Annotated in this window: 57 protein-coding genes (1 of these 57 only partly in view); 31 read left to right on the top strand and 26 right to left on the bottom strand. The window is 72.9% G+C overall.

Translation table 11 applies throughout. The annotated features are described in order from the left end of the window. Positions 1-66 precede the first annotated feature (66 nt). Positions 67-921: an ABC transporter substrate-binding protein gene (locus IF73_RS0129200; RefSeq protein ID WP_031013354.1), complete on the top strand. Its 855-nt coding sequence runs from the start codon at positions 67-69 to the stop codon at positions 919-921. 18 nt (positions 922-939) lie between these two features. On the opposite strand, the gene IF73_RS0129205 is transcribed toward IF73_RS0129200, so the two are convergent. Together IF73_RS0129205 and IF73_RS0129210 are read right to left on the bottom strand one after the other, a co-directional pair. Continuing rightward, a complete protein-coding gene (locus tag IF73_RS0129205) occupies positions 940-1,332 on the bottom strand; it encodes a MerR family transcriptional regulator (protein ID WP_031013355.1) in 393 nt (130 codons plus the stop codon). 190 nt (positions 1,333-1,522) lie between these two features. Then, positions 1,523-2,122, bottom strand: coding sequence for a hypothetical protein (locus tag IF73_RS0129210; protein WP_078868308.1), 600 nt, complete (start codon positions 2,120-2,122; stop codon positions 1,523-1,525). Between the two features lie 267 nt (positions 2,123-2,389). Between IF73_RS0129210 and hemL the strand changes: the two genes are divergently transcribed. From hemL to IF73_RS0129250, 8 genes are all read left to right on the top strand, one after another. Continuing rightward, positions 2,390-3,697, top strand: a complete 1,308-nt coding sequence (gene hemL, locus IF73_RS0129215) for a glutamate-1-semialdehyde 2,1-aminomutase (RefSeq protein ID WP_078868309.1) — start codon at positions 2,390-2,392, stop codon at positions 3,695-3,697. Beyond that, positions 3,694-4,389, top strand: coding sequence for a histidine phosphatase family protein (locus tag IF73_RS0129220; protein ID WP_031013359.1), 696 nt, complete (start codon positions 3,694-3,696; stop codon positions 4,387-4,389). Before hemL ends, IF73_RS0129220 begins: the two co-directional genes overlap by 4 nt. A 192-nt stretch (positions 4,390-4,581) precedes the next feature. Next, on the top strand, positions 4,582-5,841 hold the full coding sequence (locus IF73_RS0129225) for a hypothetical protein (RefSeq protein WP_031013360.1): 1,260 nt from the start codon (positions 4,582-4,584) through the stop codon (positions 5,839-5,841). Between the two features lie 133 nt (positions 5,842-5,974). Then, complete coding sequence (locus IF73_RS0129230; protein WP_031013362.1) at positions 5,975-6,589, top strand: TlpA family protein disulfide reductase; 615 nt, start codon at positions 5,975-5,977, stop codon at positions 6,587-6,589. Positions 6,590-6,595: 6 nt separating this feature from the next. Then, on the top strand, positions 6,596-7,333 hold the full coding sequence (locus IF73_RS0129235; RefSeq protein WP_031013364.1) for a cytochrome c biogenesis CcdA family protein: 738 nt from the start codon (positions 6,596-6,598) through the stop codon (positions 7,331-7,333). Between the two features lie 3 nt (positions 7,334-7,336). Then, positions 7,337-9,091, top strand: coding sequence for a cytochrome c biogenesis protein ResB (resB, locus tag IF73_RS0129240; protein WP_078868310.1), 1,755 nt, complete (start codon positions 7,337-7,339; stop codon positions 9,089-9,091). Then, a complete protein-coding gene (gene ccsB / locus IF73_RS0129245; RefSeq protein ID WP_031013366.1) occupies positions 9,088-10,164 on the top strand; it encodes a c-type cytochrome biogenesis protein CcsB in 1,077 nt (358 codons plus the stop codon). The genes resB and ccsB overlap by 4 nt, the downstream gene beginning before the upstream one ends. Before the next feature lie 37 nt (positions 10,165-10,201). Next, positions 10,202-10,729, top strand: a complete 528-nt coding sequence (locus IF73_RS0129250; protein ID WP_031013367.1) for an SRPBCC domain-containing protein — start codon at positions 10,202-10,204, stop codon at positions 10,727-10,729. 30 nt (positions 10,730-10,759) lie between these two features. On the opposite strand, the gene IF73_RS0129255 is transcribed toward IF73_RS0129250, so the two are convergent. From IF73_RS0129255 to IF73_RS0129280, 6 genes are all read right to left on the bottom strand, one after another. Further along, positions 10,760-11,947, bottom strand: coding sequence for an FUSC family protein (locus IF73_RS0129255; protein WP_037880867.1), 1,188 nt, complete (start codon positions 11,945-11,947; stop codon positions 10,760-10,762). A gap of 147 nt (positions 11,948-12,094) precedes the next feature. Further along, positions 12,095-13,627 (bottom strand): ABC transporter substrate-binding protein, encoded by a 1,533-nt coding sequence (locus tag IF73_RS0129260; protein ID WP_031013370.1) that lies wholly within the window; start codon positions 13,625-13,627, stop codon positions 12,095-12,097. Between the two features lie 4 nt (positions 13,628-13,631). Next, on the bottom strand, positions 13,632-15,692 hold the full coding sequence (locus tag IF73_RS0129265) for a hypothetical protein (protein ID WP_031013372.1): 2,061 nt from the start codon (positions 15,690-15,692) through the stop codon (positions 13,632-13,634). A gap of 86 nt (positions 15,693-15,778) precedes the next feature. Then, positions 15,779-16,687: an isopenicillin N synthase family dioxygenase gene (locus IF73_RS0129270; RefSeq protein WP_031013374.1), complete on the bottom strand. Its 909-nt coding sequence runs from the start codon at positions 16,685-16,687 to the stop codon at positions 15,779-15,781. Continuing rightward, positions 16,680-17,132 carry a nucleoside deaminase gene (locus IF73_RS0129275; RefSeq protein WP_031013375.1) on the bottom strand — a complete coding sequence of 151 codons (453 nt, stop codon included), beginning with the start codon at positions 17,130-17,132 and terminating at the stop codon, positions 16,680-16,682. The genes IF73_RS0129270 and IF73_RS0129275 overlap by 8 nt, the downstream gene beginning before the upstream one ends. A 31-nt stretch (positions 17,133-17,163) precedes the next feature. Beyond that, positions 17,164-17,448 carry a GntR family transcriptional regulator gene (locus IF73_RS0129280; RefSeq protein WP_051717419.1) on the bottom strand — a complete coding sequence of 95 codons (285 nt, stop codon included), beginning with the start codon at positions 17,446-17,448 and terminating at the stop codon, positions 17,164-17,166. A 150-nt stretch (positions 17,449-17,598) separates the two neighbouring features. On the opposite strand from IF73_RS0129280, the gene IF73_RS0129285 reads away from it, so the two are divergent. After that, entirely contained in the window at positions 17,599-17,805 is a 207-nt protein-coding gene (locus IF73_RS0129285) for a hypothetical protein (RefSeq protein ID WP_031013378.1), read from the top strand. Next, positions 17,802-18,152: a hypothetical protein gene (locus tag IF73_RS0129290; RefSeq protein ID WP_031013379.1), complete on the top strand. Its 351-nt coding sequence runs from the start codon at positions 17,802-17,804 to the stop codon at positions 18,150-18,152. The genes IF73_RS0129285 and IF73_RS0129290 overlap by 4 nt, the downstream gene beginning before the upstream one ends. A 173-nt stretch (positions 18,153-18,325) precedes the next feature. Here IF73_RS0129290 and IF73_RS0129295 read toward each other — a convergent pair whose 3' ends face one another. Further along, positions 18,326-18,949: a flavodoxin family protein gene (locus IF73_RS0129295; protein WP_031013380.1), complete on the bottom strand. Its 624-nt coding sequence runs from the start codon at positions 18,947-18,949 to the stop codon at positions 18,326-18,328. Between the two features lie 170 nt (positions 18,950-19,119). Here IF73_RS0129295 and IF73_RS0129300 point away from each other — a divergent pair, with 170 nt between their 5' ends. Beyond that, on the top strand, positions 19,120-20,055 hold the full coding sequence (locus IF73_RS0129300; protein ID WP_031013382.1) for a DMT family transporter: 936 nt from the start codon (positions 19,120-19,122) through the stop codon (positions 20,053-20,055). Here IF73_RS0129300 and IF73_RS0129305 read toward each other — a convergent pair. Beyond that, positions 19,967-20,848: a LysR family transcriptional regulator gene (locus IF73_RS0129305; protein ID WP_031013384.1), complete on the bottom strand. Its 882-nt coding sequence runs from the start codon at positions 20,846-20,848 to the stop codon at positions 19,967-19,969. The two genes, IF73_RS0129300 and IF73_RS0129305, sit on opposite strands and share 89 nt — an antisense overlap. Further along, complete coding sequence (locus tag IF73_RS0129310; RefSeq protein WP_031013386.1) at positions 20,848-21,261, bottom strand: PLD nuclease N-terminal domain-containing protein; 414 nt, start codon at positions 21,259-21,261, stop codon at positions 20,848-20,850. Before IF73_RS0129310 ends, IF73_RS0129305 begins: the two co-directional genes overlap by 1 nt. Positions 21,262-21,351: 90 nt before the next feature. On the opposite strand from IF73_RS0129310, the gene IF73_RS0129315 reads away from it, so the two are divergent. From IF73_RS0129315 to IF73_RS0129325, 3 genes are read left to right on the top strand one after another with little or no spacing between them, the layout of a single operon-like run. After that, positions 21,352-22,803 carry a menaquinone biosynthesis decarboxylase gene (locus IF73_RS0129315; protein ID WP_031013388.1) on the top strand — a complete coding sequence of 484 codons (1,452 nt, stop codon included), beginning with the start codon at positions 21,352-21,354 and terminating at the stop codon, positions 22,801-22,803. Beyond that, positions 22,800-23,702, top strand: coding sequence for a menaquinone biosynthesis prenyltransferase MqnP (gene mqnP / locus IF73_RS0129320; protein ID WP_031013390.1), 903 nt, complete (start codon positions 22,800-22,802; stop codon positions 23,700-23,702). The genes IF73_RS0129315 and mqnP overlap by 4 nt, the downstream gene beginning before the upstream one ends. Positions 23,703-23,712: 10 nt before the next feature. After that, positions 23,713-24,402 carry a UbiX family flavin prenyltransferase gene (locus IF73_RS0129325; protein WP_031013391.1) on the top strand — a complete coding sequence of 230 codons (690 nt, stop codon included), beginning with the start codon at positions 23,713-23,715 and terminating at the stop codon, positions 24,400-24,402. Here the strand turns inward: IF73_RS0129325 and IF73_RS42640 are convergent. Next, positions 24,399-24,524, bottom strand: a complete 126-nt coding sequence (locus IF73_RS42640) for a hypothetical protein (protein ID WP_267883599.1) — start codon at positions 24,522-24,524, stop codon at positions 24,399-24,401. The two genes, IF73_RS0129325 and IF73_RS42640, sit on opposite strands and share 4 nt — an antisense overlap. Positions 24,525-24,648: 124 nt before the next feature. On the opposite strand from IF73_RS42640, the gene IF73_RS0129335 reads away from it, so the two are divergent. Together IF73_RS0129335 and mqnE are read left to right on the top strand one after the other, a co-directional pair. Beyond that, on the top strand, positions 24,649-25,104 hold the full coding sequence (locus tag IF73_RS0129335) for an Lrp/AsnC family transcriptional regulator (protein ID WP_031013392.1): 456 nt from the start codon (positions 24,649-24,651) through the stop codon (positions 25,102-25,104). A gap of 50 nt (positions 25,105-25,154) precedes the next feature. Continuing rightward, positions 25,155-26,318 (top strand): aminofutalosine synthase MqnE, encoded by a 1,164-nt coding sequence (gene mqnE, locus IF73_RS0129340; RefSeq protein WP_031013394.1) that lies wholly within the window; start codon positions 25,155-25,157, stop codon positions 26,316-26,318. A gap of 108 nt (positions 26,319-26,426) precedes the next feature. Here the strand turns inward: mqnE and IF73_RS0129345 are convergent, their stop codons facing one another. Beyond that, positions 26,427-27,293, bottom strand: coding sequence for an AraC family transcriptional regulator (locus IF73_RS0129345; protein ID WP_031013395.1), 867 nt, complete (start codon positions 27,291-27,293; stop codon positions 26,427-26,429). A gap of 77 nt (positions 27,294-27,370) precedes the next feature. Then, the gene (locus tag IF73_RS0129350; protein WP_031013396.1) at positions 27,371-27,904 is read right to left on the bottom strand and encodes a GNAT family N-acetyltransferase; all 534 of its coding nucleotides are present in this window, start codon (positions 27,902-27,904) and stop codon (positions 27,371-27,373) included. Positions 27,905-28,072: 168 nt separating this feature from the next. On the opposite strand from IF73_RS0129350, the gene IF73_RS0129355 reads away from it, so the two are divergent. Continuing rightward, positions 28,073-28,339 carry a DUF4229 domain-containing protein gene (locus tag IF73_RS0129355; RefSeq protein ID WP_031013398.1) on the top strand — a complete coding sequence of 89 codons (267 nt, stop codon included), beginning with the start codon at positions 28,073-28,075 and terminating at the stop codon, positions 28,337-28,339. On the opposite strand, the gene IF73_RS0129360 is transcribed toward IF73_RS0129355, so the two are convergent. After that, on the bottom strand, positions 28,336-28,560 hold the full coding sequence (locus tag IF73_RS0129360; protein WP_031013400.1) for a hypothetical protein: 225 nt from the start codon (positions 28,558-28,560) through the stop codon (positions 28,336-28,338). The genes IF73_RS0129355 and IF73_RS0129360 overlap by 4 nt on opposite strands. 255 nt (positions 28,561-28,815) lie before the next feature. On the opposite strand from IF73_RS0129360, the gene IF73_RS0129365 reads away from it, so the two are divergent. The 5 genes from IF73_RS0129365 to IF73_RS0129385 all read left to right on the top strand — a co-directional run bounded on the left by IF73_RS0129365 (position 28,816) and on the right by IF73_RS0129385 (position 34,610). Then, entirely contained in the window at positions 28,816-29,361 is a 546-nt protein-coding gene (locus IF73_RS0129365) for a GntR family transcriptional regulator (protein WP_031013402.1), read from the top strand. Next, positions 29,361-30,128 (top strand): GntR family transcriptional regulator, encoded by a 768-nt coding sequence (locus tag IF73_RS0129370; protein WP_031013404.1) that lies wholly within the window; start codon positions 29,361-29,363, stop codon positions 30,126-30,128. The genes IF73_RS0129365 and IF73_RS0129370 overlap by 1 nt, the downstream gene beginning before the upstream one ends. Positions 30,129-30,508: 380 nt before the next feature. Beyond that, entirely contained in the window at positions 30,509-31,804 is a 1,296-nt protein-coding gene (locus IF73_RS0129375) for a cation:dicarboxylate symporter family transporter (protein ID WP_031013406.1), read from the top strand. A gap of 166 nt (positions 31,805-31,970) precedes the next feature. Next, positions 31,971-32,561 (top strand): TetR/AcrR family transcriptional regulator, encoded by a 591-nt coding sequence (locus tag IF73_RS0129380; RefSeq protein WP_078868316.1) that lies wholly within the window; start codon positions 31,971-31,973, stop codon positions 32,559-32,561. A gap of 183 nt (positions 32,562-32,744) precedes the next feature. Beyond that, positions 32,745-34,610 (top strand): AMP-dependent synthetase/ligase, encoded by a 1,866-nt coding sequence (locus IF73_RS0129385; protein ID WP_037880876.1) that lies wholly within the window; start codon positions 32,745-32,747, stop codon positions 34,608-34,610. A gap of 96 nt (positions 34,611-34,706) precedes the next feature. Here the strand turns inward: IF73_RS0129385 and IF73_RS0129390 are convergent, their stop codons facing one another. The 3 genes from IF73_RS0129390 to IF73_RS0129400 form a co-directional block, all read right to left on the bottom strand. Beyond that, entirely contained in the window at positions 34,707-34,955 is a 249-nt protein-coding gene (locus IF73_RS0129390) for an SCO4226 family nickel-binding protein (RefSeq protein ID WP_031013410.1), read from the bottom strand. Positions 34,956-34,987: 32 nt separating this feature from the next. Continuing rightward, on the bottom strand, positions 34,988-35,653 hold the full coding sequence (locus IF73_RS0129395; protein WP_031013412.1) for a pyridoxine/pyridoxamine 5'-phosphate oxidase: 666 nt from the start codon (positions 35,651-35,653) through the stop codon (positions 34,988-34,990). A gap of 148 nt (positions 35,654-35,801) precedes the next feature. Beyond that, positions 35,802-36,980 carry a thiolase C-terminal domain-containing protein gene (locus tag IF73_RS0129400; RefSeq protein WP_031013413.1) on the bottom strand — a complete coding sequence of 393 codons (1,179 nt, stop codon included), beginning with the start codon at positions 36,978-36,980 and terminating at the stop codon, positions 35,802-35,804. 106 nt (positions 36,981-37,086) lie between these two features. Between IF73_RS0129400 and IF73_RS0129405 the strand changes: the two genes are divergently transcribed. After that, positions 37,087-38,196 carry an acyl-CoA dehydrogenase family protein gene (locus IF73_RS0129405; RefSeq protein ID WP_031013414.1) on the top strand — a complete coding sequence of 370 codons (1,110 nt, stop codon included), beginning with the start codon at positions 37,087-37,089 and terminating at the stop codon, positions 38,194-38,196. Beyond that, the gene (locus tag IF73_RS0129410; RefSeq protein ID WP_031013416.1) at positions 38,196-38,693 is read left to right on the top strand and encodes a nitroreductase/quinone reductase family protein; all 498 of its coding nucleotides are present in this window, start codon (positions 38,196-38,198) and stop codon (positions 38,691-38,693) included. Before IF73_RS0129405 ends, IF73_RS0129410 begins: the two co-directional genes overlap by 1 nt. Positions 38,694-38,825: 132 nt before the next feature. Here the strand turns inward: IF73_RS0129410 and IF73_RS0129415 are convergent, their stop codons facing one another. Continuing rightward, positions 38,826-39,473: a TetR family transcriptional regulator gene (locus IF73_RS0129415; protein WP_031013417.1), complete on the bottom strand. Its 648-nt coding sequence runs from the start codon at positions 39,471-39,473 to the stop codon at positions 38,826-38,828. A gap of 190 nt (positions 39,474-39,663) precedes the next feature. Here IF73_RS0129415 and IF73_RS0129420 point away from each other — a divergent pair, with 190 nt between their 5' ends. Both IF73_RS0129420 and IF73_RS0129425 read left to right on the top strand, forming a co-directional pair. Then, positions 39,664-40,554 carry a VOC family protein gene (locus tag IF73_RS0129420; protein WP_107049356.1) on the top strand — a complete coding sequence of 297 codons (891 nt, stop codon included), beginning with the start codon at positions 39,664-39,666 and terminating at the stop codon, positions 40,552-40,554. A gap of 125 nt (positions 40,555-40,679) precedes the next feature. Further along, positions 40,680-43,037, top strand: coding sequence for a PQQ-binding-like beta-propeller repeat protein (locus IF73_RS0129425; protein ID WP_031013419.1), 2,358 nt, complete (start codon positions 40,680-40,682; stop codon positions 43,035-43,037). A 48-nt stretch (positions 43,038-43,085) separates the two neighbouring features. Here IF73_RS0129425 and IF73_RS0129430 read toward each other — a convergent pair whose 3' ends face one another. Next, entirely contained in the window at positions 43,086-43,673 is a 588-nt protein-coding gene (locus tag IF73_RS0129430) for a hypothetical protein (protein ID WP_031013421.1), read from the bottom strand. 152 nt (positions 43,674-43,825) lie between these two features. Here IF73_RS0129430 and IF73_RS0129435 point away from each other — a divergent pair, with 152 nt between their 5' ends. After that, on the top strand, positions 43,826-44,350 hold the full coding sequence (locus tag IF73_RS0129435; protein WP_234338375.1) for a hypothetical protein: 525 nt from the start codon (positions 43,826-43,828) through the stop codon (positions 44,348-44,350). A 42-nt stretch (positions 44,351-44,392) separates the two neighbouring features. On the opposite strand, the gene IF73_RS0129440 is transcribed toward IF73_RS0129435, so the two are convergent. The 3 genes from IF73_RS0129440 to IF73_RS0129450 are packed head-to-tail and all read right to left on the bottom strand — an operon-like array spanning position 44,393 to position 46,744. Beyond that, positions 44,393-45,169 (bottom strand): enoyl-CoA hydratase/isomerase family protein, encoded by a 777-nt coding sequence (locus tag IF73_RS0129440; RefSeq protein ID WP_031013424.1) that lies wholly within the window; start codon positions 45,167-45,169, stop codon positions 44,393-44,395. Further along, complete coding sequence (locus IF73_RS0129445; RefSeq protein WP_031013426.1) at positions 45,166-45,597, bottom strand: Zn-ribbon domain-containing OB-fold protein; 432 nt, start codon at positions 45,595-45,597, stop codon at positions 45,166-45,168. Before IF73_RS0129445 ends, IF73_RS0129440 begins: the two co-directional genes overlap by 4 nt. A 4-nt stretch (positions 45,598-45,601) precedes the next feature. Further along, entirely contained in the window at positions 45,602-46,744 is a 1,143-nt protein-coding gene (locus IF73_RS0129450) for a lipid-transfer protein (protein ID WP_031013428.1), read from the bottom strand. Positions 46,745-46,845: 101 nt separating this feature from the next. Here IF73_RS0129450 and IF73_RS0129455 point away from each other — a divergent pair, with 101 nt between their 5' ends. Both IF73_RS0129455 and IF73_RS0129460 read left to right on the top strand, forming a co-directional pair. Then, positions 46,846-48,396 carry a FadD3 family acyl-CoA ligase gene (locus IF73_RS0129455; protein WP_031013430.1) on the top strand — a complete coding sequence of 517 codons (1,551 nt, stop codon included), beginning with the start codon at positions 46,846-46,848 and terminating at the stop codon, positions 48,394-48,396. 222 nt (positions 48,397-48,618) lie between these two features. Then, positions 48,619-49,293, top strand: coding sequence for an LppU/SCO3897 family protein (locus IF73_RS0129460; protein WP_031013432.1), 675 nt, complete (start codon positions 48,619-48,621; stop codon positions 49,291-49,293). A gap of 232 nt (positions 49,294-49,525) precedes the next feature. Here IF73_RS0129460 and IF73_RS0129465 read toward each other — a convergent pair whose 3' ends face one another. The 3 genes from IF73_RS0129465 to IF73_RS0129475 all read right to left on the bottom strand — a co-directional run bounded on the left by IF73_RS0129465 (position 49,526) and on the right by IF73_RS0129475 (position 53,465). Further along, the gene (locus tag IF73_RS0129465) at positions 49,526-49,708 is read right to left on the bottom strand and encodes a hypothetical protein (RefSeq protein WP_031013444.1); all 183 of its coding nucleotides are present in this window, start codon (positions 49,706-49,708) and stop codon (positions 49,526-49,528) included. 307 nt (positions 49,709-50,015) lie between these two features. Next, positions 50,016-50,201 carry a hypothetical protein gene (locus tag IF73_RS0129470; protein WP_031013445.1) on the bottom strand — a complete coding sequence of 62 codons (186 nt, stop codon included), beginning with the start codon at positions 50,199-50,201 and terminating at the stop codon, positions 50,016-50,018. 222 nt (positions 50,202-50,423) lie between these two features. Continuing rightward, complete coding sequence (locus IF73_RS0129475) at positions 50,424-53,465, bottom strand: AfsR/SARP family transcriptional regulator (RefSeq protein WP_078868312.1); 3,042 nt, start codon at positions 53,463-53,465, stop codon at positions 50,424-50,426. Between the two features lie 155 nt (positions 53,466-53,620). On the opposite strand from IF73_RS0129475, the gene IF73_RS0129480 reads away from it, so the two are divergent. Continuing rightward, a protein-coding gene (locus IF73_RS0129480) for an amidohydrolase family protein (RefSeq protein ID WP_031013448.1) crosses the window boundary here: on the top strand, positions 53,621-54,462 show its 5' portion. 385 nt of this gene lie beyond the right edge of the window; 842 of the gene's 1,227 nt are visible here — the first part of the coding sequence; the start codon lies at positions 53,621-53,623; the stop codon falls past the right edge of the window.

A 54,462-nucleotide genomic window follows, 5' to 3' on the forward strand; every position in this document is an offset into this window, starting at 1 on the left:
CGGGGCGACGCTGCCGGACGAGGTGGCGGCGGAGGCGGAATTTCCGGCCGGGGAGGGAGCAGCCACATGTCCGGATCGGGTACGCGCGGATGGGGATTCACGGACGACAGGGGGGTGGAGCTGGGGGCGCCGGACACCCCGGCGCGGGTGGTCGCCTATGTGCGGGCCGGGGCGGCCCTGCTGGATCTGGGGGTGACGCCGGTCGCGGTGTACGGCTCCGCGCATGACGGGCCGGAGCCGGACCCGGCGAAGGACGGCGGGCTGGCGGCGGCCGGGGTGCCCTATCTGGGGCCGGGGCGGGCGCTGGACGAGGAGCGGCTGCGGGAGCTGCGCCCGGAGCTGGTGGTGGACGTCACGTACGACGGGAAGAGCCCGTACGCCGTGGACGAGGAGCCGGCCGGGCGGCTGGGGGTGCCGCTGGCGGCGCTGTCGGTCGGCAACGAGCTGAGCCTGCCGGCGATCATCGGCCGCTTCCGGGCGCTGGGGGCGGCGCTCGGCGCCCCGGATCCCGGGCCGGAGGGCGGGGGGCTGGCGGAGGCGGAGACGGCGGTGCGGGCGGCCGCCGTGGCGGCGGGGGCCGGCTTCGGGGTGGTGGCGCTCTCCGGGGCCGGTGACGGGCAGGTGCACCTCGCGCGTCCGGGGGCCTGGCCGGAGCTGGCGCGGCTGGCCGGTCTGGGGGTCCGGCTGCTCGACCCGGGGCCGGGGCCGGGCGCGAGCTGGCTGACCACCGGGTGGGAGCGGGCCCTGGAGCTCGCCCCCGCGCTGGTGCTGTACGACAGCAGGGCCCACGCGACCCGGCCCGAGGGGCCGGAGCGGCTGCCGGCGGGGGCGCGGCTGGTGCCGTGGAACCCGGAGCTCCCGCCGAGCCCGGCCGCGTACGCCCGCTTCTTCCACGCGCTGGCGGCGGGTCTCACCGCCTGAGGCCGTGCGGCCCGGCGGTCAGAGCGGGAGGCGGGAGCGGAGGGAGGTGGCGAACTCCTCGGCGCGGGCGAGCTCGGCGCGGAGGTCGGCGACGCGGGCGGTCGCGGCCTCCTCGTAGCGGCGGACGCGGGCGACCAGGGCGTCGCGTTCGGCCGGGTCGAGTTCGCCGTCCGTGCCGGGGAGGTCGGCGGCGAGGAGGTCGACCGAGGTGAGGAGTTCGCGGGTCTCGTCGAGGCCGAAGCCGAGCGGCTGCATGCGGCGGATCACCATCAGCCGGGCCACGTCGGCGTCCGTGTAGAGGGGGAAGCCGCCGGGGGAGGACGCCGAGGGGACGACGAGTCCGCAGTCCTCGTACTGGCGGATGGTGCGCAAGGGGAGTTCGGTGCGGGCGGCGACCTCGGAGATCTGCATGGGTTCGCCGGCGGCGGCGCGGGCCCCGGGCATGCGGGCCGCGGCCGTCCGCGCTCCAGTGGTGCCAGTCACTCCGGTCACGACAGGTCCTCCTCGTACGGCTCCGCTGTGAACCAACCTCCGTGCATTACATCCGATTCGTCCTAATTTCATGCGCTATGACGGTCGGAAACGCGGGGAGAGCCAGCCGTCAGGGCCAGACGAGGCAGTACGGCTGGTGGCCGGCCTCGTGGAGGCGTACGGAGAAGTCCTGCCACTCGTGGAGCAGCTGGTAGACGTCGAAGGCGTCGCGCGGGCCGCCGCGGTCGGGGACGGTGGACCAGATGAACGCGGCCGCGCCGACCGACTCCTCGCCGATCGCGCGCAGCGGGTCGACCACGGTCGTGGGGAGCTTCACCACGGCGTAGTCGGGGTGCAGGACGACCAGCTCCAGCGGGGGGACCTTGTGCAGCGGCAGGCCCTGGATGCCGGTGAGGACCATCGCCGCTATCGTCTCCGGCTTGATCTTGGAGAACATGCCGCCCATGCCCAGCTCGTCGCCGCCGAGCTCCTCCGGGCGCATCGAGATCGGGACGCGGGCCGCCGTGGCGCCGTCGGGCGCGCCGAAGTACTTGTACGTCACCGCCAAGCTGCGGCCTCCGAGGGGCGGATCCGCCGGGGGCTGCTCGGGGGATGCCCGGTGCTCCGGCGCGGTCGGATCCTCGGCCCGCCGCCGCCGGTGCCTCCCCCGCCGGACAGGCTCCGGACCCAGGTCGTCCGTCCCCTCGCCCGGTCCGCCACCGCGATGCATATCTCCACCCGACTGCTTTTTCTCGGCAACACGACCCCGCCGCGCAACCCGATCATCGTGTCAGTGACCTCCCCCGCGTTCCTGCGGTGAAACACCTGTCCGCAAGAATCGCCGCGGCCTCTGACACCATGGATCGCGTGAGCCAACCCCATGAGGTCCCTGCCGCCACAGTTTCGCAGACGCGGAGGCAGGCCGCCCCGGCGTGACGCACAGGGTGCCCACACCGTCCCTCCGTACCAGACGTCGTACTCGCAGGTCAGGATCACTGTGTCGTATTCATACGAAGCCCCAGTCTCACAGACGCTTTTCGACCGCGCTTCCCTTGTGACGCCCGGCGGCGTGAACTCACCGGTGCGAGCCTTCCGGGCTGTGGGCGGTACGCCCCGGTTCATGGTGTCCGGCACCGGTCCGTACCTCACGGATGCGGACGGTCGCGAGTACGTCGACCTCGTCTGCTCGTGGGGACCGATGATTCTCGGCCACGCGCACCCCGAGGTGACCGCCGCCGTGCAGGCCGCCGTGGCCCGCGGCACCTCCTTCGGCACGCCCGGCGAGGGCGAGGTGGCGCTCGCCGAGGAGATCGTGGCCCGCGTCGAGCCGGTCGAGCAGGTGCGCCTGGTCTCCTCCGGCACCGAGGCGACGATGTCGGCGATCCGGCTCGCCCGCGGGTTCACCGGGCGCGCGAAGGTCGTCAAGTTCGCCGGCTGCTACCACGGGCACGTGGACGCGCTGCTCGCCGCCGCCGGCTCCGGCGTTGCCACCCTCGGCCTGCCCGACACGCCCGGCGTGACGGGCGCGCAGGCCGGTGACACGATCGTGCTGCCGTACAACGACCTGGAGGCCGTGCGGGCCGCGTTCGCCGCGCACCCGGGCGAGATCGCCTGTGTGATCACCGAGGCGTCGCCGGGCAACATGGGCGTCGTCCCGCCGCTGCCGGGCTTCAACCAGGGGCTCGCGGACCTGTGCCGGGAGAACGGCGCGCTGTACATCTCGGACGAGGTCATGACCGGCTTCCGGACGAGCCGCGCCGGCTGGTACGGCGTGGACGGCGTCCGGCCCGACCTGCTGACCTTCGGCAAGGTCATGGGCGGCGGCTTCCCGGCCGCGGCCTTCGGCGGCCGCGCCGACGTCATGGGCCACCTCGCCCCGGCCGGCCCGGTCTACCAGGCGGGCACCCTCTCCGGTAACCCGATCGCCACCGCCGCCGGGCTCGCGCAGCTGCGGCTGCTGGACGACGCCGCGTACGCGAAGGTGAACGCGGTCTCGAAGGAGATCCAGGGGCTCGTCGCGGACGCCCTGACGAAGGAGGGCGTGGCGCACCGGCTGCAGACCGCGTCCAACATGTTCTCGGTCTTCTTCACCGCCGACGAGGTGCGGAACTACGACGAGGCGAAGAAGCAGGAGGCGTTCCGCTTCAACGCCTTCTTCCACTCAATGCTCGCGGACGGCGTCTACCTGCCGCCGTCGGCCTTCGAGTCGTGGTTCGTCTCGGCCGCCCACGACGAGCGCGCGGTCGAGCGCGTCGCCGCCGCGCTGCCCGCCGCCGCCCGCGCCGCCGCGGAGGCCACGGCATGAGCGACGGGACGAAGAACCCCGAGGACATCACCGTCGTCCACCTGATGCGCCACGGCGAGGTGCACAACCCGGACGGCGTGCTGTACGGGCGCCGCCCCGGCTACCACCTGTCCGAGCTGGGCCGGCAGATGGCGGACCGGGTGGCCGAGTCGCTGGCCGGGCGGGACGTCACGTACGTCGTCGCCTCCCCGCTGGAGCGGGCGCAGGAGACGGCCACGCCGATCGCCAAGTCGCACGGGCTCGACCTGGCCACCGACCCGCGGCTGATCGAGGCGGCGAACGTCTTCGAGGGCAAGACCTTCGGCGTCGGCGACGGGGCGCTGCGCCGCCCGGCGAACTGGAAGCACCTCACCAACCCGTTCCAGCCGTCCTGGGGCGAGCCGTACATCGAGCAGGTCGTCCGGATGATGGCGGCGCTGGACGCGGCGAAGGACGCGGCGCGCGGCCACGAGGCGGTGCTGGTCAGCCACCAGCTGCCGATCTGGATCGTCCGGTCCTTCGTGGAGCGGCGCCGGCTGTGGCACGACCCGCGGCGCCGGCAGTGCACGCTGGCCTCGCTGACCTCGTTCACGTACAAGGGCGACCGGATCGTCTCGGTCGGGTACAGCGAGCCGGCGATCGACCTGGTGCCGGTGCACCTGCGGGCCGGTGCCAAGCCGGTGAAGGGGAAGCAGAAGGCGTTCGGGGCGTAGTTCCCCCGCCCGTCCGCACCCTGGACAGGGCGCGCTTGACGGGACATTGTCAGGGCGGTCGGAGAGAGGTTCCTCTCCGGCCGCCCTGAAACTTTTGTGCGAGTGACCGGAACCTCCGTGTTCCTCCCCGCATCTCACTCATTGTCGGTTTGGATGATGTTTCGGTCATACAACAGCGCGAATGGGGATGACATGCGCGGGATCAGTCGAAGGGGTCTTCTCGGGGCGGGCGTCGGAGCGGCGGCGGCGCTCGGGATCGCCGGCTGCAGTGATGACAAGGGGCAGGGCGGTACGGGCAGTTCCGGACCGGACAAGGGGGGTTCCCCCTCGGCCGGCGGCGACGCCACCACGCCCGCCCCGACCAAGGACGACGTCCGTCTCATCGGCGACGGTTCCACCGCGGACACCGGCAAGCAGCCGCACCAGCCCGACACCCCCGTCCCGCTCGAACCCGGCCAGACCCCGCCGCAGTTCGTCGTCTTCTCCTGGGACGGCGCCGGCGAGGTCGGCAACGGCCTCTTCCCCCGCTTCCTCGAACTGGCCCGCAACCACGACGCGGCCATGACCTTCTTCCTCTCCGGCATCTACCTGCTGCCCGAGTCGAAGAAGAACCTCTACCGCCCGCCGAACAACCCCGTCGGCGCCTCCGACATCGGCTACCTCACCGACGCGCACATCAAGGACACCCTGAAGTACGTCCGCGAGGCATGGCTCGACGGGCACGAGATCGGCACCCACTTCAACGGGCACTTCTGCGGCGGCTCCGGCTCCGTCGGGAACTGGACCCCCGCCCAGTGGCAGAACGAGATCGACCAGGCGACGAAGTTCGTCACCGAGTGGAAGACCAACAGCGGCTGGACCGACCTCGACCCGCTGCCCTTCGACTACTCCAAGGAGCTCGTCGGCGGCCGCACCCCCTGCCTCCTCGGCCAGGACAACCTGCTCCCCACCGCCAAGCGCCTCGGCTGGCGCTACGACGCCAGCTCGCCCGGCGGCCGCCAGACCTGGCCCGTCAAGCGCAAGGGCATCTGGGACTTCCCGCTCCAGGCCGTGCCCTTCCCCGGGCACTCCTTCGAGGTCCTGTCCATGGACTACAACATGCTCGCCAACCAGTCGAAGAACTCGACCAAGGGCATGCCCTCCCGCTATCCCGGCTGGCGCAAGCAGGCCACCGACGCACTGGTCGGCGGCTTCACGCGCGCGTACGAGACGAACCGCGCCCCCTTCTTCGTCGGCAACCACTTCGAGCAGTGGAACGGCGGCATCTACATGGACGCCGTCGAGGACGCGCTCAAGGCGATGGCCGGGAAGAAGGACGTCCGGCTGGTGTCGTTCCGCCAGTTCACCGACTGGATGGACGTCCAGGACCCCCGTATCCTCGACCGCCTCCGCGGCCTCGACGTCGGCCAGAAGCCAGCCGGCGGCTGGAACGCCTACCTCAAGGCCGCCTGAGCCGGCGGACCGGGCGGCCGGGCCGGCGCGAACCCCCTGGGGCGAAAGCCGCTTAGCCGATCTTGACAAGGGGCGTTCCGGGCACGTAGGGGGGTGCCCAAGATCCCCCAAACGCCCATGCGAAACTTTTCACATGAGCCTTAGCCGTGGCCTCCACCGTGCCCCCCGACGCGCCCTCGTCGCCGTCGGCGTGCTGTCCGCCGCCCTCGCGCTCTCCGCCTGCGGCGGCGACGGCAACGGCACCTCCGGCGGCGGGAACACCAACTACGTCACCAGCAAGGGCGGCATCTCCACCGTCCCCAAGGGCGAGCGCGCCGACATCAACACGATCGCCGGCGAGACGCTGGACGGCGAGAAGCTCGACGTCGCCGACCTCAAGGGCAAGGTCGTCGTCCTCAACGCCTGGGGCTCCTGGTGCGGCCCCTGCCGCGCCGAGGCGTCCCACTTCACCAAGGTCGCCAACGACCTGAAGGACGAGGACGTCGCCTTCGTCGGCCTCAACACCCGCGACGCCAACAAGCAGCAGGCGCTCGCCTTCGAGGCCGACTACAAGGTCCCGTACCCGAGCCTCTACGACCCCAAGGGCAAGCTCATCCTCTTCGGCTTCCCCAAGGGCACCCTCAGCCTCCAGGGCATCCCCTCCACCGTCGTCCTCGACAAGGAGGGCAAGATCGCCGCCCGCTCGCTGATGGCCGTCGACGAGACCAGGCTGCGGTCCATGATCGACCCGCTCCTCAAGGAGAAGTGACAGCCGGTGAACGAGACCGTCACCAGCGGAGCCCTCCTCCTCGCCGTCCCCATCGCCCTCCTGGCCGGCCTGGTCTCCTTCTTCTCCCCCTGCGTGCTCCCGCTCGTCCCCGGCTACCTGAGCTACGTCACCGGCGTCTCCGGCACCGACCTCGCCGACCAGCGCCGCGGGCGGATGGCCGCCGGGGCCCTCCTCTTCGTCGCCGGCTTCACCGCCGTCTTCGTCTCGGGCGGCGCCCTCTTCGGCGAGTTCGGCCGCACGCTCCTGGCGTACAGCGAGACGCTCGGCACCGTCCTCGGCGTCCTCATGATCCTCATGGGGCTCTTCTTCGCCGGCCTGATGCCCTGGTTCACCCAGCGCGAGTTCCGCTTCCACCGGAAACCCGCCGCCGGCCTCCTCGGCGCGCCCGTCCTCGGCGCGCTCTTCGGCGTCGGCTGGACGCCGTGCATCGGCCCGACGCTCGCCTCGGTCAACGCGCTCGCCCTCGAACAGGCCAGCGCCGGACGCGGGGCCATACTGGCCCTCGCGTACTGCCTCGGCCTCGGCGTCCCGTTCATCCTCGCCGCCGTCGCCTTCCGCAAGGCCCTCGGCGCCTTCGGCTGGGTCAAGAAGCACTACGTGTGGGTGATGAGGATCGGCGGCGGCATGATGATCGTCACCGGCCTCCTCCTCCTGACAGGCGTCTGGGACAGCATGGTCTCCACGATGCAGGGCTGGGCCGGCGGTTTCACGGTGGGAATCTGATCCATGAGCACGACAGACACGACCGACACGACCGATGCGGCGGAGCCGACCGACGTGACCGACACGAACGGGGCGGCCGGTGACGAGGCCGCGGGCGCGGACCTCTCCACCGCGCCCCAGGAGGAGACCACCGGCGGCCCCACCCTCGGGGTCGTCGGCTGGATCCGCTGGTTCTGGCGCCAGCTCACCTCCATGCGCGTGGCGCTGATCCTGCTCTTCCTGCTCTCCCTCGGCGCCGTCCCCGGCTCCCTCATCCCGCAGACCAGCGCGGACGAGCTGAAGGTCGCCGAGTTCAAGAAGGCGCACGAGACCCTCACGCCGCTGTACGAGAAGCTCCAGCTCTTCGACGTCTACAGCTCGGTGTGGTTCTCCGCGATCTACATCCTGCTCTTCGTCTCCCTCATCGGCTGCATCGTCCCGCGCACCTGGCAGTTCGTCGGCCAGCTCCGCGGCCTGCCGCCGGGCGCCCCCAAGCGGCTCACCCGCCTCCCCGCCTACACGACCTGGCGCACCGAGGCCGACCCGGAGGAGGTCCGCGCGGCCGCGCTCGCCGTCCTCAAGGGCCGCCGCTTCCGCGCCCGCGCGGCCGGGGACGCCGTCGCCGCCGAGAAGGGCTACCTGCGCGAGGCCGGCAACCTGCTCTTCCACCTCGCGCTCATCGTGATGCTGACCGCCTTCGCCTGGGGCCAGCTGTTCAAGTCCGAGGGCGGCAAGCTGGTCGTCGAGGGCGACGGCTTCTCCAACACGCTCACCCAGTACGACGACTTCAAGTCCGGCTCCCAGTTCGGCGTCGACGAGCTGGAACCGTTCAGCTTCACCCTGGACAGCTTCACCGGTACGTACGAGAAGAGCGGCCCGCAGCGCGGCACCCCCCGCACCTTCGAGGCGGCCGTCAGCTACACCGAGGCCGACGGCAAGGACAAGAAGGCGGTCATCCGGGTCAACGAGCCGCTGGAGATCGGCGACTCCAAGGTCTACCTGATCGCCCACGGCTACGCCCCCGTCGTCACCGTCAAGGACGGCAAGGGCAAGACCGTCTTCCACGGCGCCGTCCCGCTGCTGCCGATCGACAACAACATCACCTCCACCGGCGCGATCAAGGTGATGGACGGCTACCGGAACAAGAAGGGCGAGAAGGAGCAGCTCGGCTTCAAGGCGTTCTTCGTGCCGACCTTCGCGGGCGCCGGTCAGGGCAGCATGTTCTCCCAGTTCCCCGCGCTCGACTTCCCCGTGATGGCCCTCACCGGCTACTACGGCAGCCTGCGCGTCGACTCCGGCCTGCCGCAGAACGTGTACCAGCTCGACACCTCCAAGATGACCCAGTTCAAGGTCGACGGAGGCACCGGGGTCGCCCAGCGGCTGGTGCCCGGCGAGACGATGACCCTGCCCGACGGCGCCGGCTCGATCACCTTCGAGAAGGACGTCAAGGAGTGGGCGTCCTTCCAGATCTCGCAGCAGCCGGGCAACGGCCTCGCCCTCACCGGCGCGGTCGCCGCGATCGCCGGACTCACCGGCTCGCTCTTCATCCAGCGGCGCCGGATCTGGGTCCGCGCCGTCCGCGGCGAGGACGGCACGACCGTCGTCGAGATGGCGGGCCTCGGCCGCAGCGAGTCCGCCAAGCTGCCCGAGGAGCTCGCCGACCTCGCGGTCGTGCTCACCGACCAGGCGCCCCCGGCGCCCGAACCCGCCGAGCCGGAATCCGCAGATCCGGAACCCGCCGAAGCCGAAGCAGACGCATCAGAAGGGGCCGAGAAGTGATCCTCGCCGCCGAGACCAACGAGAGCCTGGCGCAGATGAGCAACACGCTCGTCTACTCCTCGATGGCCGTCTACACCCTGGCCTTCCTGGCCCACATCGCCGAGTGGGTCTTCGGCAGCCGCAGCAAGGTCGGCCGCACCGCCGCCGCGCTCACCCAGGCCGAGTCCAGGGCCACGGTGTCGGTGCAGGTCAAGAAGGCCGGCGGCACCGCCGTCCTGGAGCGGCCGAAGGTCGTCACCCGGTCCGCCGCCGGCACCCGCGACGTCCCCGACGGCCCCGGCGCGGCCGGCGGCACCGTCAAGGGCGACCTCTACGGCCGGATCGCCGTCTCGCTGACCGTCCTCGCCTTCGCCCTGGAGGCGGCCGGCGTGGTCATGCGCGCGGTCTCCGTGCAGCGCGCCCCCTGGGGCAACATGTACGAGTTCTCCACCACCTTCTCCACGGTGGCGGTCGGCGTGTACCTGGCCTTCCTGCTCGCCAAGAAGAACGTCCGCTGGATCGGCCTCCCCCTGGTCACCACGGTCCTGCTCGACCTGGGCGTGGCGACGACCCTGCTGTACACCGAGAGCGACCAGCTGGTGCCCGCCCTCGACTCGTACTGGCTGTGGATCCACGTCTCCACCGCGATCTTCTGCGGCGCCGTGCTCTACCTGGGCGCCGTCGCGACCCTGCTGTACCTCTTCCGCGACTCGTACGAGAACAAGCTCGCGAACGGCGGCACGCCGAGCGGCTTCGCCCGCTCCGTCCTGGAGCGGCTGCCCGCTGCGGCGACCCTCGACAAGTTCGCCTACCGGGTCAACGCGGCGATCTTCCCGCTGTGGACCTTCACGATCATCGCGGGCGCCATCTGGGCCGGCGACGCCTGGGGCCGCTACTGGGGCTGGGACGCCAAGGAGGTCTGGTCCTTCATCACGTGGGTCGGGTACGCCGCCTACCTGCACGCGCGCGCGACGGCCGGCTGGAAGGGGCGGAAGGCCGCGTACATCGCGCTCATCGCCTTCGGCTGCTTCCTCTTCAACTACTACGGCGTGAACATCTTCGTCAGCAGCAAGCACTCCTACGCCGGCGTCTGAGCTGGCACGGCCCCCCTCGGGGGGCCACGCTGGAGGTATGAGCGAGATACCCCGGGGCAGGAGCGAGACCCGCGACGGCGACACGCACCTGCTGCGGTACGCGATCGAGCTGCCGCACCCGCAGGAGGCGGTCTGGGAGAAGATCGCCTCGCCGGAGGGGCTGCCCTCCTGGCTGTGCGCCGTCGACCCGCTGGAGCCGAGGCTCGGCGGCAAGGTCACGCTCCGCTGGCTGAACGGCGACACGGAGGTCTCGGGGCGGGTCACCGCCTGGGACCCGGACCACGTCGCCGAGTACACGGTCGGCGCCCCGCACGGACGGATCCGGTTCCATCTGGAACCGGGCGTCGGCGGGGCGTCGACCGTGCTGCGTTTCACCAACGAGTTCAGCGGCGACCGGGAACTGCTGCTCGACTGCCTGGCCGGCTGGCACGACCACTTCGAGCGGCTGCGGGACGCGCTGGACGGCCGCCCGACCGACTGGCGGCAGTGGACCACCGGCCGCTGGAGCGAGCTGCGCGAGCTGTACGCCCGGGACGAGGCGCCCTGGCCGAAGTGGGTTCCCTGAGGGCGCCCGCCCCCGGTGAGCCCTCCCCGGTCAGCGGCCGGCCCGTGACCGGCGGGGGAGCCAACGGTCGCGGCGGGTGAGGCGGGCGCGGCGCGCGCGGCGCTCGGCGGCCTGCCGGTCCAGCTCCTCCATCAGCCTGCGGCCCCGGTGCTCGGGGTCGAGCTCGTCGAGGATCCGGTCCAGCTCGGCGAGCAGCGCCCCGTACAGCTGCCAGCCGCGGGGGTCGGCGAGCGCGAGGGCGAGGAGCCGTTCGGCCGCGTCCTCCCGGCAGGCCCTGGCCGCCCGCAGCTCGCCCGCCAGCCGGGTCTCCGCCGCCTCGGCGTCCTCGCTGCCGCGGACGGTGACGAGGACCGCGAAGCTGACGAGGGAGTCGGCGGTGTACTGGGCGGTCTCCCGGACGGCGAGCGCGGCCCGGTCCGGCAGCAGAGCCCGTCCGTCGCGGTGTTTCGCCAGGTCGGTGAGGGTGCGGGCGAGGACGCGCAGGACGACGGCGCTGATCTCCAGGGTGTCGAGGCCGGTGCGGAGCACCACCCGGTGGAGCAGGCCCTCCTTGACCCGCGGATTGAACCGCAGGCTGTCCTCGGCGGTGCGCAGGGCCGCGTCGACGTCGGCGACGTCGTTGTCGAGGCGGCGGGCCTCGTGGAGCCGGGCGGCGGCCCGCTCGACGGGCGGCGCGCCGGTGAACTCGTCCGCCACGTCGAGGAGCAGCAGCCGCATGCGCCGGGCGAGGTCCTCGATGGACTCGCCGGCGGTGTCGACCCAGACGGGCGGGGCGAGGAACAGGTTGACGAGCATGCCGACGACGGCGCCGATGAGGGTCTCCAGGACCCGGTCCCAGGCGGTGTCGGAGACCTGGGTGACGCCGAGGACGAGCATGGCGCTGATGGCGACCTCGGGGATGAACTCCTCGACGCGGACGAGCCGGCCGACGAGCAGCGACGCCAGGATCACCAGGGCCAGGCTCCACCAGGAGAGGCCGACGACGGCGCTGAACGCGATGGCGATGAGGACGCCGACGACGACGGAGTTCACCCGCCGCAGGCTGGTGGTGAGGGTGGAGTAGAGCGTGACCTGGACGACCAGGAGGGCGGTGAGGGGCGCCGTGAGGGGGACCGGTTCGCTGCTGAGCCCGAGGGCGACGAGATAGCTGAGGGTGGCCGCGGCCGTGGACCGTACGGTCTGTACGACGAACGGGTCCCGGCGGAGTCTCGCCGCCATCCCGTCTCCCGGGCCCCGCCCCGCTCCGCCGCGTGCCACGTCCCACCTCGTCCGGTCGCCTCGCCCGCCCCTGAGGGGCCCTCTAGGACGACCGCCTGCCCGGCCGGCCGCGGAGTCATGCGCGGATACGGCCGGGCGGACGCGGGATCACCCCCGCTTCGGCGGCAGGCAGCTCGTGGACGGCGGGGTGTTCTCGGGCCAGGCGATCTGGACGAAGCGCTGGGTGCCGTCGGGGGCGAGCTCCACGATGGGGACCGCCTTGTTGTACGGGTTGCCGTGGTTGTCGAGGCAGATCCAGCCGCTCGCGCCCTGGACCCGCAGCGAGCCCTTGACCTGCGGCCACTGGGTGCCGACGTCGGCGAGCTCCGGGTAGGGGGCGTTCGCCGGGGTGGCCTGGCGGATGGCGTGGACGGCCGTCGCCATCGCGTCGTACGCGACGATCGCCTGCCCGTCCCGGAGCGGCACCGGCTTCTCGTCGGCGCGGGCGATGTCGGTCAGGAAGGTCGCGAAGGCGACGACCGAGCCGCCGGTGGTCGGCACCGGCCGGCCCGGCGCGGGCTTCCAGGCGTCGGGGTGGGCGAGCGCCGCGTACCGGACGGTCAGCTTCTTGCCGAGGGCCGCGCGGTTCAGCCTGGTGTCGGCGCCGAGGTAGGAGCCCTCGTCGCCGGTGAGGACGGTGAAGGCGCGGTCGGCGCAGCCGCGGGCGCCGAGCGCGTTGATGAACTGGCGGAGCTGGGTGTGGCGGCCGGCGAAGAAGACGGTCTCGGCGCGGGTGTCGCAGATCAGGTGGGTGATCTGGCGGAAGGTGTTGGCGGTGGTGCCCTCCTCGGTGTTGTTCGCGGGCGAGGTGTAGAGCTGCGGCTCGTAGGGGGCGCCCTTGAGGGAGGCGGCGAAGGCGGTCCGCAGGGTGTCGATGTAGTGGTCGCCGGTGCGGGAGTCCTGGACGAGGATCGCGCGGGCCGCGTCGACCCGGCCGAAGTTCGCCAGCGCCTTCGCCTCGTCGCTGTTGGTGGGGGAGACCCGGGCGAGGCCGGGGAAGCGGTCGCGGCCGGGGCCGTTGGCGAGGTCGTCGGCGGTGATGGTGGTGCCGACGACGGCGATCCCGGCGCCGGTCAGCGCGGTGACCGCCTCGCGTACCTCGGCGGAGGAGGTGGCGACGCCGGAGACGGCGCGGAGCCGGTCGGGGGCGCCGGTCATGGCGGTGAGCCGGTCGACGACGGTGCGCCAGTGGGCGTTGCGCTCGCCGGTGTTGGCGAGGACGAGGCGGATCTTGGGGGTCTCGCTGTTGGACTCGTGGTTGGCCCGGTACTGGTAGGCGTACGCGCCCTGGAGTTCGCGGAGGATCTTCTCGCCGGTGCCGGGGTCGGTGGCGGTGATCGGGAGGAGCAGTGCGACGGTGGCGTACTCGCCGGCCTTCAGGGTGGCGTTCTCGCGGCCGATGGCGGCGGTGATCGCGGTGAGGGCGGGGACGCGGAAGTCGTGTCCCGTGCCGTCGACGCCGATGCACTCCGTGCTGTTCGCGGGGCGGGCGACCCCGGCGGCGCAGGAACGGTCCTCCGGTTCGAGGTAGGTGGAGAGGCCCCAGCCGCCGAGCCCGACGACGAGGGCGGTGGCGACGAGGGTGCTGAGGAGCTTCTGCCGGGGTGTCCAGAAGAAGCGGCGGCGCAGCCGGTCGAGCATGGCGTCAGACTCCGTCCTCGCGCCCCGGCGGCAGCGAGGGCTGCCGCCAGGCGCGGATGTCCCGCGGCCAGTGGCCGGCCGCGTCCCACAGTGGACCGCTGCCGGTGAGGTGGCGGCCGGAGAGCCGGCGCAGTTCGTGCGCCAGCCGGTCGGCGACCTCCTCGTCGGGCAGCGCGAGCGGATCGGTGAGCAGCCATACGGCGTGCAGCAGCCGTCGTACGGCGAGGTGCAGTTCGGCGGCGTCGGGGCCGAGCCCGTCCGGGAGCGCCGGATCGGGGTCCTGGCCGAGGGCGACGGCGCGGCGCGGGTCGGGTCCGGTGCGGCCCCGCTCGCGCGGATACGGGGCGGAGGCGACGAACCGGAGCAGGCCGAGCCAGCCGAGGACGTCGGGCAGCGGGAAGGTGAGCCGCAGGTGGGCGACGGCCTCGGCGGTGTCGCCGAGGGCGAGGTCGTGGTGGAGCCGGTGCGGTCCGGGCTGCGGCCCGTAGTGGCGGCGGAGGGTCTCGTGGACCGCCCGCCAGGCGGAGTACGCGGGGTGGTCGTCGTCCTCGAAGCGGAGCCGGTGCAGCAGCAGGGCGCGCAGCAGCGGGTCGCCGACGAAGTGGCCGGGACGGTCGGCCCAGTGTTCGGCGCGCAGCCGGTCGCGGACCCGGAGGGCGACGTCGCCGTCGAGGGATTCGGCGGGCAGCCGGACCTGGGCGAGGCGGCGGGCGGACTCCTCGTCGTGGGCGGCGGCGAGCACCACGTACGGCCCCGTCCTGGGGACCGGCAGGAGGGCGGCGAGCAGCGCGGGGGCGACCGGCACGGGGGCGGTGTCCTCGCGGAGCTCCACGGTGAGGTCGAGCAGGTCGCCGGGGGTGAGGGTGGCGCGGACGGCGGGCGGCGCCTCGCCGGCGGCGCGGGCGAGCAGGTCGACGCCGAGGGGGCGGCCGCCGGTGAGCCGGTGGACGGCCCGGGAGAGGTCGGCGGGGGCGCGGTCGGCCGGGTCGTGCCGGTCGAAGGCGGCCCGGGTCTGGGTGGGGGTGAGCGGGGTGAGCTCGACGGCGAGGAGACCGGAGCCGACGCGGCTGGTGCGCGGGCAGGGTGCCTGGTGGGCGGTCTCGGGCAGCCGGATCCGGGTGGCGTGGCGGAGCGCCTCGTGCTCGGGCAGCCGGGAGGCGGCGAGCACCACGGTGTGGTCGCGGCGGCCGTCGGCGCGGGCTCGCAGTATCGGTTCGACGAGGGCGCGGCCGGCCGGTTCGTGGGCGTTGTCGAAGAGCACCACGGGCCGGCCGACGCGGCTGCCGAACTTCAGTCCGGTGTAGGCGCGGTGCAGGTCCTCGGTGAGCGTGAGGGTGAGGAAGCCCTCGGCCTCCGCCCGGCGCGGGCCGCCCTGCGCGAAGTCGACGGCGAGCTGCTGGAGTCCGGCCCGGCCGCGTCCGCCGGCGTTGCGGTAGTCGCCGAACCAGTCCTCGGGCGCCTTCCTGAAGACGCCGAAGAACTCCTCGACCACGGTCTCGACGGTCGCCTCGGCGACCAGCCCGGCGAAGGGCGCGCCCGCCTCCGCGGCCGTGCCCGCGAGCTTGGCGAGGACCTTGCCGACCCAGGACGCGGCGGCGGCCCGGCCGGCGTCGACGGTGGCGAGCAGCGGCCCGAGCCGCAGCAGGTCGCGGCGGGCCCGCTCGTCGTCCTCGCGGGTCCAGCCGACCGAGGTGACGGCGACCAGCCCGAGCGACAGGCGCGGGAACGGCACGGCCTTGAACGTCTCGCCGCGCTGGGCGAGTTGGAGGGCGAGTTCGGTGAGGGCGCCGGTGACCGGGGACCAGCCGGCGCCGTGGTCGGCGGGCTCCTCGATGGCGGCGCAGTCGAGGAGGGCCAGCGGGGTGAAGCCACGGTAGCGGTTGCGGATCTCCTTGAGCAGGACCGTTTTTCCCATGCCGCGGCCGCCGGTGAAGACGGTGACGGGCGGGTCCTCGCCGTGCTCGTACGGCACCCGGCCGCGGCCGTACGGTCCGAGTCCGACGAGCCGCGCGGCGAGCCCGCGCGCCTCCAGAACCGCCTCGCGGCCGTACAGCTCTCTGTCCACCCGCCACCCCCGTCGCAGTCAACTCAAGGATATCGACGGTGTGTTGGGAAGAAGAGAATCTTTTCGGTTCTGATGCTCAGGAGTTGTCACTCCGTGGCGATCGCGTCGAGCTGCGCCCTCAGGTACCGGTGGGACTCGATGCCGTGGATCGTGGTGCCGGGCGTGCACTCGTAGAAGTACACCAGCGACATCAGCTCCTCGGCGGGCGCGTCGGCCGGCGGCGGCAGCACCCGGTGCCGGCCCGAGCGCCAGCGCCCGCCGGTCCAACCCGCCATCAGGTCACCGATGTTGACGGTCAGGGCGGCCGGATCGTGCGGCGCGTCCTGCCAGCCGCCGGCGTCGGAGAAGACCTGCAGCCCGCCCTTGCCGGCCTGCCGGTCGAGCAGCGTGACGGTGCCGAAGTCGGTGTGCGGCCCGATCCGGAACTGCCCGGGCTGGGGCGCACCGGTCCGCTCCCGCGCCGGGTACCAGTTGATGTTGAAGCCGAACGTGGGGTGCCCGGTGTGGCGCGTGAAGAAGTCCCGCTCCTCGCCGAGCGCCGTCCCGAGCAGGTCGAGCACCCGGTCCGCCAGCGTCTTCATCTGCGCGAGGTACGTCTCCACCAGCGGTTTCAGCTCCGGCACCTCGGCGGGCCAGACGTTCGGCAGGAACCACTCGGCGTCCACCGCGGGGTCGCCGGTCGGCTCCTCCGCCGCGAAGGACAGCGACTCCTTCAGGTCGGGCGGGGTCGCCGTCCCCTCCGCATACCCGTTCGCCTCCGCCCCCGGCCCGAGCCACCCGCGCCCGCCGACCCGCACCGCGTACGGCGCCTTGACGTCGGCCGGCAGGTGGAAGAAGGCGCGGGCGCGCTCCCGGATCGCGGCCGGCAGCGCGGGGTCCACGCCGTGCCCGGACACGAGCAGGAACCCGGCGTCGCGCAGGGCGCGGTCCACGGCGGGGAGCTGGGGCGCGGGGTCGCGGCCGAGGTCGATGGTCGGAAGCCGTGCCTCAGTCATGTCCGATGTCCTCGTTCCAGAGGGCGGGTCGCTCCGCGATGAAGGTACGCATGAGCTCGACGCACGCGGGATCGTCGAGGACGACCACCTCGACGCCGTGCGCGGCGAGCCACTCCTGGCCGCCCCGGAAGGTCCGGTCCTCCCCGACGACGACCCGCGAGATCCCGAACTGCCGCACGAGCCCGGAGCAGTACCAGCACGGCGACAGCGTCGTGACCATCGTCGTCCCCCGGTACGACCGCTGCCGCCCGGCGTCCCGGAACGCGGCGGTCTCGGCGTGCGCGGAAGGATCCCCGTCCTGCACCCGCCGATTACGCCCCCGCCCGAGCAGCACCCCGTCGGCGCCGTAGAGCGCGGCGCCGATGGGCACCCCGCCCTCGTCCCGCCCGCCCCGGGCCTCGTCGAGCGCGGTGGAGAGCCACCGGCGGGCCTGTTCCTGGTCCATGCGGGGACCTTTCCCCGCGGGACCCGGAACCTCACACCTGGTGCGGGCTCCCGTCCGCCGGGAGGGGGTCGGCGACGAAGGTCCCCTTGCCGTGAACGGTGAGGATCAGACCGCGCTCGCGCAGGACCGAGGCGGCGCGGCGGACCGTGAGGTAGGCGACCCCGTACTCGGTCGCGAGGTCCCGCTCGGCGGGCAGCCGTGCCCCGGGAGCCAGCTCCCCGGCCGCGATCCGAGCGGCGATGTGGTCGGCCACCGCGACGTAGACCAGCTGGGGGCCCTGGGGGTTGAACTCGGGGATTTCGCTGCGGTCAGTCACACGACCAACGTAAGCATCGAAGACCTGTGCGAACCAGTAGTGAGCTATGCAGAGCTATACATGCCTTATAGGCTCAACGGACGCGAAGACCCCGGCGACCGCTGCAACGGCCCCGGGGCATGGCCACCAACTAGCTTCGGAGTTGATGACGTGCGGAACCCTATCGCGCGCGCCCTGATCCCCCTCGTCCTCTGGCTGCTCATGCTGACCCTGCCGCCCACCGGCAGGCACCGCACCACCCGTCCCGCCGCGCCGCGTCACGCGGCGGCGCAGCGCAGGCGCCGGCGGACCCTGTGGCTCGCCACCGTCGGCGTCGACCTCGACCGCCGGAACATCCACGCCGGAGCCCCCCGATGAGCCGCTGCGGGGCTCGGCGCTCCGTGTACGCCGTCGCGGAGACCGTCCGCCCCGTGTGGGGCGGCTCGGTGTGCGTGCTCGACGTGGGTCACGACGGCCTGCACCGCGACCGCGCGGGCGACGGCTGGTGGGTGACGCCCGAGATCGCCGACGCCGTGAGCGTCTCCCTCCTGGCCCGCGCCCTCGCGCCCGCGCCCGCGCCCGAGCCCGAACCCGAGTTCCGCTCCCCGCGCTGCATCGTCGGCCGCCACGACCGCTGCCGCGACCACGCACCCCGCGACAGCGGCGTACCGGGGGTGCGGTACCTCGTGTGCGAGTGCGCCTGCCATGCGGGCGGCCGGGCATGAGCGGCGGCGACGCCCCTTCTGGAGGACGTGGTGACGTCACAGGCCCACCACGCCTCACCGAGTGCGGGTACGTGAGTGTGCAAGGCGCGGCGGAGACGCCGGGGACGCCCGCGCGTGGGACGGAACGGGGCGGGACTGCGCGGAATTGCGACCACCGCCCCCGCCCGGCCCCGCTAGACCCCCGCGACCGCCCCCGCCTCCTCGTACGCGAACAGCGCCGGCGGGGTCTCGTTCGCGAAGAAGGTCTTGGCGCGGATCAGGGCCTGTTCGTCGGCGCGGATGCGGCCGGGGCGGGAGGCGGTGCCCAGGAGGACGCCGCCGAAGCGCATGCGCATGTAGGCCGCCGAGTTGTGGAGGGCGGTGATCAGGCCGTCCGCGACGACGTGTTCGTCGTGGGCCATGGCCGTCACGCCCCACATCCTGCGGCCCGCCATCCGCTGCTTGAAGTCCGAGCCCGGCATGTTCAGCCAGCCCGACCAGTAGTCCAGATAGCGCTTGGTCTGCGCGGAGAGGGTGTACCAGTACAGGGGGGAGACGATGACGACGTCCGTGGCCTCCAGCGTGGCCCGGAGCAGTTCGCTCTCCACCTCGCCGGGCGCGTGGCCCGCGCTCTCGTGCCGGCCGTCCTGGAAGTCGGGGAGGTCCAGGGTGTTCAGGTCGACCCAGCGCTGCGGTATGCCGGCCGGCAGGTGGGCGGCGGCCTCGCGGGCCAGGATCTCCGAGTTGCCGTCGGCGCGGGAGCTGCCGAGGACGAAGAGGAACGAGCGGTCGGCGACGGGCTCGGCGTCGAGGGTCATGAGTGCTGCTCCGGATTCGTGGGGTGCCCGCGGAAGGGAGGTGTTCCGTTGCCAACCCGGGCGTCCGCAGGGGTATTCCGGGCCCCATCGGCCCGGCCGATCGGGCCCATCGGAAGGACGCCCCAGCAGCTCGTGGACCCGGCACCGGCCCCGTCCGTAGCGTCGTCGGCATGAGAAACGAGACCCGCGGAACCCTTGAACTGACCCTCGCCATGGTGCTGTCGGGCACCCTCGGCGTCTTCGTCGTCGAGTCCGGCGCCTCGCCCTTCGAGGTCGTCTTCTTCCGGTGCCTCTTCGGGGCCGTCGCCCTCGGCCTCTACAGCCTCGCCCGCGGGTTCTTCACCGGGCACGGCTTCACCGCGCGGTCCTTCGGGCTCGCCGTCCTCGCCGGCGTGTTCATCGTCTTCAACTGGGTGTTCCTCTTCGAGGCGTACGCGGCCACCTCGATCTCGCTCGCCACCGTCGTCTACCACACCCAGCCGTTCTTCCTGGTGCTGCTCAGCGCCCTCTTCCTGCGCGAGCGGATCCCCGCCGGGAAGCTGGGCTGGCTCGCGGTCGCCTTCGCCGGGCTGGTGCTCGTCTCCGGGGTGCGGCCGGGCGACACCGCCTCCCTCGCCGGACTCGGGTACGCCCTCGCCGCCGCCGTCCTCTACGCGCTCGCCACCTTCGTGACCAAGCGGATCACCGGCGTACGGCCGCACCTGATCGCCCTCGTGCAGGTGACCGCCGGCGTGCCGCTGCTGCTGCCCTTCACCGACCTCGGCGCGGTCTCCGGGCTCGGTGCCGGGTGGGTGTGGCTGGCCGGGCTCGGGCTGATCCACACCGGGCTGATGTACGTCCTCATGTACGCGGCCTACGCCAAGCTGCCCACCCCGAAGATCGCGGTGCTCGCCTTCACCTACCCGGCGGTCGCGATGGGCGTCGACTGGGCGGTGTACGGACACCACATCGGGCTCCTGCAGGCGCTCGGCGTCCCGCTGATCGTCCTCGCCAGCCTGAGGGTCACCCTCGGGAAGGTCACTCCCGCGCGAGCCGCCGCGCCTGCTCCACGAACAGGCGCACGTGCGCCGGAAGCCGCTTCCCCCGTCGCCACGCGAGCTGCGTGAAGAGCGTGAACGGCGCCTCCCAGCCGAGCGCCACCAGTGCCCCGGACGCCAGTTCCTCCTGGACGGCGATCCGGGGCAGCAGCGCGATCCCCAGACCGGACGCCACCGCCCGCTTGCTCGCCTCGATCGTGCCGAACTCCAGGAACTCGACCGGGGCGCCCGCCCCCGCCGCCAGCTCCGCCTCGAAGAGGTCCCGGTACGCGCAGCCCGGCTCGGTGCCGATCAGGCCGGCGCCCGCGAGATCGGCGGCGGCCAGGTCCGTACGGCCCGCGAGCGGGTGGCCCGGGGCGGCGACCAGGACCAGCGGCTCCGGCGCCAGGACCTCCGTCTCCAGGCCCTCGTGCTCGGTCTCGGCCTCCATCAGGAAACCCAGGTCGTACGTGCCCTGCCGCAGCGCCTGCCGGGTCGCGTCGCCGAGCGTGGGGCGCAGGGCCAGCCGGACGGCGGGGTGGCGGTGGTGGACGTACTCCAGGAGCGGCGGGAGCCGGTAGGTGGTGAGGGACTCCATGGTGCCGATGGTGATCGTCCCGGCCGCCTCCCCGGCGGCGACCGCCGCCCGCGCCTCCTCGGCCAGCTCGGCCATGCGGCGCGCGTACGGCAGCAGCCGCTCGCCGGCCTCGGTGAGCCGGATCCGGCCGCCGAGCCGCTCGAACAGCTCGGCGCCGAGGGCCGACTCCAACGCCTTGACCTGCGAGGTCACACTGGACTGGGCGTAGCCGAGCTCGGCGGCGGCGCGGGTGAAGGAGAGGACTTCGGCGACCTTCTCGAAGGTGGCGAGGAGGCGCAGTTCCATCAGCCCTCCTTGCCCTGGTCCGTGTCCTCGCCCTTTTCCCCGCCCTCGTCGCGGTGCTTCGGCTCGTCCTCGCGGCGGCGGAGGTCGTCCTCCCAGTCCTTGAACATCGACTCGTCGCCCCGGCCGCGGTCGCCGGAGGACCCGGACCGCTCGTCGCCGCCCAGCGACTTGAGGAACTCCGGGTTGTCGTCCGGCGCCACCCAGCCGCCGCCGCGCCCGCCACGGGCCGTGGCCTGCCGTTTCTTCCCGGAGAAGAGCCAGACCACCGGGCCGACCACCCAGAACAGCAGGATGATGATGACCCAGACGACCTTGGGCAGGTGCTTGACCTCGTCCTCGGGGGTGTTCAGGCAGTCGATGAAGGCGTAGATCGTCAGCGCCAGCGGCAGAAGGATCATCAGTGCCCTGAGCATGTGGAACAGCCCCCTGGAAGCGGTGGCGGGGGCGCGTCGAACCGGCCCCGGTGACGAGTCCAGCCTAGCCGGTGACCGATACTTGCCCGTATGGCTTACGACGATCTCCGCTCGCTGCTCAGGGCCCTTGAGCGCGAAGGCGACCTCAAGCGCATCAAGGCCGAAGTCGACCCGTACCTGGAGGTCGGGGAGATCGTCGACCGGGTGAACAAGGCGGGAGGGCCGGCGCTTCTCTTCGAGAACGTGAAGGGCTCCGCCATGCCCCTCGCGATGAACGTCTTCGGCACGGACCGCAGGCTCCTCAAGGCGCTCGGCCTGAAGTCGTACGAGGAGATCAGCGAGAAGATCGGCGGCCTGCTCAAGCCCGAGCTGCCGCACGGCTTCGTCGGCGTGCGCGAGGCGTTCGGCAAGCTGGGCTCGATGGTCCACGTGCCGCCGAAGAAGGTGAAGGACGCCCCGGTGCAGGAGGTGGTCCTGACCGGCGACGACGTCGACCTGGACCTGCTGCCCGCGCTCTTCACCTGGCCGAAGGACGGCGGCTCCTTCTTCAACCTGGGCCTCACCCACACCAAGCACCCCGAGACCGGCGTCCGGAACCTGGGGCTGTACCGGCTCCAGCGGCACGACAAGCGCACCATCGGCATGCACTGGCAGATCCACAAGGACAGCCGGAACCACTACGCGGTCGCCGCCGAGCGCGGCGAGCGGCTGCCGGTCGCGATCGCCTTCGGCTGCCCGCCGGCCGTCACGTACGCCTCCACCGCCCCGCTCCCCGGCGACATCGACGAGTACCTCTTCGCCGGCTTCGTGCAGGGCAAGCGGATCGAGATGGTCGACTGCAAGACGGTCCCGCTCCAGGTCCCGGCGCAGGCCGAGGTCGTGATCGAGGGCTGGCTGGAGCCGGGCGAGATGCTGCCGGAGGGCCCCTTCGGCGACCACACCGGCTTCTACACCCCGCAGGAACCGTTCCCCGCGCTGAAGATCGACTGCGTCACCATGCGGAAGCGCCCGCTGCTCCAGTCGATCGTGGTCGGCCGGCCGCCGACCGAGGACGGGCCGCTGGGGCGGGCGACGGAGCGCTTCTTCCTGCCGCTCCTCAAGATCATCGTGCCGGACATCGTCGACTACCACCTGCCGGAGTCGGGCGGCTTCCACAACTGCGCGATCGTCTCGATCGACAAGAAGTACCCGAAGCACGCGCAGAAGGTCATGCACGCCATCTGGGGCGCCCACATGATGTCGCTGACCAAGCTGATCATCGTGGTCGACAAGGACTGCGACGTCCACGATCTGCACGAGGTCTCCTGGCGGGCGCTCGGGAACACGGACTACGCCCGTGACCTGACCGTCGTCGAGGGGCCCGTCGACCACCTCGACCACGCCTCGTACCAGCAGTTCTGGGGCGGCAAGGCGGGCATCGACGCCACGAAGAAGCTGCCGGAGGAGGGCTACACCCGGGACGGCGGCTGGCCGGACATGGTGGAGTCGGACCCGGCGACGGCGGCCCTGGTGGACCGCCGCTGGAAGGAGTACGGACTGTGACCACGGCCGCGGTCCCTGGCGCGCAGCCGGGGCGTACGAAGGCGTTCCTCAGGCTCGTGATGATCGAGCACTCCGTCTTCGCGCTGCCCTTCGCCTACATCGCCTCGCTCACCGCGATGTTCCAGCTGGACCGGAGGATCGACTGGTGGACGCTCTTCCTCGTCACCGTCTGCATGGTCGGCCTGCGGACCTTCGCGATGGCCTGCAACCGGATCATCGACCGCGAGATCGACGCGCGTAATCCCCGGACGGCGGGCCGCGAGCTGGTCACCGGCGCGGTGTCGGTGCGGTCCGCGTGGACCGGGGCCGGGATCGCGGTCGTCGTCTTCCTCGGCGCGGCGGCGCTGCTCAACCCGCTCTGCCTGGCGCTCGCGCCGCTGGCCGTCATCCCGATGGTCGTGTACCCGTACGGAAAGCGGTTCACGAACTTCCCGCACGCGATCCTGGGCCTCGCCCAGGCGATCGGCCCGATCGGCGCCTGGCTGGCGGTGACGGGCGCGTGGTCCTGGGACGCGGTCATCCTGGGCCTCGCCGTCGGCATCTGGATCGGCGGCTTCGACCTGATCTTCGCCTGCCAGGACGTGCAGGCGGACCGGGCGCAGGGCGTGATGTCGGTACCGGCCCGCTTCGGCATCCCGGCGGCGCTGTGGGGCGCCCGCGCGTCCGCGGTCGTCACCACCGGCCTGCTGGTCTGGTACGCGCTGGCCACCGACGCCGGCCTGTTCTTCTGGATCGGCCTGGTGATCGTGGTGGCGGCCTTCTGCTACGAGCACTCGATCGTGAAGCCGCACGACCTGTCGAGGCTGAACAGGGCCTTCTTCACGACGAACGGTTTCATCGGCATCTCCCTCTTCGTCTGCGCCCTGCTCGACCTGCTGGTCCGCGGGCTCACCCTCTAGGCTCGGCGCCATGAACGACGGCAAGCGCACCCCGTGGGTCGTGGGGGTTTCCGGGGCGTCGGGGACGCCGTACGCCGCGTCCGTGCTGAGGGGGCTGCTCGCCGCGGGGGAGAGCGTCGACCTGGTGGTGTCGCGGGCCTCGCGGCTGACGCTGCTCGACGAGACGGGGATCGGTTTCCGGGACGCGCACTGGCGCGAGGACCTGGCGGCCTGGCTGGCGCGGGGCGCGGACGGGAAGCCGGACGCCTTCGACGTGCCGGTGGAGTCGCTGGGCGGCGTGCGGTACTGGGCGGCCGGCGACCTGGCGGCGGGGCCGTCCTCGGGGTCGTACCCGGCGAAGGGGATGCTGATCGTGCCGGCCTCGACCGCCGCGGTGGCGGGAGTGGCACTCGGTCTGTCGAAGGACCTGCTGCAGCGGGTGGCGAGCGTGACGCTCAAGGAGCGGCGTCCGCTGGTCGTCGTGGTGCGGGAGACCCCGCTGAGCGGGCAGACGCTGAAGCAGATGGTGGCGCTGGACGAGGCGGGCGCCGTGGTGCTGCCCGCCTCTCCGGCGTTCTACGCGGGGGCGACGCACATCCAGGATCTGGTGGACTTCGTCGCGGGGCGGGTGCTCGACGCGGCAGGGGTGCCGCACGAGCTGTACCGCCGGTGGCGGGGAGAACTCGGAGGAGGAGCTCCGGGGGTTCCCCGTGCCGGTTAGCGCTTCTTCGCGGCCTTCTTCGGGGCCCGCTTCGAGGCGGAGGCGGTCTGGTGGGCACGCGAGCGGTTGGCCAGGTCCTGCAGCTCGCGCATTCGGGCGTAGGCCATCTCGATCGTGTACACGGTGTTTTCACTCCTGAAAGATCGTCTTTGATCTGCTGAAAGATTCGCAGGGTGACGGCCCTGCATGCCTTAGATTCTACACCTAAACTTGCGGTATCGCTGGACAATGGAAGGTCGTATACCTATGGACGCCGTGGACAGGCAGCTCATCCAGGCCCTGCGCGAGAACGGACGCGCCTCGTACGCCGAGCTGGGACGGCTCGTCGGGCTCTCCGGCCCCTCCGTCACCGACCGCATCAACCGTCTGGAGGCGGCCGGGGTCATCACCGGCTACCGCGCCACCGTCGACGCCGCCTCGCTCGGCCTCGGCGTCACCGCCCTCATCGGCATCTCCCTCTCCGACGCCGCCGACCACGAGGACGTGGCCCGCCGGCTGAAGGACCTCGCCGAGATCGAGGACTGCTGGTTCATCGCCGGCGACGACTCCTTCATGCTCAAGGTCCGCGCCAACGACGTCGACGGACTGGAGAAGACCATCCGCCGGCTCAGCGGCACCAAGGGCGTGTCGAGGACCCGCACGACGATCGTGCTCTCCACGAAGTGGGAGAACCGGGTCGGGGACCTGCCCGAGGAGGGCTGAGAGTACGGTGGGTGAAGCCTGATTTCGTCGGACACATGGGAGGCGGCCGCATGGACGCGGGGCTCAAGCGGGAGCTGGAGCAGAAGGTGCTCGCCGGTGAGCGGCTGAGCCGTGAGGACGGCATCGCCCTGTACGAGTCCGACGACCTCGCCTGGCTCGGCGGGCTGGCCCACGAGGTCAGGACCCGCAAGAACGGCGACGTGGTCCACTTCAATGTCAACCGGCATCTGAACATGACCAACGTCTGCACGGCCTCCTGCGCCTACTGCTCCTTCCAGCGCAAGCCGGGCGAGAAGGACGCGTACACCATGCGCATCGAGGAGGCCGTGCGCCTCGCGAAGGCGATGGAGAGCGAGAACCTCACCGAGCTGCACATCGTCAACGGGCTCCACCCCAACCTGCCCTGGCGGTACTACCCGCGCTCGCTCTCCGAGCTGAAGAAGGCGCTGCCGAACGTCTCCCTCAAGGCGTTCACCGCCACCGAGATCCACCACTTCGAGACCATCTCGGGGCTGTCCGCCTCCGACATCCTCGACGAGCTGATCGAGGCCGGTCTGGAGTCGCTGACCGGCGGCGGCGCCGAGATCTTCGACTGGGAGGTCCGGCAGCACATCGTGGACCACCGCACCCACTGGGAGGACTGGTCCCGGATCCACCGGCTCGCCCACGAGAAGGGCCTGAAGACCCCCTCGACGATGCTGTACGGGCACATCGAGGAGCCGCGCCACCGCGTCGACCACGTGCTGCGGCTGCGGGAGCTCCAGGACGAGACCGGCGGCTTCCAGGTCTTCATCCCGCTGCGCTACCAGCACGACTTCGTGGACATGCAGGACGGCAAGGTCCGCAACAAGCTCCAGGCGCGGACGACGATGGCGACCGGCGCGGAGGCGCTGAAGACCTTCGCGGTGTCGCGCCTGCTGTTCGACAACGTGCCGCACGTCAAGGTCTTCTGGGTCATGCACGGCGTGCAGACGGCCCAGCTGGCGCTCCAGCACGGCGCCGACGACATGGACGGCTCGGTGGTCGAGTACAAGATCACGCACGACGCCGACAACTACGGCACGCCGAACAAGCTCACCCGCGAGGACCTGCTGGAGCTGATCCGCGACGCGGGCTTCCGGCCGGTCGAGCGGAACACCCGGTACGAGATCATCCGCGAGTACCCGGGTCCGGACGCGGACCGGCGGGAGACGCCGCAGGCGATGCGCGTCTGACGTCCCTTCACGCGGCACGCAAGAGGCCCGGCGGGTGATCCCCGCCGGGCCTCTTTCCTCATGCGGTCTTCCTCATGCGGTGTTCCTCATGCGGTCATGCGGGTTTCCTCACGCGGTGTGGTCGACCGGGATCCACAGCTCCGCCGCCGCCGTCTTCCAGTCGGCGGACGGGCGGACGGAGAGGATCTCCGGGCCGGGGCGGCTCTCGTACGGGTTCGACGGGAACCACTCGGTGAAGACGTCCCGCCACAGGTACTGGAGCGCCTGCGGATAGGGGCCCTCGTTCTCGAAGACGGCCCAGGTGCCGGCGGGCACGTGGAGGGTCTCGTACTCCTCCGAGGGTGCCTCCGGGCCGGTGACCGCGCCGTACCAGTGGTCGAGCTCCGCGCCCTCCTCGCGGCTGTCGGTGAGGTGGACTACCGCCGAGACGAGCCCGGCCGGCCCGCCCGTCGACAGGGCGGCGAGTGCGTCCAGCCGCTCCTGGCCGAGGCCGCGGATCTGGGCGGCGATCGCCGGGTTCTCGCCCTCGTGGACGAGCGGGACCCGGGCCCTGCTGCCGGTGATCCCGAAGGCGTCCCGGGTCGTGACGCGGTACTTCATGCTGCTGTTCCCTTCGACGACGAGGCGGAAGGACATGCGCGGCTGGGCGGTGAGCACGGCGCCGGTGCGGCGGGCCTCGCCGGGGCCGATGCCGTGGACGGCGCGGAACGCGCGGGCGAACGCCTCGCCGGAGCCGTAGCCGTACCGCACGGCGATCTCCAGGAGCGTCCGCTCCCCGGCGAGCACCTCGGCGCCGGCGACGGTGAGCCGCCGGCGGCGCACGTACTCCGACAGCGGCATCCCGGCCAGGGCCGAGAAGAGCCGCCGGAAGTGGTACTCCGACGTCGTCGCGATCCGGGCCAGCTCGGCCGGGTCGAGGTCGCCGTCGAGGCGCGCCTCGATGTGGTCGAGGGCACGGTTCAGTCCGTCCAGCACGCCCGGTCCTTCCTCTTTCTGCGTTGTCCTCACCGTAGGAACGGGGCGCGGTCCGGCACCCGACAATCCGTGCCCGGTCAGGTCAGGGGCAGCAGCATGGTGATGTCGTCGCGGTCGTCGCCGGGGGCCACGCGGATGGCACCGGGGACGCGCCCGACCTCCTTGTAACCGGCCTTCGCGTAGAAGGCGTCGACGCCGGTGCCGCCGCGGACGCCGAGCCGGATGGCCTCGATCGCCTCGAAGCCGGGGGCGGTACGGGCGGTGTGCTCGACGGCCGCCATCAGGTCGCGGCCGTACCCCTTGCCCTGGTGCTTGGGGTGGACCATCACCGTGTACAGCCACACCCAGTGGGTCATCAGGCGGTGGCTGTTGAAGGCGTAGAAGGCGGTGGCGGCGACCTCGCCGTCCGCGTCCCGGCCGACCAGGAGCCGGTGGGTGCCCTGGGTCATGTTCGCGAGGTGCTTGAGGAGGGCGGGGCGGACGTCGTCGTGGGTGACGGGCGGGACGAAGCCGACGGCCCCGCCGGCGTTGGTGACGTCGGCCCAGAGGGCGAGGATGCCGTCGGTGAGGGCCTGGTCGACGGCCGGATCGGCCTCAAAGGTAAGGGTCATAAGCGAAGAGTATCTATTACTCAGCCCCGCGCTCAAGACCTTTCGTCCCCGCCCGCCCCCTCTCCCGCCCCCGACCCCGCCTCCGGTGCGGCCCCCGCGCCGTGCTTCACTGGGGGACGCTCGTCCCGTAATGGGAAGGTTCGGAACCTCGGAACGAAAGAGTGGGTCATGCTCCGCTACTCGCTGATGCGGCTCGGCATCTTCGCCGGGTGCTTCCTCGCCCTGTGGGGCCTCGTCTACGTCGGCGCGCTGCCGCGCGGCCTCGGTGACTCCAACCTCCTGTGGGTCCTCCTCCTCTCCATCGTCGTCTCGGCCCCCCTGAGCTTCGTCCTGCTCCGCAAGCAGCGCGACTCCCTGAGCGCCGAGATCGTCGAGAAGGTCGACCGCGCCAAGGACCGCCTCCACGAGAACCGCACCCGCGAGGACGCGCTCTAGACGGACTGGCGGGGCCGCCCCCAGGCCGGTCTGATGTTGTCCGCCGCCGTCGTCCAGGTGGTGCCGGTGGCGGGCTGAATGTGGGCGATGCGGAGGAGTCGGCTGCCGTGCCGCTCGTGCACGACCGCCGTCAGTACGCCCTCGCCGCCGCTCGCGATGTCGCGCACCCTGCGGTGAAGGAAGGGGTGCCCGGCCTCCCTTTCATCGGCCGCGTCGTTCACCGCTCGACTCTTCCCAGGCCTCGAACCACCGGTCCAGAAACTCTCGCCACCCGGCCTCGGAGCGTGCCCGGAGCGCCGGGCTCAGACCGGCGGGCGGGACCGGGACGCCTTGCTGCGCTTCATCAGGATCCGTCGTCTCCATGACCTAGACCTTAAGCGAAAGCGACTTTAAGTCGCAAGGGCTTAAGGTCGCCCCCGGTTCGGTTCGAGGCGAGGAAGTAGGGTCGCTGGCAACAGTGAGCGGGAGGTTGGAACATGTCGGGCGATGCGTGGATCAGTGAGACCGCGCCGTATCTGGCCCCGCGCGAGCCCGGCCAGGGTGACGCGTGGACCGACGAGGCCGCCCGGCGTGGGCGTCACGGTGGGCAGCGGCTCCTGTACGCGGGCGAGGTGGAGGCGCCCGACGCCGTCCGCGTCGCTCTGGGTCTGCCGGCGGGTGAGCGGGTGGTCGTCAGGCGGCGGCTGATCCTGCTGGACGACCGCCCTGTGGAGCTGGCCGACTCCTACTACCCCCTCTCCGTCGCCGACGGCACGCCCCTGGCGGAGCCGCGCAAGGTGCCCGGCGGAGCCGTCACTCTGCTCAAGGAGCTGGGGTACGTCGGTGCCGAAGTCGTCGAGGACGTGAGCGCGGGTCTGGCCACCGGCGGGGAGCGCGAGCATCTGGAGCTGCCCGAGGGGGGTGCCGTCCTCCGGCTGCTCCGCCTGACGCGGACCGCCGCGGGAGCGCCGATGGAGGCGTCCTTGATGGTCATGCCGGCCGGCAGGCACCTCACGTACCGGCTCGGGAAGCGGGACGCGTGATGGCGAAGGAGTTCACGGACCCCAGGTCGCCGCACCAGAAGATCGCGGCGGAGCTCCGGCGGCGGATCACCCGCGGGGACCTCCCGCCCGGCAGCAAGCTGGGCTCGACCGCCGAGCTGATGGAGCAGTACGGCGGCGTGGCCAACACAACCGTCCAGAAGGCCCTTCAGGTGCTGAAGGCCGAAGGGCTCCTCGAAGGGCTGCCGGGCAAGGGGGTGTACGTACGCCGGCACGCGCAGGAATCCGTCGAGCCGGTCGACTATCTGCGCCCGGCCGGGCCGGACGAGCCCTATCCGTGGGTTTCCGAGGCCGCGAAGCGGAGGCAGGTCGGCCGGGTCCGGCTTCTGGGTGTCGACGTTGTCGTCCCGCCGGCGGAGGTGGCCGAGGCCCTACGCCTGGAGGACGGCGAGCGAGCCGTGCTCCGCAGGCAGCTCCTCCTCCTGGACGAGGAGCCGACCGAGCTCACGCGGTCCTACTACCCGCTGAGTCTGGTCGAGGGCACCGCAGTACTGGAGAAGAAGCGGATCCGGGGCGGCACCCCGGCCCTGCTGGACGCGATGGGCTTTCCCCCGCGCGAGTTCGTGGACGAGCTGTCGTCCGAGATCCCGACGGAAGAGGAGGTTGTGGCGCTGGAGCTGCCGAAGGACATGCCCGTCCTCGTCGCCTTCCGGGTGGTCTACTCCGACGGCGGGCGCCCGATCGAGGCCACGCTGATGACGAAGGCGGCGCACCGGTACCGGATGCGCTACCGGCAGCCCCTGATGTGAGGCGCCCCGGCGGTTCCGGACGTGGGGGCGATGCGTAAGGACTGCGTAAGGTTCCTCACAGATCGCGCACCCCTGGTGTGAGCGTTGTGGCTCTCATCAGGGGTGTTCTGCGTTTCGGCCTGGGTGGCCGGTTCCTGGTCTCAAAGAACAGCTTTGAGGTTCTCAAAGTTCAAGTGTTAACGTATCGGCCATGACGACAGCAGTGCGCCCCTTCGACGCCCCGGGCATCCCGCTCGTGGCGCGCCTGCACGTCGATCTCTGCCGCTGTATGTCCGCGGTCTGTTGCCGCGTGCTCTGATCCGGCATCATGCAGCGGCCCGTGCGAGAGCGCGTGCGCCGCACCCCCGTCCCCCGTATTCCCCGATACGCACCTGTGGAGTGTGTCCGTGTCCGCGTCTGTTTCCGCGCGTATACCCAAGGTTCCCTTCTGGGCCCAGATCGTCGCCGGTCTCGTGCTCGGCGTCCTGCTCGGGTGGATCGCCCGCAGCCAGGACGTCTCCTGGCTGAAGGAGACCCTCGCGCAGGTCGGCGACATCTTCGTCCAGCTGCTCAAGCTGGCCGTCGCCCCGCTCGTCTTCTTCGCCATCCTGGTGTCCATCACCAACCTGCGGAAGGTGAACAACGCCGCCCGGCTCGCCACCCGCACGCTCCTCTGGTTCATGATCACCTCGCTGATCGCGGTCGCCATCGGCCTCGCCATCGGCCTGATCACCAACCCGGGCTCCGGCACCGGCCTCACCCCGCAGGACGGCAAGCTGCCGAAGCGCGAGGGATCCTGGATCGACTTCCTCACCGGCATCGTCCCGACGGACGTCATCACGCCCTTCACCGAGCTGAACGTCCTCCAGATCGTCTTCATGGCCGCCGTCGCCGGCATCGCCGCCCTCAAGCTCGGCGACAAGGCCCAGCCGATCCTCACCTTCTCCGAGTCGGTCCTGGAGCTCCTGCAGAAGGCCCTGTGGTGGGTCATCCGCCTCGCCCCGCTCGGCACCGTCGGCCTCATCGGCTTCGCCATCGCCGACTACGGCTGGGACCTGATCGGCAAGTACGCGACCTTCACCGCCGACGTCTACATCGGCTGCGCCCTGGTCCTCTTCGGCGTCTACCCGCTGCTGCTCGCCACCGTCGCCAAGGTCAACCCGCTCCAGTTCTTCAAGGGCGCCTGGCCCGCCATCCAGCTGGCCTTCGTCTCCCGCTCCTCGGTCGGCACCATGCCGGTCACCCAGAAGGTCACCGAGCGCCTCGGCGTCCCGAAGGAGTACGCCTCCTTCGCCGTCCCGTTCGGCGCCACCACCAAGATGGACGGCTGCGCCGCGATCTACCCGGCGCTCGCCGCGATCTTCATCGCGCAGATCTTCGACGTCCAGCTCGGCATCGGCGACTACCTGCTGATCGCCTTCGTCTCGGTCATCGGCTCCGCCGCCACCGCCGGCCTCACCGGCGCGACGGTCATGCTGACCCTGACCCTCTCCACCCTGGGCCTCCCCCTGGAGGGCGTCGGCCTCCTCATGGCGATCGACCCGATCCTCGACATGGTCCGGACGGCCACGAACGTCGCCGGCCAGGCGCTGGTCCCGGTGATCGTCTCCGCCCGGGAGAAGATCCTCGACGTCGAGCGGTACGACGCCGTCTCCGCCTCCCCCGTCGACGAGCGCGAGCCGGCGCTGGCCGCCTGACGCGCCCCGCGCCGCAGCACGCCCCACGTGCCCCGCACCCGCTCCGGGTGCGGGGCACGTAGGCTTTGCGGGGCGTTCGGGTGATCATGGAAACCGAGGCGGGCGCGGGTGGGGAGAAGGCGTGGCGGGGACCAAGAGGCTGCCGCGGGCCGTGCGGGAGCGGCAGATGATGGACGCCGCCGTGGCGTGTTTCGCGCGGCAGGGCTACCAGGCGGCGTCGATGGACGAGATCGCCGAGCTGGCCGGGGTGTCGAAGCCGCTGGTGTACCTGTACCTGCACTCCAAGGAGGAGCTCTTCACCGCCTGCATCCGGCGCGAGGCGCGGGCGCTGCTCGAGGCCGTCGCCGACGCGGTCGGGGACACCGACGCGCCGCCGGACGAGCGGCTGTGGGCCGGGCTGCTCGCGTTCTTCGGGCACGCCGCCGACCGTCCGGACGCCTGGGCGGTGCTCAGCCGGCACGCGCGGACGCAGGGCGAGCCGTTCGCGACCGAGGCGGCGCGGATGCGGGAGGAGATCGCCGGCTTCGTGACCGGGCTGATCGGCGAGGCCGCGCGGGCCGCGCACGGGCCGGTCGCGATCGGCGAGCGGGACGTGGCGGCGCTGGCACAGGCCCTGGTCGGGTCGGCCGAGTCGCTGGCGACCTGGGCCAACGAGACGCCCGGCGTGACCGCGCGCGAGGCGGCCGCCACACTGATGGACTTCGCCTGGTCCGGTCTCGGAAACCTCATGAAAAACGAGCGCTGGTCTCCCCGTTGAGGCTTACCGCGCAGTAAGGTTACCGGCTAGTCCGTCCCACCCGGGACCCCGTACGGCCGCACGACCCTCCGCTCCACCAGGCACGAGACTCCGCTCCAGACGCACGAGACTCCGCTCCAGACGCACGACCCTCCGCTCCACGACGCACGACCTTCGTTCATCGCGCAGACCGAGGAGCCGCCCGTGTCGACCGACCTCGCCCTCATCCGTGTCGACGGCCGCGTCCGGGAGGTCTCCGCGCCCGCCCTCGTGCCCCGGGTGGACCGCGGCTCCCTCGCCGACCTGCCGTACGACAACGCCCGGCAGCATCCCGACGCCGTCGTCTTCTCCCGGAAGGACCCCGACGATCCCGACGGCGGCTGGAAGGACGTCACCGCCGCCCGGTTCGCCGCCGAGGTCCACTCCGTCGCCAAGGGCCTCATCGCCCACGGGCTGCGCCCCGGCGACCGGCTCGCGCTGATGGCCCGCACCACCTACGAGTGGACGCTCCTCGACTTCGCCGCCTGGGCCGCCGGCCTCGTCACCGTCCCCGTCTACCCGACCTCCTCCGCCTTCCAGACCCGCTGGATCCTGCAGGACTCCGGTGCCGTCGCCTGCGTCGTCGAGGACGCCGGGCAGGGCCGGACGGTGTCGGCGGAACGCCGCCGGCTGCCGGGCCTGAGCCACCTCTGGGTCCTCGACGCCGGAGCCGTACGGCAGCTGCGCGAGGCGGGGGCGCGCGTACCCGACGAGACGGTGACGGCCCGGCGCGGGCTGCTCACCCCGGACGACCTCGCCACCCTCGTCTACACCTCCGGCACCACCGGCCGGCCCAAGGGCTGCGCCCTCACCCACGCCAACTTCTTCGCCGAGGTCGACAACGCGGTCAAGCTCCTCCACCCGGTCTTCGCCCCCGAGGGCGGCGAGCCGCCGTCCACCCTGCTCTTCCTCCCGCTGTCGCACGTCTTCGGGCGGATGGTGGCGGTCGGCTGCGTCCGGGCGCGGGTACGGGTCGGGCACGCGCCCGCGGTGGAGGGCGACGCCCTCCTCGACGACCTGGCGTCCTTCCGGCCCACCTTCCTCCTCGCGATCCCGTACGTGATGGAGAAGGTCTACAACCGGGCCCGGGCCACCGCCGAACGGGCCGGGAAGGGCGCCGCCTTCGACCGGGCCGCGCGGGCCGCCCGCCGCTTCGGGCGGACCGAGGCCCCCTCGCTGTCGGTGCGGGCCGCCCGCGCCCTGTACGACCCGCTGGTCTACCGGCGGATCCGCGCGGCGCTCGGCGGCCGGGTGCGGTACGTGATCTGCGGCGGCTCGCCGCTCGGCACGCGGCTCGCGGAGTTCTTCCGGGGCGCGGGCGTCGAGGTCTTCGAGGGGTACGGCCTGACGGAGACCACCGCCGCGTCGACGGTCACCCCGCCGCTCGCGCCGCGCACCGGCACGGTCGGTCTGCCGCTGCCCGGCACGGGGGTGCGGATCGCGGACGACGGGGAGGTGTGGCTGCGCGGCCCGCACGTCTTCGCCGGGTACTGGGACGCGCAGCGCGGCACCGCCGTCCCGTACACCGACGACGGCTGGTTCCCCACCGGCGACATCGGCGACCTCGACGAGGACGGCTACCTCACCATCACCGGCCGCAAGAAGGACCTCCTGATCACCTCGGCCGGCAAGAACGTCGCCCCCGGGCCGCTGGAGGACTGGCTGCGGGCCCATCCGCTGGTCGCCCAGTGCATGGTCGTCGGCGACAACCGGCCGTACGTCTCCGCGCTGATCACCCTCGACCACGAGGGCCTCGCCCACTGGCGGCGGATGCGCCAGAAGGACCATCTGGCGCTGTGGGAACTGGCCCGGGACGAGGAGCTCCTCGCGGTGGTGCAGAAGGCGGTGGACGACGCCAACCGGCTGGTCTCGCGGGCCGAGTCGATCCGCGCCTTCCGGGTGCTGACCACCGAGTTCTCCGAGACCTCCGGGCACCTCACGCCCTCGCTGAAGCTCAGACGGCGGGCGGTGCTGCGGGACTTCGCGCGGGAGGTCGAGGAGATGTACGGACCGGAGTCGGCGTACGAGTAGAGGAGATGTACGGACCGGTCGGCGTACGAGTAGGGGGCGGGCGGGGGCGGGGGCGCCGCGGGGCGCCCCCGCCCTCCTGCTCTGCTCGGGCCGCGCTCACACGGTGAGCGGCACCTCGTGGATCTCGTCGGCCGCGTGGCCGGTCCGCTGGTGGATCCGCTGCACGGCGTCGGCGGACGGGCCCGTCGACAGGCAGTAGACCGTGCCGGACGCGGGGTCCGCCCACGCCTTCTGGAAGTGGACCCCTTCCTCCTTCTCGATGGCGAGGTCGGCGCGGTGGGCTTCGAGGAGCTGGTCCTCCGTGATCCCGACCATGCCGCGGTGCACGTCCATGTAGGTGGCCATGGTTCTCACACCTCCCTTTCCATGGTGCGCCCTCAGGGCCACAGCAGCTCCCTGGCCCAGCCGGAGGGGGCGGCGGGGTCGCGGCGGTAGCGGAGGCGGAGGTGGCGGCGGCGGGCGTCGCCCTGGAAGAACTCGACCTCGGCCGGTTCGACCACGTACAGGGTCCAGGTGGGCGCGTCGGCGTCCGGCTCGGCCTCGGCGCGGCGCCAGGCCGCGTCGCTCGCCGCCGCGAGGGCCTCGGGGGAGTCGAGCGGTTCGCTCTGGCGGCCGGTGAGGGCGGCGGCGAGGGCGCCGGTGGTGCGGGCGTGCAGGTCCGCGTACGCCTCCTCCCGGCTCGCGGTGGTGACGTGCCCCCGGACCCGGACCTGCCGTCCCTGGACCGGCCAGTAGAAGCCGAGCGCGGCCTCCGGGCGGGCGGCGAGCTGACGGCCCTTGGCGCTGGTCGCGTGCGAGGCGAAGTGCCAGCCGCGTGCGTCGGCGTCGTGCAGCATCACGGTCCGGACGTCGGGGCGGCCGTCGGCGCCGGCCGTGGCGAGGGAGAGGGTGTGCGGTTCGGTCTGGCCGGCGGCGACGGCGGCGAGGAACCAGTCGTGGAAGAGGGGGAGGGGCTGGGGCGGGGCGCCCTCCGGATCGAACCGGGGCAACTCGGTGTCCCAGACCCGCAGGGACCGCAGCGCGTGGCGGAAGTCGTCGCTCATGGGGCGAGCGTAGGCGGCGGCCCCCTCCCTCCCGACGTCCGTCCGCCCCCCCCGCGCCGCGGCGCGGCGGCCCACAACGGGTCCGGCCGGGCGCAGCCCACAACGGAACGGCGCGGCCGCCCGCAACGAGGCGCCCCGGCGCCCGGGGTCAGTCGCGGGCCAGGACCAGGGTGGCCGAGGAGCAGAACCAGCCGCCTGTCGCGGAGGCCACGGCCAGTCGGGGGAGGGTGCCGTCGGGGCGGCGGACCTGGAGGCCGGGCGCCTCGCCGCGGAGTTGGCGGACCGCCTCCACCAGGAGGAAGAGGCCCCGCATCCCGGGGTGGCAGGCGGAGAGCCCGCCCCCGTCCGTGTTGACGGGCACCGCCGACTTGTCCGTGACGTACGCCCCGCCCTCGCCCTTGCCGCAGAAGCCGAGGTCCTCCAGGGTCACCAGCGTCATGTAGGTGAACGCGTCGTAGATCTCGGCGACGTCGATGTCGGCGGGGGTGACGCCGGCCCGTTCGAAGGCGAGGCGGCCGCTGACGGCGGCGGGGGAGACGGTGAAGTCCTCCCACGCGGACATCGACGTGTGCGAGGCGTGCTCGCCGGCGCCGAGGATCCAGACGGGGGACTTCGCCAGGTCCGCCGCGTACTCCTCCGCGACGAGCAGCACCGCGCAGCCGCCGTCGCTGCGGATGCAGCAGTGCAGTTTGGTGAAGGGGTCGGCGATCATCGGGCCGGAGAGGACGTCGTCGACGGTGATCGGGTCGCGGAACATCGCCTCGGGGTTGAGCGCCGCGTGGGCCCGCGCCTGGACGGCCACCTCCGCCAGCTGCTCCAGGGTGGTGCCGTACGTGTGCATGTGGCGGCGGGCGGCCATCGCGTACTTGGCGACCAGGGTGTGCCCGTACGGGGCCTCGAACTGGAGCGGGCCGCGCGCGCCGAAGGAGAGGTTGGCGGTGCGGCGGCGGGCCCTGATGTCGGCGCGCGCGGTGGAGCCGTACACGAGCAGCACCGCGTTGGCACGGCCCGCGGCGATGGCGTCGGCGGCGTGGGCGGCCATGACCTCCCAGGTGGCGCCGCCGACCGTGGTGGAGTCCATCCAGGTGGGGCGCAGGCCCAGGTACTCGGCGACCTCGACGGGGGCGAGCGTGCCGAGCCCGGCGGAGGCGAGGCCGTCGACGAGCGAGCGGTCGAGGCCGCTGTCGGCGAGGGCGCGCCGGGCGGCCTGGGCGTGCAGCGCGTAGGGGGTGGCCTCGTCGACCCGGCCGCAGTCGGAGAGCGCGACGCCGGCGACGGCGACCCGGCGGCCCCGGCCGCCGTGTGAGGTGGTGCCGATGGCGGTCATGAATCTGACGGTACATCAGATTCGAGGGGAATGGGGTTCGCCGGTGTCTGGCAACCACCCCTCCTCGGGCCTAGCATGACGGACCGTCAGATACGGAGGGAGTCCCATGGAGACCGCCACCGAGGAACAGCGGGAGATCCGCCGCGCCCTGCGGGACCTGCTCGACCAGCACGCCGGCCCCCCGGCCGCCCGCGCCACCGCCCCGCACCCCGAGGGGTACGACCCCGCCCTCTGGGCCCGGATGTCCGGCGAACTCGGCCTCGCCCGCCTCGCCCTCCCCGAGCTCGCCCTCGCCTGCGAGGAGACCGGACGCGCCCTCGCCCCCACCCCGCTCCTCGCCACCGCCGCCCTCACCGCCCCCCTCGTCGCCGCCCTCGGCACCCCCGCCCAGCGCGCCGACCTGCTGCCCCGCATCGCCGACGGCAGCCTCACCTGCGCCCTCGCCGTCCCCGGCGGCTCCCTCGCCCACGCCCTCGGACTCACCGGCGACAACACCACCGGCGCCTGGTCCGGCGACGGCCGGGCCGGCGGCGTCCAGGCCCGCCCCGCCCCCGGCGGGCCCCCGGACGGCCGGCTCCTCTACGGCGAGGCCGACCAGGTCCTCGACGGACACAGCGCCGGCCTCCTCCTCGTCGCCGCCCACACCGGCGGCTTCGCCCGCAGCCGTACGCTCCTCCACCTGGTCCGCACGGCGGACGCCGGACCCGGACTCGTCCGCACCCGGCACGCCGGCCTCGACCCCACCCGCTCCCCGGCCCGCGTCCAGCTCCGCGACGTCCCGGCCGAACTCCTCGGCGAGGACCCCGCCGACCCCGCCGCCATCACCCGCGCCCTCGCCGCCGCCGGCCGCACCGCCGCCGTCCTGCTCGCCGCCGAGGCCGCCGGAGCCGCCCGCGCCGCCCTGGACGGCGCCCTCCGCCACGCCGCCGCCCGCGACCGGCACCGCCTCGCCGACCTGCACGTCCAGATCGAGACCGCCCGCACGCTCACCCACTGCGCCGCCCGTGAACCGGGACCCGGACCCGAGAGCGGCCCCCTCGCCCTCGCCCAGGCCCTCGACGCCCTCCGCGCCGCCGCGGCCGAAGCCGTACCGCCGCACGACGCCGACCGCTACGGCCGCCGCGCCGCCGCCGACGAGCTGCTCTTCGGGCCCGCCGGACGCCTCCGGGCCCGCGCGGCGGAACGCACCGGACTCCTCGGAGAGGCGGCCGCCTGATGCCCGTCAGACCGAACCCCCGAGCGGGACTCGGGGTGCGACTCGTCCAGAAGGTCTCCTCGACCCGCGCCTTCGCCCGCGTCGCCCCCCGCGTCATCCCCGCCCTCGACAAGGCCGTGCACCGGATCAGCGGGGGAAAGACGCTGCTCAGCACCCGGATGCTGCCCGGCGTCGTGCTCACCGCGACGGGCGCGAGGAGCGGGCGGACCCGCACCACCCCGCTCGCCTGCATGCCGGAGCCCGACCGCGGGACCTGGCTGCTCATCGGCTCCAACTTCGGCCGCCCCGGCCACCCCGCCTGGACGGCCAACCTGCTCGCCCACCCGGACGCCGAGATCAGCTGGAAGGGCGAGACCATCCCCGTACGCGCCGAACGGCTGACCGGGGAGGACCGGGCCGCGGCCTGGAAGGCGGCCCTCGCCTTCTGGCCCCCGTACGCCTCCTACCAGGCCCGGATCGACCGCGAGATCCGCCTCTTCCGCCTCACCCGCAGATGACCGGGAAAGACCCCGGACACGACGACGCCGACGGCGGTCCCGCCCACTCGGGGCGGTGGCCGGCGTCGGCGTCGACGACAGGACGGGTGAAGGAGAAGGCTCCGGGCGAACCGCCCGGCAGGGACGTCGGGGCTATCTCACCGGCTTCTTGCCGGTGATGCCCAGATGCACCAACAGGGCCAGGTTCGGCTTGAGTTCGGCCTGCTTCACGCCCCAGGTGGTGAAGCCCTTCTGATGGCCGGCGACCGCGGCCAGCATCGCCACCAGCGAGCCCGCCATCGCCGCGGCGCTGACCTCCTTGTCGATCTTGCCCTTGGCCTGGAGCTCCTTCACCGCGTCCGTCAGCGAGTTGGTGACCGAGTTCAGGATCTTCATGCGGATCTTGTAGAACCGCTTGTCGCCCTCCGCGGCGCCGAGGTCCACGACCCGCAGGATCGCGTCGTGCTTCCGCCAGAAGTCGAGGAAGCCGTCGACGAGTTCCTCGGAGGTCTGCCAGGCCGCCTTGCCGACCCAGGAGCGCCCGGAGACCAGCTCGGTCAACCCGGCACCCTCCTTCGCCATTTCCTCCGCGAGCTCCAGGACGGCGCCCTCGACGTCCGGGAAGTACTGATAGAACGTCGCGGGTGAAGTACCCGCCTTCCGGGCCACGTCGATCACCTTGACGTCCCGGTACGGCGAGGAGCTGAGCATCTCACCGAGGCAGTCGAGCAGCTTCTGCCGCGTCGCCTGGCCGCGTCGTCCGGCCACGCGGCCGTCGACGGTGCGTACTTGTCCTGTCATGCCGTCAGCTTACCGAGGGGGGATCGGCGCGCGATTCGGCCGACTGCAAATGGGGTGCACCCCGTTCCCCGAGGTCGGCGGGGGTCTCCTCGGCGCGTCGTGGGACCGGTTCAGGCCACGGCACCCGCCCCCCGCCCCGGACGGCGCACACCGGAGCGCGCCCCCGCCCCCGCCGCCCTAGCGTGGAGGCATGGCCGTATACACAGAGGGCACCCCCTGCTGGGTGGACGCGCAGCTCCCCGACCTGGAGGCGGGCAAGCGCTTCTACGGCGAGCTCTTCGGCTGGACCTTCGACGACGACCGCGACGAGGCCCTGCTGGACGGCCGCCGGGTCGCCGGGCTGCTCCCCAAGCGGGACGGCCGCATGCCCACCACCTGGACCGTCTACCTGGCCACCACCGACGCCGGCACCGTCGCCGCCCGCGTCAAGGCGGCCGGCGGGCAGATGGTGATGGAGCCGTACCCGGTCGGCCCCTTCGGCGTCCTCGCGCTCGCCGCCGACCCCGGCGGCGCGGTGATCGGCCTGCGCCAGTCCGGCGACGACGACGGCTTCGAGGTCGTGAACGAACCCGGCTCGTTCTGCTGGATGGAGGTCTACACCCGCCGCCCCGGGCCCGTGGACACCTTCTACGCCTCCGTCTTCGGCTGGCTCGGCCGCCAGGCCGACCCCGCCGAGGAGGGCAAGGAACCCGGCTTCGACTACCGCGTCTGGTCCCCGCCCGGCTCCCGCGCCGGCGACGACAGCGCCTTCGGCGGCCGGGCCGTCATCACCGACGCCTTCCCCGCCGAGATGCCCGGCCACGTCCTCGTCTACTTCGCCGTCCGGGACTGCGACGAGGCGTGCGCCACCACCGTCCGCCTCGGCGGCCGGGTCGCCGAACCTCCCGCCGACACCCCCTACGGCCGGATCGCCGTCCTCCACGACAACCAGGGCGCCCGCTTCGCCGTCCTCGCCGAACCGACCCCCGCCGACTCCCTCGCCGTGCCCCGGGAGTCCGCCGCCCTCTCCACCGACACGGCCCCCCTCGCCGCCCCGGCACCCCCCACCTCCACCCTCTCGGAGCCCCCCGCCGACACGTGAGCGTTCCGCTCCGTATGAGGTGTGACACCCCGATCCGCCCCCGGGTTCGCAACAAGGGCTCCGGACAGGAAGAATCAGCCCCCAGGGCCGTACCGTCATGGCCCGTACGGGGAGGTGGCAGGCAAGTGGAACAGCTGACGCAGCACGACCCGAGACGCATCGGGCCCTTCGAGGTGCTGGGCCGGCTCGGCGCGGGCGGCATGGGTCTGGTCTATCTCGCGCGGTCGGCGTCGGGCCGGCGCGTGGCGATCAAGACCGTGCGCACGGAGCTCGCGGAGGACCAGCTGTTCCGGGTCCGCTTCACCCGGGAGGTCGAGGCCGCCCGGGCGGTGTCCGGGTTCTACACGGCCGCCGTCGTCGACGCCGACCCGCGCGCCGCCGTGCCGTGGCTGGCGACCGCGTACGTCCCGGCGCCCTCGCTGGAAGAGATAGTGAACGAGTGCGGGCCGCTCCCGGCCCAGGCCGTCCGGTGGCTCGCCGCCGGTGTCGCCGAGGCCCTGCAGTCCATCCACGGCGCCGGGCTCGTCCACCGCGACCTCAAGCCGTCCAACGTCCTCGTCGTCGAGGACGGGCCCCGGGTCATCGACTTCGGCATCGCGTCCGGCGTCTCCAACACACGGCTGACGATGACCAACGTCGCCGTGGGCACCCCGGCCTACATGTCGCCCGAGCAGGCCCGCGACTCGCGCAGCGTCACCGGCGCCAGCGACGTCTTCTCGCTCGGCTCCATGCTGGTCTTCGCCGCCACCGGGCACGCGCCCTTCCACGGCGCCAACCCGGTGGAGACCGTCTTCATGCTGCTCCGCGAGGGCCCCGACCTGGAGGGCCTGCCGGACGAGCTGCGGCCGCTCATCGAGGCGTGCATGCAGATGGACGTGGCCCAGCGGCCGAGCCCGGCCGACCTCCAGGCCATGCTCGCCCCGCACCTCTTCGGTCCCGGCAGCGACGACAGCGGCACCGCCTCCGCGTGGCTGCCCGAGTCCGCCGTCACCATGATCGAGACCCGGCGCGGCGGCCGGCCGGCCCCGCAGCCGCCGGTCACCCCGCCGCCGATGCCGCCGCGCCCGCCCGTCCCGTACGACGGCCGCGATCCGCGCGACCCGGAGCCCGCGCACGTGGGCGGCCGGCACGCCGGCCCGGCGGAGGAGTCCGGCGGTCCGGTGCGGCTCGGCGGCGCCACCGTGCCGATCGGCCCCGGCCCCCGGGTCGCCGACACCCGGGCGGCGCTCGCCGTCGGCCAGGCCGCCGACCCGCACGCCACCGGCTGGCTCCGGCCGCCCGGCGGGGAGGCCGCGCCCGCGCCGGCGCCGGAGCCCCCGGTCGTACCGCCGCAGCCCACGCCGGGGGCCTGGCGGCCGTGGCGTTTCCGCATGTCGAACGATGTGTGGGGGACGCCGGTCGTCGACGGCGACCTGCTCTACGTGACCTCCTTCGAGGTGCACGCGCTGGACACCGCGTCCGGCCGGCGCCAGTTCAAGACCCGGGACGTGGCCTGGTCGATGGCGGTGGCCGGGGGCCGGATCCACGCCTCCGACGGGCCGACGCTGTACGCGCTGGACGCCGCCGACGGCAGCGAGCGCTGGCGGCTGCGCACCGACGCCTGGGTGTACTCCCTCCGGGTGGACCGGGGCACCGTCGTCACCGGCACCCGGGGCGGCGGCGTCCAGGGCTGGGAGGCGTCGAACGGCGCCAAGCTGTGGGAGATCACCGGCTGTCAGACGGACTTCGAGACCCCGGAGGCGGGCCCGGCGATCCACGGCGACACCGTGTACGTGTGGCGGGACGCCCGGCTCCAGGCCCTCGACGCCCGCACGGGCACCGAGCGCTGGTCGTATCCGATCGGCGACGCCGCGTCCTGCGGGCACGTGCCGGTCCGGGTCGCCCCGGCCGAGGACGGCTGCGTGTACGTCTCCGCCGGCACCCGCGTGCTGTCCGTCGACATCGCCGCCGGGCACGTCCGCTGGCACTTCGAGGCGCCCGCCGTCTTCCTCTCCCCGCCCGCGTTCGCGCCCGGCCCCGCGGTGACCGGCGGCGGCGTGTACCTGGCCGACCACCTCGGCACGGTGTACGCGCTCGACGCCACCACCGGCCAGGACCGCTGGCGGATCGCGACCGAGCAGCGCCAGTCGGCCGAGCCGGTGCTGGTCGCGGACGGCAACGTGCACGTCGGCAGCGGCAGCGCGCTCTACACCCTGGACGCGGTCACCGGCACCCCCCGGTGGCGGTTCGCGGCCGGCTCCGAGCTGGTCGGCACCCCCGTCGTCGCCGACGGCCGGGTCCACTTCGGCTCCGCCGACCACGTCCTCTACACCCTGGACGCGACCGGCGGACAGCTCCGCTGGAAGCTCGCCACCGGCGGCGAGATCACCGGCTCGCCGGTGGTGCGGAACGGGGTCGTGTACGCGTGCAGCAAGGACCGCTGCGTGTACGCGCTCGACGCGGCGAAGGGCACGGCCACGGGCCGGGGCTCGGCCGCCCGCTAGGTCCTGTCGTCACACTCCCGTCGTCGCCCGAAGGGCGGCCCCGCGGCGTCAGGTGCGTGCTCTCGGCGTGCCGGGTGGAAGTCCTCGTACTGGACCCGGCGCGGCGTACGGCATGGACCGGGTCTCCGCGTCGTACGGGTGCTCCGCCGGGGTCTCCCCGGGCGGCGGCCCGTCGAGCGTCGGGTGCGTGGGCGGCGGCCCGGCCGGCTCCAGCCGGTGGCGCCTGGCGCGGCCGGACATGACGAGCGCGCCGAGCAGCAGCAGGATCCCGCCGCCGAAGGCGTTGGCGACGCCGTCGCCGAGGCCGCGCCCGTCCCCGGAGACCACCAGGCTCCCCTCGGCCTGCCCGACCCGGACCATCCACAGGACGGTGAAGCCGAGGACGACCAGACCGGCGACGGCGACGAGCACGCGGGAGCGCAGCACCACGCCGAGGACGGTGACGAGGGCGGCGAAGGCGAACGGCAGCAGGATCGAGCCGATCACCTCGGCCCCGGTGTCGGTGATGCCGGTGAAGAGGTCCTCGATCGGATAGTCGCTGCCGTGACGGCCGTCGTACCAGGCACGGAAGGGGCTCCAGACGGCGGCCGTCGCTCCGGCGAGGGCCAGGACCGAGCCGACGACGTTGCGGATCATCGATCGGCCTCCTCGGGGGCTTCGCGGTCCGGCTCTCGCTGTCGACGCTACGCCCGGAGCCGGGGGGCCGCCACGCGGGATGCGGCTCCTCGCTAGGGTGTGGCGGCACATGACGGACGGGGAGGACGGCGATGGTACGGACGCGGTTGAAGATGGCGGCGACGCTGACGGTGGTGGTGCTGGCGCTGACCGGCTTCCAGACGAGCAGCAGCGGCGGCGGCAAGGGCGGCAGCGGCAAGAGCAGCAAGAGCGGCGGTGGCTGCTCCAGCGACAAGAAGGACAACGACGACTACAGCGGCTCCGGGGCGAGCGGCGGCAGCGGCAGCGACTACACGGCCGAGCCGACGGCCACGGCCTCCCCGACGGGCACCCTGAACGTGACCGTCGTCGACTGCGTGAAGCCCGCCCAGAAGAAGCGCAAGGGCAAGCCGGCCCGCAGGGCGGACACCTCGGCGACGGTGCGGATCGTCAGCGAGGCGTCGTTCGGCACCACCGAGCTCTACAAGGTGACGCTGGACTTCAAGAGCGCCACCGGGGCCGTGGTCGACTCGCGGACGACGACGCTGCGGGTGGAGGACGGCGGCCAGAAGGACTTCGAGGTGAAGATGGCGAAGCCCGGGGCCGTGGACAAGGTGCGGAACTGCGAGATCCGCGTCGACGACGTGGACGCCTACTAGACACACGGACGGCCGCCGGGCGCCACGCCGCCCGCGCCGGGGCTACCGCGTCCGGTAGCCCGCCCCCCGTCCCGTGAACAGCTCCGCCTGCCGGTCCGCCGGCAGGTTGCCGAGGGTCACCAGGTGGGGCGCCTGGGCGAGGGCCTGAGACCTGACGGCCTCCCTGGCCGTCCACAGGGCCCGTACGGTGCCCTGCACGGCCTCGGTCGGGTACGAGGCGACGACGGCCGCCGCCTCCCGCGCGGCGGCGAGCGCGCCGCCGGGTTCGGTCACCTCGCTGACCAGGCCGGTCTCGTACGCGCGCCGGGCGGAGATCCGTTCGGCGGAGCCCATGAGGGCCATCCGGGCGACCTCCCCGAAGGGCATCCGCTGCGCCATGTGGATGGTCTCGAAGGCGCTGACCATGCCGTAGGTGGTGTGCGGGTCGAAGAAGGCCGCGGTCGCGCCGGCGATCAGGAACTCGGCCTCGCCGAGCAGGTAGAAGGCGCCGCCGCAGGCCATCCCCTCCACCGCGGCGATCACCGGTTTCCACAGGTCGTTGGCCTTGGGCCCGATCGTGAGCAGCGGGTCGTCGATGGTGTACGGGGAGGAGGGCTGCGGCAGCCGGCCGGCGTCGTCGCGGTCGACGCCGGTGCAGAAGGCCCGGCCGCCGGCGCCGGTGAGGACGACCGCCCGGATCTCGTCGTCGTACCGGAGGCCCCGCCAGACGGCGGCCAGTTCGCCGGCCATGGCGAGGGTGATCGCGTTGAGGCGTTCGGGCCGGTCGAGGGTGACGACGGCGACGCCGGTCGCCTTGTCCCGTTCCAGTGAGACCGTCATCCGCGTTCCAGGATCCAGCGCGGGACGGTGATGCCGTCGATCTCGGTGAAGGCGACGCGGACGGGGGCGCCGATCCGCAGGCGGGCGGGGTCGAGCGAGTTCAGGGGCGCGTCGGGGGCGGTGACCACATTGCCGGCGAGGCGGATGCGGGGGGCGTCGGCGAGTTCGACGAGGACCGCGTTGTAGGGGGCCTGGGCGGCGTAGTCGGGGAGCAGCGGCGGATGCGGGAGGACGTACGACCAGATCCGGCCGCGGCCGGACATGCGCCGCCACTCGGTGGCGAAGGACTGGCAGTGCGGGCAGCAGGGGCGGGGCGGGAAGCGGAGCTCGCCGCAGTCCTCTTCGGCGCACGCCTGAATCCGCAGCTCGCCGCGGGCGGTGAACTCCCAGAAGGGGGCGCCGTCTTCGTCGATGACGGGGTTCAGCATCGGGTCAGCTCCTGAGGAGTAGGGCCGAGGTGGGGACGCCCTCGCCGGCCGTGACGAGGCAGGTGGCGGCGGAGGGGACCTGGGCGGTGGAGGTGCCGCGGAGCTGCTTCACGCCCTCGTTGATGAGGTTGAAGCCGTGGACGTACGCCTCGGAGAGGCCGCCGCCGCCGGTGTTGAGGGGGAGCCGGCCGCCGAGTTCGAGGGCGCCGCCCTCGGTGAAGGCGGCGCCCTCGCCGCGGCCGCAGAAGCCGTAGCCCTCCAGGGAGAGCGGGATGAGGGGGGTGAAGGCGTCGTAGATCTGGGCGACGTCGACGTCCTGGGGGCCGAAGTCGGCGGTCTTCCACAGGTGGCGGGCGGCGGTCCAGGCGGGACCGGTGAGCGGGTCGTCGTTCCAGTAGTTGACCATGCCGTGGTGCTGGGCGGGCAGGCCCTGGGCGGCGGAGTGGACGTAGACGGGCTTCTGCCGGCAGTCGCGGGCGCGTGCGGCGGAGACGACGACGCAGGCGAGGGCGCCGTCGGTCTCCAGGCAGTTGTCGAAGAGGCAGAGGGGTTCGCTGATCCATCGGGAGGTCATGTACATCTCGCGGGTCAGCGGGCGCTCGTACATGATCGCGGCCGGGTTCTGGTTGGCGCGGTTGCGGCAGGCGAGGGCGACGTTGAAGAGGTGGTCGCGGGTGGCGCCGTACTCGTGCATGTAGCGGCGGGCGAGCATGCCGATCTCGTCGGCGGGGCGGAGCAGCCCGTAGGGGCGGGTCCACTGGCCGGGGGTGGGGAGCTGGACGGCGGTGTTCTTCCAGGGGCGGGGGCCGGAGCCGCGTTTGCGGGAGCGCCAGGCGACGCCGACGCTCGCCTGGCCGGTGGCGACGGCGGCGGCGAGGTGGGCGACGGTGGCGCAGGAGCCACCGCCGCCGTAGCCGACCTTGGAGAAGAAGGTGACGTCGCCGGCGCCGATGGCCTTGGCGACCTCGACCTCGTCGGTCTCCTCCATGGTGTAGGAGGCGAAGGCGTCGACCTCGGAGGGGGCGATGCCGGCGTCGTCGAGGGCGGCGAGGATCGCCCGGCAGGCGAGCGCCTTCTCGGTCTCCGGGAGCTGTTTCGCGAAGGCGGTCTGTCCTATGCCGACGATGGCGGTGGCGTCCTTGAGCACCGGACCTCCTCATGGGGCAGCACTGCTGACAGCGCGTCAGGCTACAACTAATCTGACGGATAGTCAGCTACTGGTCGGCTACCGGGAGGTTGGGGATGGACGTGCGCGGTGACCTGGAGTGGGGCACGATCCCGGGGCTCGTCCGGTGGGCGGGGGAGCGGTACGGCGGGCGGGAGGCGGTCGTCGACGGCCGTGCCCGGATCTCGTACGCCGAACTCGCCGACCGGGTCGAGCGGTCCGCCGCGGCCTGCCTGGCCACCGGGATACGGGCCGGGGACCGGGTCGCGGTGTGGGCCCCCAACAGCCTCGACTGGATCGTCGCCGCCCTCGGCGCCGTCACCGCCGGCGCCGTCCTCGTCCCCCTCAACACCCGCTTCAAGGGCACCGAGGCCGCCGACGTCCTCGCCCGCTCCCGCGCCCGGCTGCTCTTCGTCACCGGCACCTTCCTCGGCACCTCGTACGTCGCCTCGCTGCGCCGCGCCGGGGTGCCCCTGCCGCACCTGGAGCGGGTCGTCGTCCTCGGCGACACCGCGCCCGACGAGGCCGAGTGGACCACCTGGAAGGCGTTCCTCGCCGAGGGCGACCGGGTCCCGGCGGAGCGCGTACGGGCCCGTGCCGACGCCCTCGACCCGGACAGCCCCTCCGACGTCGTGTACACCTCCGGCACCACCGGCCGCCCCAAAGGTGCCGTCATCAGCCACGCCCAGAGCCTGCGCTGCTACGCCGAGTGGGCCGCGCTCGCGGGGCTCGCGGAGGGCGACCGGTACCTCGTCGTGAACCCGTTCTTCCACACCTTCGGCTACAAGGCGGGCGTCCTCGCCTGTCTGATGCGCGGCGCGGTGATCGTGCCGCAGTCGGTCTTCACCGTCGACACCGTCCTCGCCAACATCGCCGCCGAGCGGATCAGCGTGCTCCCCGGCCCGCCCACCCTCCACCAGTCGCTCCTCGACCACCCGGCCCGCGCCGCCCACGACCTCTCCAGCCTCCGCCTCGTCGTCACCGGCGCCGCCGTCGTCCCGCTGCTCCTGGTCGAGCGGCTCCGCTCCGAGCTGGGCATCGGCACCGTCCTCACCGCCTACGGCCTCTCGGAGGCGAGCGGCCTCGTCACCATGTGCCGCCGCGACGACCCCGACGAGACGGTCGCCACCACCTCCGGCCGGGCCGTCCCCGGCGTCGAGGTGCGGCTCTCCGGCACGGGCGAGGTGCTGGTCAGGGGGTACAACGTGATGCGCGGCTACTTCGAGGACGAGGAGGCGACGGCCGCCGCGATCGACGCGGACGGCTGGCTGCGCACCGGCGACGTCGGCGTCCTCGACGCGGCCGGGAACCTGCGGATCACCGACCGGCTCAAGGACATGTTCATCGTCGGCGGCTTCAACGCCTACCCGGCCGAGATCGAGCAACTCCTCGGCCTGCACCCGGACATCGCCGACGTCGCCGTCATCGGCGTCCCCGACGCCCGGCTCGGCGAGGTCGGCAAGGCGTTCGCGGTGCGCCGCCCGGGCGCGCGGATCACCGCCGACGACCTGATCGCCTGGTCGCGGCGGGAGATGGCGAACTACAAGGTGCCCCGGCAGGTCGAGTTCGTGGCGGAGCTGCCGCGCAACGCGAGCGGGAAGGTGGTCAAGGGAGAGCTGCGGCAGCGGGGTTGAGGCGGGCGGGGGACGGTGCCGGGGGCGGGGGCTGCCGGGGGCGGCTGCGGGCGGTTGCGGGCGGTTCGGGCAGGGGAGGTCGTCGGGAGCCGGTTCCGGGCGAGTGTTCCGGAATATTGGAATCCCCTTACGGAAAGCCCTCCGTGGACGCAACCAGTCCGCCGCGTGTACACGTCATAGAGGCGCGCACTCCCCGTCCCCCTCCGACCCGAGGAGCAGCAGGTGTCCACCCAGGAGATCCCCCTCACCCTCACCCCGCAGCAGGCCGCCACCGGCGTCGTCATCCCGGTCACCCTCCCGACCGGCCCCACCCAGCTCCACGTCCCGCCCTGCCGCCACGGGGACCTCGTCCCCGTCCAGCTCGCCGGCGGGACCGTCCTCCTCCGCATCACCGTCGCCGGCGGCCAGACCGCGCAGCAGGGCAGGTCCGGCGTCGCCGGCTGCCTCGTCCCGCTCCTCGTCATCGGCGCGATCATCGGCGGCCTGTACCTCTTCAACGCCAACGACGAGAAGGACACGCCCGACGCCCGGCCCACCTTCCCCACCTTCTCCGTCTCGCCCTTCCCCAGCCTCGACCTCGGCGACCTCGCCCCCTCGGCGACCGCCACCCCCACCGAGGAGGAGCCCGACCCGTACGACAAGGGCACCTGCCTCAACGGCACCCTGCCGGACTCGGAGACCGCCCAGTCCGTCAGCGGCGTCGAGGAGGTCTCCTGCTCGGCCTCGGACGCCCACTACAAGGTCATCCAGACCTTCCCCTTCACCTCCGACATGAACAGGTGCAACTCCAACCCCAAGACCGAGTACGCCTTCTCGCACCGCTACACCATGAACGGCACCACCATCAGCGAGTACGTCTACTGCCTCGTCGGCCTCGGCTCCTACGCCCGCAGCTAGCCCCTCCCACGGCGCAGCAGCACGACCCCCGCCTCCCGCCCGGCCGACGGTGCCGGCCTGGGCTTCCCGTCGCCGGAAACCTCGCCACCACCCACGGCGGCACCCTCACGATCGAGGCCCGGAGAAGGACGGCGCCCTGCTGGCGGCCCGCTTCCCGGCCCCCTGACGGCCCCCGGAACGCCCGCGGGCCCGAACCACGCTGTGGTCCGGGCCCTGCGTGACGCTGCGGGGGTCAGGTGAGGTGCAGGCTGTCGATGCCGTCACCGGTGACGTGCACGTTCTCCGTGGTGGTGACGTGCACGTTCTCCGTGGTGGTGCTGGTGACGTGCACGTTGGCCATGGCCGGAGAGGCCGTGCCGGCGGCGACGGCGGCCGCGATCGCGGCCGTGGCGAGGAGACGCTTGGTGCGGGTCACGTGCAAACTCCCTGTATCGGTGCAGATCCGGTTCGAGTCTTCCGCGGGCGTCTCCAGCGGGCCACATGGAAGGTGATACTCCATCAGGTCCCGCCCACCCGGACGAGAAGAGGGGCCGGGCGTCTGCCCGGCCCCTCCTGTCGGTGGTCCGATCGCGTTGCTCGCGGTCCCTGCCGGACGAATCCCCCCTGGTTCCGTCCGGAGTCCCCCGGGACCGTGTGCTCCCCCGTCGACCGGGCCCCCTTGGATGGCACCGGCAGCTCCCCCGAAGTCGCCGCCGGTACCGTCGTCCCCGTGGGGAAATGGCCTACTTGACCGGCTCCGTGGTGACGTGGAGGTTGTCGGTCGAGGCGCTGCCGTCGCCGAGGACCTTGTCCGCGATGGCGTCGGCCGGCTCCGAGGTGACGTGCAGGTTCTTGGTGCCGATCTGCTCCGTCTCGCCGCCGGTGACGTGCAGGTTTTCCGGCTTGGTGGTCGGGTCGATCTCGGCCATGGTGTTCCCCTCCTGGTGGATGGCTTGCATGCGGTGTTCGGGGGAGCCCGCCCGGCTGTTCCCCCGTGGACGGTCGGACGGGCTCCCATGGGCCGCTCACCCTAGTGCGTAGGTGTGACAGCCTCTGCTGCGACCCGCCTGCCCCCCGACGCGACGGATCGTTGAGACAACTCTGGCCCGCGGCGATAAACGAATGATGAACGCCCGCCGGAGACCTGGGCGTCAGGCCGCGGCGTGGGGCGCGAGCAGCCCTCTGACCTCCGCCGATTCCGGCGATCCCAGTTCCTCGTAGATGTCGAGCGCTTCCTGCCAGCACACCTGGGCCCGGCCCGACTGGCCGATGGCGGCGAGCGCCCGGCCGAGCACGGTGAGCACGTTGCCGCGCCGCCAGTCGCCGCCGATGCCCCGCAGCACCGACAGGGCCTTCTCGGCTCCAGCGGCCGCTGCGCCGTACCTGCGGGCGGCGATGTCGACCTCGGCCAGACGGAAGAGGGTCATGCCCTCCCACAGCCGCTGCCGGCTCTCCTCGAAGACGCCGAGCGCTTCGCGGAGGCGGTCGGCCGCGGTGTCGAGCTGTCCGTTCTCGGTGAGTGCCAGTCCCAGCGCGTACCGGCCGTTCGCTCCCTTCAGGGAGTGCCCCATGTCGTCGTACATGGCCGCCCCCTGCTGGGCCATGCGGACGGCGTCCTCCCGCTGTCCGGCGGCCAGCCGGAGCCGCGACAGGTTGCACAGGGCCGACGCCTCGCCGGCCCGGTCGCCCACGCTGCGGAACTCCGCGATGGCCAGGGAGAAGTGACGGTCCCCGTCCTGGTGCCGAGCCTGGTAGAGGGCGACGGCGCCCCGGACGTTGAGCGCCCAGCACATGGGCAGGCGGTCGTCCACGGACCCGGCGAGGTCGGTCACCTCTGCCGCCTCCCGTTCCGCCTGGTCGAAGCGGCCCTGGTAGTGGTGGACGTACGCCAGCGTGATCGCCGCCCGCCCCTCCGCCCGTACGTCGCCCGCCTTCGCCGCCGCCTCCCGCAGGACCGTGGCCACCGCCTCGTACTCCTTGGAGTTGGCGCCGGACTCCGCCAGGTCGAGGGACGCCCAGAGGAGGTCCACGGCGCGGCGGAGGGTCGTGGGGGAGGAGGCGGACTGGCGGACGCAGGCGAGGAGGCAGTGGGACTCGGCGTAGAGCCAGTCCTGCGCGTCGTGGCGGTCGGTGAAGGCCAGGCCCTCGTACGCGGTGCGCTCCAGGTGGTCGACCAGCCGGTCGCCGGGGCGCTCGATGGCGTACACCCGGGCCGCCGTCGACAGGTAGAAGTCGAGGAGCCGGGAGAGCGCCGCCTCCTTCTCCGTCGGCGGGTGCTCGTCCCGGTCGGCGCAGGCGCGCGCGTACAGCCGGACCAGGTCGTGGTAGCGGTAGCGGCCGGGGGCGGCCGATTCGAGGAGGGACGTGTCGACCAGGGCCTCCAGGAGGTCCTCCGTGTCCCAGAGGGGCAGGTCGAGGACGGCCGCCGCCGCTGCCAGGGAGATGTCGGGGCCGTCCGCGAGGCCCAGGAGGCGGAAGGCCCGCGCCTGGGCCGGCTCCAGCTGCCCGTAGCCCAGCTCGAAGGTCGCCTTGACCGCGAGGTCGCCGGCCTGGAGCTCGTCGAGGCGCCGGCGCTCGTCCGCGAGCTTCGCGGCCAGGACCGAGACCGTCCAGGTACGGCGGGCCGCCAGGCGCGAGGCGGCGATGCGGATCGCCAGCGGCAGGAAGCCGCAGGCCGCGACCACGTCCAGCGCCGCCTCCCGCTCCGCCCGCACCCGCTCCTCGCCGACGATCCGGGTGAAGAGCTGGAGCGCCTCCTCGGGGGACATGACGTCCAGGTCCACGAGGTGCGCGCCCGCCAGGTCGACCATGCGGATGCGGCTGGTGACGAGCGCGGCGCAGCCGGCCGTGCCGGGCAGCAGGGGGCGGATCTGGGCGGCGTCCCGGGCGTTGTCGAGGAGGATCAGCACCCGGCGGCCGTCCAGCGTCGAGCGGTAGAGGGCGGCCCGGTCCTCCAGGGAGTCGGGGATGGCCGAGTCGGGGGTGCCGAGCGCGCGCAGGAAGGAGCCCAGGACGGTCTCGGGCGCGGCGGCGCGGGCGCCCGCGCCCTGGAGGTCGACGTACAGCTGCCCGTCGGGGAAGTGCGGCCGGGCCTCGTGGGCGACGTGCACGGCGAGGGTCGTCTTGCCGACGCCGCCGATGCCGGCCAGCGCCGAGACGGCCATGACGGAGCCCTCGGCGGTGGCGAGCCGCGCGCCGAGTTCGCGGACGAACGCCGCCCGGCCGGTGAAGTCGGCGACGGTGGCGGGGAGCTGGGCGGGGCGGGAGACGGGCGCGGCGGCGGGCGCCTGCTCCTCGACGGGGCGGGCCAGCTCGGTGTCGCCCTGGAGGATGCGCTGCTGGAGCCGGGAGAGTTCGGGGGTCGGGTCGACGCCGAGCTCGTCGGCGAGGAGCCGGCGGGTGTCGGCGTACACGGCGAGGGCCTCCGCCTGCCGTCCGCTGCGGTAGAGCGCGAGCATCAGCAGTTCGCGCAGCCGCTCGCGCAGCGGGTGCGCGGCGGTGAGCGCGGTCAGTTCGGAGACGGCCTCGGCGTGGGCGCCGATCTCCAGGTCGACGTCGACGCGGGTCTCCAGGAGGGTGAGCCGCCACTCCTCCAGGCGGGTCCGCTGGGCGTCGGCGTACGGCCCGGGGACGGAGGCCAGGACCTCGCCGTCCCACAGGTCGAGGGCCTCGGCGAGCCGGGCGCGGGCGGCGGCCCGGTCGCCGGCGGCCCGCAGCCTCTCGGCCTCGGCGGCCAGTTCCCGGGCGCGGGTGAGGTCGAGCGCGGTGGTGCGCAGCGCGTAGCCGCCGGACTCGCTGACCAGCACTTCGGCGCCGAGGACCTTGCGGAGCCGGGAGGCGTACGTGCGGAGCGCGGCGAGCGCCTGGGAGGGGGGTTCCTCGCCCCAGAGCGCGTCGATGAGCTCGGCGGCGGTGGCGGTGCGGCCGCCGCGCAGGAGCAGGGCGGCGAGCAGGGCCCGCTGCTGGGGCGAGCCGGTGGCCAGCGCCTCCCCGTCCCGCCAGGCCCGTACGGGCCCGAGCACGCCGAACCGCAGCCCGGTGCCGGCGTCCGGGGCGGTCGACGTCTCCGCCGGCGCGCCGACCGGTTGCCCCTCGTCCGTCCGCGCCCGCTGCCGGGGCACGCCGAATCCGGGCCCGGCCCCGTGCTCGCCGGGGCCCCGCGCCGGGACGCGCGGCCCGTTGTCCTGACCCATGGCTCCCCCTGCCCCTACCGGTGGTATCGCCCCAGACAGTCTGCCTTGTCCGGAGGGAGCGCGTCAGCATCGGGGCTCCGTTGTGGAGGACCTGTGACCGGCACCGGCCGTCACGATAGCTGACGGTTCGTCAGATCAGCGCTACCGTGGAGGACATGGAGACCCAGGAGACCTTCCCCAGGATCATCTCGGTGGACGACCACACCGTGGAGCCCCCGCACGTCTGGCGCGACCGGCTCCCGTCCCGGTACCACGACACCGGCCCGCGGATCGTCCGCGCCCCGCTGAAGGAGATGACCTTCCTCGGCGGCAAGTTCGCTCCCGTCATGGGCGCGCCGGGCGACGAGGGCCCGATCGGCGACTGGTGGGTCTACGAGGACCTTCACCGACCCCTCACCCGGCTCGACACGGCCGTCGGCTACGACCGCGACGAGATACGCCTCGAGGTCATCACCTACGAGCAGATGCGGCCGGGCTCCTTCTCCGTCCCGGACCGGCTCGCCGACATGGACGTCAACCACGTCCAGTCCGCGCTCTGCTTCCCGACCTTCCCGCGCTTCTGCGGCCAGACCTTCACCGAGGCGGCCGACCGCGAGCTCGGGCTCCTCTGCGTCCGCGCGTACAACGACTGGATGGTCGAGGAGTGGTGCGGCCCCGAGGCGCACGGCCGGCTGATCCCGCTGACCCTCATCCCGCTGTGGGACCCGGAGCTGGCCGCCGCCGAGGTGCGGCGGAACGCGGCGCGGGGCGTGCGGGCGGTCGCCTTCTCCGAGATCCCGCCGCACCTGGGGCTGCCCTCGGTCCACACCGACCACTGGGACCCGTTCTTCCGGGCCTGCGACGAGACCGGCACGGTCGTCGCGATGCACATCGGCTCGTCCAGCCGGATGCCGTCCACCTCGGCGGACGCGCCGCCGGCGGTCGGCTCCACGATCACCTTCGCCAACTGCTGCTTCTCGATGGTCGACTGGCTGATGAGCGGCACGTTCGAGCGCTT

It is taken from the genome of Streptomyces sp. NRRL F-5727, assembly GCF_000719555.1.
Taxonomy (GTDB): Bacteria; Actinomycetota; Actinomycetes; order Streptomycetales; family Streptomycetaceae; genus Streptomyces.

Coding starts and splice junctions, on each gene's coding strand:
- IF73_RS0129325 (WP_031013391.1), top strand. CDS start 23,713: ATGAACGACGGCAAGCGCACCCCGTGGGTCGTGGGGGTTTCCGGGGCG.
- IF73_RS0129370 (WP_031013404.1), top strand. CDS start 29,361: ATGGCGAAGGAGTTCACGGACCCCAGGTCGCCGCACCAGAAGATCGCG.
- IF73_RS0129380 (WP_078868316.1), top strand. CDS start 31,971: ATGATGGACGCCGCCGTGGCGTGTTTCGCGCGGCAGGGCTACCAGGCG.
- IF73_RS0129405 (WP_031013414.1), top strand. CDS start 37,087: ATGGAGACCGCCACCGAGGAACAGCGGGAGATCCGCCGCGCCCTGCGG.
- IF73_RS0129275 (WP_031013375.1), bottom strand. CDS start 17,132: ATGGACCAGGAACAGGCCCGCCGGTGGCTCTCCACCGCGCTCGACGAG.
- IF73_RS0129270 (WP_031013374.1), bottom strand. CDS start 16,687: ATGACTGAGGCACGGCTTCCGACCATCGACCTCGGCCGCGACCCCGCG.
- mqnE (WP_031013394.1), top strand. CDS start 25,155: ATGGACGCGGGGCTCAAGCGGGAGCTGGAGCAGAAGGTGCTCGCCGGT.
- IF73_RS0129230 (WP_031013362.1), top strand. CDS start 5,975: ATGAGCCTTAGCCGTGGCCTCCACCGTGCCCCCCGACGCGCCCTCGTC.
- IF73_RS0129445 (WP_031013426.1), bottom strand. CDS start 45,597: ATGCTGAACCCCGTCATCGACGAAGACGGCGCCCCCTTCTGGGAGTTC.
- IF73_RS0129430 (WP_031013421.1), bottom strand. CDS start 43,673: ATGATCCGCAACGTCGTCGGCTCGGTCCTGGCCCTCGCCGGAGCGACG.
- IF73_RS0129225 (WP_031013360.1), top strand. CDS start 4,582: ATGCGCGGGATCAGTCGAAGGGGTCTTCTCGGGGCGGGCGTCGGAGCG.
- IF73_RS0129470 (WP_031013445.1), bottom strand. CDS start 50,201: ATGGCCGAGATCGACCCGACCACCAAGCCGGAAAACCTGCACGTCACC.
- IF73_RS0129290 (WP_031013379.1), top strand. CDS start 17,802: ATGAGCCGCTGCGGGGCTCGGCGCTCCGTGTACGCCGTCGCGGAGACC.
- IF73_RS0129415 (WP_031013417.1), bottom strand. CDS start 39,473: ATGACAGGACAAGTACGCACCGTCGACGGCCGCGTGGCCGGACGACGC.
- IF73_RS0129420 (WP_107049356.1), top strand. CDS start 39,664: ATGGCCGTATACACAGAGGGCACCCCCTGCTGGGTGGACGCGCAGCTC.
- IF73_RS0129475 (WP_078868312.1), bottom strand. CDS start 53,465: ATGGGTCAGGACAACGGGCCGCGCGTCCCGGCGCGGGGCCCCGGCGAG.
- IF73_RS0129255 (WP_037880867.1), bottom strand. CDS start 11,947: ATGGCGGCGAGACTCCGCCGGGACCCGTTCGTCGTACAGACCGTACGG.
- IF73_RS0129295 (WP_031013380.1), bottom strand. CDS start 18,949: ATGACCCTCGACGCCGAGCCCGTCGCCGACCGCTCGTTCCTCTTCGTC.
- IF73_RS0129410 (WP_031013416.1), top strand. CDS start 38,196: ATGCCCGTCAGACCGAACCCCCGAGCGGGACTCGGGGTGCGACTCGTC.
- IF73_RS0129365 (WP_031013402.1), top strand. CDS start 28,816: ATGTCGGGCGATGCGTGGATCAGTGAGACCGCGCCGTATCTGGCCCCG.
- IF73_RS0129310 (WP_031013386.1), bottom strand. CDS start 21,261: ATGCTCAGGGCACTGATGATCCTTCTGCCGCTGGCGCTGACGATCTAC.
- IF73_RS0129335 (WP_031013392.1), top strand. CDS start 24,649: ATGGACGCCGTGGACAGGCAGCTCATCCAGGCCCTGCGCGAGAACGGA.
- IF73_RS0129300 (WP_031013382.1), top strand. CDS start 19,120: ATGAGAAACGAGACCCGCGGAACCCTTGAACTGACCCTCGCCATGGTG.
- IF73_RS0129260 (WP_031013370.1), bottom strand. CDS start 13,627: ATGCTCGACCGGCTGCGCCGCCGCTTCTTCTGGACACCCCGGCAGAAG.
- IF73_RS0129250 (WP_031013367.1), top strand. CDS start 10,202: ATGAGCGAGATACCCCGGGGCAGGAGCGAGACCCGCGACGGCGACACG.
- resB (WP_078868310.1), top strand. CDS start 7,337: ATGAGCACGACAGACACGACCGACACGACCGATGCGGCGGAGCCGACC.
- IF73_RS0129390 (WP_031013410.1), bottom strand. CDS start 34,955: ATGGCCACCTACATGGACGTGCACCGCGGCATGGTCGGGATCACGGAG.
- IF73_RS0129355 (WP_031013398.1), top strand. CDS start 28,073: ATGCTCCGCTACTCGCTGATGCGGCTCGGCATCTTCGCCGGGTGCTTC.
- IF73_RS0129315 (WP_031013388.1), top strand. CDS start 21,352: ATGGCTTACGACGATCTCCGCTCGCTGCTCAGGGCCCTTGAGCGCGAA.
- IF73_RS0129400 (WP_031013413.1), bottom strand. CDS start 36,980: ATGACCGCCATCGGCACCACCTCACACGGCGGCCGGGGCCGCCGGGTC.
- IF73_RS0129210 (WP_078868308.1), bottom strand. CDS start 2,122: ATGCATCGCGGTGGCGGACCGGGCGAGGGGACGGACGACCTGGGTCCG.
- IF73_RS0129435 (WP_234338375.1), top strand. CDS start 43,826: ATGGCGGCGACGCTGACGGTGGTGGTGCTGGCGCTGACCGGCTTCCAG.
- IF73_RS0129220 (WP_031013359.1), top strand. CDS start 3,694: ATGAGCGACGGGACGAAGAACCCCGAGGACATCACCGTCGTCCACCTG.
- IF73_RS0129350 (WP_031013396.1), bottom strand. CDS start 27,904: ATGACCCTTACCTTTGAGGCCGATCCGGCCGTCGACCAGGCCCTCACC.
- IF73_RS0129440 (WP_031013424.1), bottom strand. CDS start 45,169: ATGACGGTCTCACTGGAACGGGACAAGGCGACCGGCGTCGCCGTCGTC.
- IF73_RS0129205 (WP_031013355.1), bottom strand. CDS start 1,332: ATGCAGATCTCCGAGGTCGCCGCCCGCACCGAACTCCCCTTGCGCACC.
- IF73_RS0129200 (WP_031013354.1), top strand. CDS start 67: ATGTCCGGATCGGGTACGCGCGGATGGGGATTCACGGACGACAGGGGG.
- IF73_RS0129305 (WP_031013384.1), bottom strand. CDS start 20,848: ATGGAACTGCGCCTCCTCGCCACCTTCGAGAAGGTCGCCGAAGTCCTC.
- IF73_RS0129395 (WP_031013412.1), bottom strand. CDS start 35,653: ATGAGCGACGACTTCCGCCACGCGCTGCGGTCCCTGCGGGTCTGGGAC.